The following is a 53,340-nucleotide window of genomic DNA, read 5'->3' as shown; positions in this document are numbered from 1 at the left end:
CCTACTCTAAGGTCGCTATTGCTGAACCCTAACAACCGGCGCAGAAATCAGAGAATCAATGTCCCTAAGGATCAACATTTTTTTCTCCAAAGATTCGAAAAGCGCTTTATAAGGATATACAACGCTTGCAGGGTCAACTACGTCGATCCGACCCCGCTGCTCCATGAGCGCCTTCAAAACATAATCTCGCGCAGTGCCACCATTAGCCGGAATTGACATGTGCGATTCTATCTCGTTTGGGAAACTCGTCTGTTCGCAAAGAAAATCGAAATCGATGCATCTTTCAGAGAGCAGAGAGTACTTCTCAGTATCGATAGACGTGACGAGGCTTTCAAGCGCAGCACGAAGCTTTCTCTCGTCTTGGAAATAAACATCAATGGCAAGCGCGTTAAGGGGGTTTCCGCCAAGGCAAGTTGGAAGAAAAGCATTTGCCATATCCGAGAAGCTTGTGCCACTCCGAAGCTCCAGATTCATTGACATCTGAACGGTAGACTTATCTGACCTTTCAGTGATTAATAAATTCATGGTTCGGGAAAGCTTTTGAATTCGGCGCTTCACATATTTTCCGTGAGCTCGTACTTTAGCTCGCTCGCTGGCGTTGTACTGCTCTGAAACGATCTGCCGCTCTTGCTCAACTAGCTGCTCTGACCACTCTCGAGATAGATTTGCGAGCGTTAGACCAATCGTAAGAACACCAAGCAATGACTGAATGGAGGTAAACGCCTTGCCATCCCAGCTCCCCGGAACAATATCTCCGAATCCAAGCGTGGTTGCGGTGACAGCACTCAAATAGAATGCATTGACTATTCCCAACTCTTGGGAAAATGAAGGTTGGAAAAGATAGTAGACTGCTGCAAAGAGCGGGACCAGCAGGAAATAGGTGATGCCATAGGTTGTCGAACGACGGATCGGCAGCCGAGCATATTTGACCTTCACCCAACCACCCCCATGAACTCTCGCCATTCCCCCTTGCTCATGCCGGAGGTCTCCTGAGTAACCTCCTCGCCCCTTAACATTCTCTTAACGCACTCCACCCCCTTCGCAGACAACTGGGCGCCGCCCAAGCGGTAATCCTCGAAGGCGGAATAGGCGTGGGGGACCCAGTCGGCGACCATCTTGCAGATCGCCTCGGCATAGACGCGGATCTCCCACTGGGCGTGGCTGTCCGCCCGCAGCCGCAGGAAGTGGAAGAGGTTGTGGAGGTCCACCTTCCAGTACCATTGCGTGTAGACGTTGGCGGGCAGGTTCATGCGCGCAAGCTCCCGCGCGAGGCCCTGCTGAGGCGTGCCGTCGGGCCCGGTCTCTCCGATCATCGCCTCGTAATGGTCGTAGGCGCGCGTCGCGTCGTCGCGGAGCCAGTCGAGGACGCGGGCGGCCTCCGCCCCCTCCAGCGCGGCGCCGCGGCCCTGGTTGTTCACCGTCGATTGCGCCGCCAGCGCGCCCGGCTCGGGAATGTAGAACTCCCGATCGAGGATCGAATAGCGGGCGGAATACTCGTTCACGTTGGCGGTGCGGTGGCGGATCCACTGACGGGCCACGAAAACCGGCAGCTTCACGTGCAGCTTGAGCTCGCACATCTCGAACGGCGTCGAATGCCAGTGCCGCATCAGATAGCGGATCAGACCCGCATCGTTGGAGACCGACTTGGTGCCCCGGCCGTAGCTGACCCGCGCCGCCTGACAGATCGCCGCATCGTCGCCCATGTAGTCGATCGCCCGCACGAAGCCGTGGTCGAGCACGGGAACGGCCTTGTAGAGCCACGCCTCCATTCCGGGCGCGACGGCGCGGCGGGTCTGATGGGTCTCGGCGCGCTGGGCGTCGATCTCGGCCTGTTGCTCGGGGGAAAGCGGCATGGGATGACCTCGTGGGATTCGCGTTACCGGATTTTGGACCGGAGGCGCGCCGGGCCGCAACATGATGGGGGCGCGCTGTGGCGATAATGACCGACCGGGGCACCGCCTTCCTGGAGCGGCGCATGGGCGACTGGGCCCGCGCCCGCCTGCCAGGACCGATGGCGGAACTGGTGATGTTCGTGCTCAAGCAGGGCTGGGCGGCGCTGTTCGGCGGCCTGTTCCTGGTGGCCATCGTCGTGACCCGCCTGGTCTGGGAGCCGGACTGGTGGCTGACGCGCTACGACGCGCTGTTCGTCTTCGCGGTGGCCACGCAGGCGATCTTCGTGGCGGCGCGGCTGGAGAGCTGGGCGGAGGTGCGTGTGATCGCGCTGTTCCACCTGACGGGCACCGCGATGGAGGTGTTCAAGCTGCATATGGGGTCGTGGGACTACCCCGATCACGGGCACTTCGAGATCGCGGGCGTACCGCTCTTCAGCGGGTTCATGTACGCGGCCGTGGGCAGCTACATCGCGCGGGTGATCCGGGTCTTCGACATGGCCTTCGCGCCCTACCCGCCCTTCTGGGCGACGGTGGCGCTGGCGGGGGCGATCTACGGCAACTTCTTCTGGCACCATTTCGGGCCGGACCTGCGGGTGGCGCTGTTCGCGGCGACGGTGCTGATGTTCGGGCGCACGCGGGTGTGGTTCCGCATCAGCGACCGGCACTGGTGGATGCCGATGCCGGTGGCGGCGCTGATGGCGGCCTTCGCGATCTGGGTGGCCGAGAACGTGGGCACCTTCACACAGACCTGGACCTATGCGGGACAGGGCGCGCTGGATTTCGTGAGCTGGGGCAAGCTGGGCTCGTGGTACCTGCTGCTGTGGGTCAGCTTCGTGACGGTGACGCTGGTGAGCCGGGAGGCGCTGCGACGCGAGGCCTGGACGCCCGCGCGGGTACCTGCCGCCTAACGCGCCTGCCATTCCGTCGCCGTGGCGGGACCATTCTGCGGCCGTCCTTTCCCGCGATCACGGGACCGCACCCATGGAGAGTTTTCATGATCCCCTGGATCGGCAACATGTTCCTGACGCCCGAGCGGTTCCAGAATGCGTTGACGGCGCATCTGGCGCGACAGCCGGGGATCGTCGAGATCCGCTCGCCCGAACCGTTCGTGGTGGAGGTCTTTCGAGAGGGTCAGGAGGAAGGCGACGAGCTTCGCCTGATCCTGGACAACTTCTGGAAGAGCTATGCGAATTCCCCGACCCTCGCGCGGAACGGGGTGTTGTCGCAGATCAAGACCGCGATCGCGGCGCCCATGCCGAGCGTCGAGCCCGACACGTTCGACCCCGCATGTCTGATCCCGCTCGTGCGCCATCGGGACTTCGCAAATCAGGGCGTCGACCTCGTGTCGCGCCCGCTGGCCGGGGATCTTTGCGTGCTGCTGGGCTATGAGGGCGAGACGTCTCTGGCCATGCTGTCCGAAGACTCCCTTGCCGGAACGGGCTGGACCGCGGAGACGGCGATGGCGCGGGCGGAAGAGAACCTTCGCGAGATCGGCCTGGGCCTCGAGGTCAGAACCGGAGCGGTTTCGACCGTCGAACCGGAGGACCCGCAGATAGGGTGGCTGCTGCCGTCGATGCTCTTGAATGGCGCGGTCATGGACGACATCGCCAGGTCTCTGGAGATGCGCAGCCTTCTGATCGCCCTGCCGGGCCGGTCACCGCTCTATCTAATGGACGCGGAGAACCCGGCGGCCCGACCGAGCCTTGAGATGCTCGTCGCCGAAACGAGGTCCATCGTCGATCACCCCCAGAGCGATCTGATCTTTCGGTATGACCGAGGCGGGGCGCTGCAGCTCGACGGCGAGGATTGAAGCCAAGGGCACAGGCTGCCCGCTTGACCGATGCGATCCCGCTCCGTGACCCGGAAGGCGATGGACCGAAGGCGGGCCTGCGACCATGTCTCCCCATCGCGCCGGTCGGGCCGGTCCTGACGCTGATCTGTCCTCTGCCTGCCGCTGCGGAGGGGACGGACGGCCGGACCTGTGGGCCCACGCGGGATTTTGCACCGCCCTGGCCGCAAATGACGTGCCGGGCGCGGCGATGACGCTGATTGAGGGCTGCATCGTGCAGGTGGTGATCCGTGTCGTCGACGGGCCTGTCCCGCCCCCGGCCTCATGGGATTAGGTGGATGGTCCTGGACATCGGACCGGTCCGGTTCATAGGCCATGGCGGCAGCACCGACGAGTTCGCCGTCTTCGGAGGCTATATGCCCATGAAACGGACCGGGCCGGTCATCCCGAGCGACGGGTGGAACGGCGAGGAGACGATCGGGTCGATCAATCAGGCGGAGGTCCGCGCCGGGCGGGGCCTCTTGCACCCGGCCCGGCGCAGGACGCCCCGCGCCCGGTCTTCGACGAGGTGGGGGCCGAGGTCCCTACCCTTCGTCGGCGGCGATCTCTTCCCCGTTGAGGACCAGACGCGAGGACCACGGGATCGGGTTGCGCAGGGCGAAATGGGCCATGCACGCGTTCTCGGCCTCTTCCATGAGGTCGCGGATCCGCTCCTGGGGTTCGTCGCTGTCGATCAGGACATGGGTCTCGATATGCTCCATGGCGCCGTCGGTGGAATGGCCCAGTTCGCGCATCGTGGCGAGGTTTGTGCGGAACTTCACCCGCTGTTCGAGCCGCAAGCCTTTCACGGCGATGCCCCGGGCGGTGTAGATATCGGTCAGATGCGTCATCAGGCAGAAGCCGATACCCGCGCACATGAAGGCCAGCGGCGGCGGTGCCGTGTCGTCGCCCACGGGCGTCTGCTCGTCGCAATAGAGGCGGACGGGCGAGAAGCCGGGGATGTTCACCTGCACCTCGCCCTGCTTCTTCTGGCGGGTCGTCGCCTCGGCGGTGAGCACGACCTCGAAGCGCGTGGGCTCGGGCGGGCGCGACTTGACGAAGGGCGCGGCCTCGAAGGCGGTGGGCCGGGGCTGGGCATCCGCCCGCTCGCCCACGTGGAAGTCGGTGTCGTCGGTCATGGCTGTCCTCCCTGCGATCTCGTCGGACGCGTTGGTGCGCCTATGTCTGGAACGACGCAAGCCGAACGGAGGGGCAGCCATGTCGATCGAGTACCTGCACACCATGGTCCGGGTGAAGGACCTGGAGAAAAGCATCGCCTTCTACGAGATGCTGGGCCTCAAGGAGCGGCGCCGGACGGAGAACGAGAAGGGCCGCTTCACGCTGGTCTTCCTGTGTCCGCCCGGACAGGAGGACGGCCATGCCGATGTGGAACTGACCTATAACTGGGACGGCGACGAGGGGCTGCCCAGCGACAGCCGCCATTTCGGCCATCTGGCCTACCGCGTCGATGACATCTACGCCTTGTGCCAGACGCTGATGGATAACGGCGTGACCATCAATCGGCCCCCGCGGGACGGGCACATGGCCTTCGTGCGGTCGCCCGACAACATCTCTGTGGAACTGCTGCAGAAGGGCGATGCGAAGCCCCCGCAGGAGCCCTGGGCGTCGATGGAGAATACCGGGCACTGGTAACCCACCGGTAGACGGACCGTTTCCGGATCGGAGCCCTGTCGGCCCCGGTTTCGCCGTGATCCTGCGTCAGGTTCCAGCCAGTTGGACTGATTCAGACGAGAGATTCGATATGGCGACCCTGACTTTCCTGCGAGACGAACGCGGTGCCCTCAGTGTCGACTGGAGCGTCCTTACTGCCGGGGCCGTCGCGTTGGCCATCGCCGTCATGGCCGTCATCAAGGTCGGGATGTCCACACAGACGTCCCATTACACCAATAACGTCGACAAGTGGCGGTTCGGACGTATGTCCGCGGCGCATCATGGCTACAACGCCTACAGCCGGGAAGGCTTCGAAGCCATCATGCAGACGCTCAACAACTTGCCCTCAGCGGATGTCGCGGCCCTTGCCGGCGCCTGGAACGAGATGATGGAAGGCGAGCTGATCGACGATCCGAGCGACGATAATGAGGGCTTCGCGAACGACGTCCAGGCGGCTCTCGACGCCCATTACGCGAACGAGGGATCCGATCGCCCGGACAGCGTGTCGGCGGACCCGAATACCGCGCTGGCCGTCGCCAACGCTGCAGAAGCGCTTTCCGACGCAGCCTCGCAGTACAACCTGACGGACACGACCGTGAGCTACACCTTCGGAGGAGGCTGACGCGCCTCAACTTCGCCCGATTTCCGCCCCGCGCCTGCCCCGTCTCGGGTCTAGGCGCGGAAGGGGTCAGGCAGGGGTTTAGCGATGAGAGCGTCACGCAGAGTACGGAGCTTTCTTCCCCGACTGGTCGGCACCTGGGCCATGGGTGGCGCCGTCGTCATGGGGCTCGCCGCCGGTGCGGCGCTGAACGAGCGGGGCGGGGCATCCAAGCTGACGGACGAGCAGATCACCGAAATCCAATTCCTTCTGGCGGAGGATGCGGGGGGAACGATTTACGTGGATCAGGGCGCCTACCGGTCCTTCCATGCCACCTTCCGCGCCCTGTCGGGGTCGGAGCTTGCCGCGCTCCACGCGACCTTGCCGCACCGCTATGCTGCGGCGCGCGCCTCCGGGGACGTGGATCTGGCCAGCGAAATGGTCGACGCGCTTCATGCCCTCGATGACGTGATGCGGGCGCGCGGGATGACTGCTCCGGCGGGTGGACGACCGTCGACCAGCGACATCCTCGCTGACTGGGTCGCGAGCGGGCAAAGCTCGATCTGACAAGTTCCCCCGGCCTCGCCGTCGGCCGCGTCGGTCGGCGGTCCTGACGCCTTCGCCACGGCACGCGGGATCGCCGTGCTCAGACCATCTCTTCGGGTATCGCGGGAAGCTGGCGTCCGAAGCGGCGTCCCGGCCGGGTGAGGTAGGGAAGGACGAAACCCTCCCGCTGTTCCGGCCGCCGCCGCGCATTCGACACGGCAAGGCGCTGCCATTCACCGACGGCGGTTGCGGGATCGGCAAATCCTTCGGGCGGGGTGTCTCCGGTGGCCAGCATCGCCGCCATCGCGCGGTGCCGCAGACGTACCACGTCCGAGGGATCGTCGATGGCGAGACCCAGTTCCGTGTCCCAATGCATGGATCGGCCGTTGAGATTGGCAGAGGAGACGATCGCGCGCCGATCGTCGAAAACGACCAGCTTCGAATGGAGATAGATGATCGGCGCACCATGCAGCGTGTCGAGCCCCGCGCCCTGCGCCGTCACGGGCCGGGCGGGGGCACCGATAAAGCAACGGCCCCGAAAGGCGCGTCGTGTCCCCGAAACGCAATAGGCCTGCAGGAACTCTCCGAACCGCGCGTCCGAACGGCGGGACTTGTAGAAGGCGACATCCTCGGGTCGGGCCGGAAGCATCAGGATGAGCGTCAGATCGGGCTTGCGCCTTGCCGCGCGGATCAACTCGTGCGCGATCCTGCGGTCGCGAAAGAACTGCGTCTCGATATAGATCAGCCGTTCCGCCGCACGGATCCCTTCGATCGTCGCCTCGAAGATCTCGGCCAGGATCGGCTTGGGCGACAGACGGATAGCCCCGCCATGACTGCGGGCGGACACGGTTCTCAGGATCGGACCGTCGAGGACCGACGGCTCGGCCTGCCGCTCGATCACGTCGACGAATTCCTCCAGATGCTTGCGGGCGGCACGGGCGGCGGCGGGGTCGTGGGAGATGACCTGGATGTCGTGCCATGTCGCCTCGGCCGGCTGTTCGTGGGCGGGATCGTCCCAGCGCCGCTCATTCAGGTCGAGGCCGCCGATATAGACCGCGCGGTCGTCGATCACCGCGACCTTCTGATGGTGGGTCACCGGCGAAAGCGGCGGCGCGGGCCAGAGACGGGGCGCGGCGCCGGAGCCGTCGACCAGCAGCAGGCGGGACAGATGGGGATGGCGCTGCATGAACTGCGACCGCCGGGGCCGGTCCAGGCGCATCAGACGCCCGGCCTTCTCGCGCAGCATCCGGTCGACGCGCGGCCAGAGCGCCATTCGGGCGAGCCACCCGACCTCGGCCGGATGAAGCGAGGGCGTGAAGCGGACCCGTGCCTCTGGCCCCGCGAGTTCGGAGAGTGAAACCGCCTGCTTGAGCGTGCGCCAGGTCAGGCCGTGCAACTCGGTCCCGACCACGGGATCGAAGTCCGAGAGGGTAAAGCGGATCTCGACACCGCGCCGCGCGAGATGGAGCAGGAGGTCGAACCAATCCTCTCCGATCTCACGCGCCTCGGGACTGCGCAGGCGGGTCGAGAGATCGAAGATCCGAAACCCCCCGTCGATCCGGCGGGTCGCCGACAGGCAGAGCCGTTCGAAGGCGGGATAGGCCTCGGCCGCCGTGATGAGGATGTCGAGGGGCGGATGTTCAGTAGTCGAGGGAGGCATTCTTATCGCCTTCGATAGGGAACAAAAGGTCGAGACGGAACGTCCCCTCGTCTTGGCTGACATCCAGCTTGCCGTTCAATTGTCTCGCGAAGGCCGTGACCAGCTGCAGGCCCAGACCGGTCCCCCCGTCATCCGCGCCGCCGCCGCCCGACGCGCAGCCGTTCGAGATGGTCAGCCGGGCCGACCCCTCTTCTCGCTTGAGGGCCAGATGGATCGCACCGTGTTCGCCTTCCTTTGCGCGCGCATGCTCCACCGCGTTGGTCATGGCCTCGGACACGGTCAGCGACAGAGCGACGGCGCGGTCGGCGTCGAGCAGCACCTGATCCACATCCGCGTCGAACTCGATCGCGCCGCCATCTGCGGAACTCACGACGATCTGGCGCGACAGATCCCCGACCAGCGCGCCGGCATCGATCCGTCCCATATCCTCCGTCTGGTAGAGCGAGCGGTGTACGGCGGCGAGGCCCATCACGCGATCCTGCATCCGACGCAGGACGTCGCGCGCTTCGGCCCCCTTTAGCCGCCGGGCCTGCATGTTCATGATCGAAGAGATGAGCTGGAGGTTGTTCTTCACGCGGTGGTGCACCTCCTTGAGGAGGATGTTCTTCTCGCGCAGGTTATTCTCAAGCAACGCTTCATCCTGCAGGATCGCGCCAGCCATCGCGCGGAAGTCGGCCTCGATCTGCGCGAGTTCGGATCCGGCATTCGTCAGCATCGGCGTCCGGATCAGGCTCCGGCGGCGGGCGAAGGCGTTCATCTGGCGGCTGAGCGACCGGATGTGACGGAAGACCAGCCGTTCCAGCGCCAGAACCGCGACCAGAAGGCTGGGGAGCCACATCAGGACCGGCATGAGGCCTGTCAGGACGATCTTGTTGACGGTGGACCCGCCGAGCACGTCGAGCGGCCATGAGGTCAGGGCGAAGACGAGGCCGGGCACGACGGCGACATTGGCGAAGACGCGCTCCTCCCCGGTGCTGTCCGCTGCGACGAAAGACCGGTCGCCCTCTCGCGCAAGGGTCTCGAGCGAGACGTCGGCGGGCAGGATCGAAGGCATTGCGGCCTCGCCATCCGGCCGGGTCAGGACCTCGCCGTAATTATTGAAGGTCACGAGGTGGAGCGGCTCGGTCAACACGGTCCCCTGGGGCCGGTTGCCGATGCGATCGATCGGAATGGAGACCGAAAGGAACCCGAGGAGGGCGTCCCGCTCGCGCATCGGGCTGGTCAGGATCAGGACAGGCCGACCGCTGAGCGGGGCATTCTCATTCACCGTGATCGTGGAGCGCTGATCCGCTAGCGCCCGCTGAAACGGCGGATCCCCTGAAAAGTCGTACTGGCGGCCATCCGACGAACAGGTCATCCTGCCGTCGGTGCCGATGAACGCAGCGTAAGAAAAGAGGTCGTAGTTCGACATGAACCGCGCCAGCAGACGGTCGCAGGTCTCACCGTCCTGAAAGCCGGGCCCGAAGCTGGCGGCCAGCGCGTGCAGGGCGCCCATACCGCGTTGCAAATCGGCCTGAAGCGGGTTGGCTGCATGCTCGCTGAGCGACAAGAGCGTGCTTTCCGCCTGCTCGATGGTCTGCGCGGCAAGGCGCTGCGTCTGCCAGAATGCGATCGCGCCCAGCGGCATCAGGGCCAGCGACAGGAACACGAGCACGCGCAGCGTGAGCCCGCCGTGTCGCCATCCGAAGGACCGCATTACATGCTGCCGTTTTGCCTGCCCGAAACGACCGCCATCGTCGCACTATCGGTCAGTTCGAACGCTTCGTCCCCCGAAATGTCCATGAGTTCCGACAGCTTGGCCCGCCCCCGATTGACCCGGCTCTTGATGGTGCCGACGGCGACGCCGCACGTCACGGCCGCTTCTTCGTAGGCAAAACCGGATGCGCCCACCAGGATCAGCGCCTCGCGCTGTTCCTCTGGCAGCTTGGCGAACGCCACCTCGAAGTCGAGCAGGTTCAGGCGGCCGTCATGGTCCGGCTTGCGAGACAGCGATGCGGTGATCGACCCGTCGCTGTCCGGCACCTCACGTTTCGCCTTGCGGCGGTTGGAGTAGTAGGTGTTGCGCAGGATCGTGAAAAGCCAGGCCCGCATGTTCGTGCCGGGCTGAAACTTGTCTAGGTTGGACCACGCCTTGACGAGTGCGTCCTGCACCATGTCATCGGCCAGCGAAGCATTCCGGGTCAGCGACACCGCAAAGGCGCGCATCGCGGGGAGGTGCTCGACGATCTCCTTGCGGGGATCGGGCACCGCTTTCTCTGTCATGGCCATTCTAGACGCCCTTCGCGTCGGAATCCGAGGCGCCGCCATGCGTATCGGACACGTCACCGTCTTCGTCGGATCCGACCGGATCCACGCCCTCTCCCTGCTCGAGCTGCCTGAGCAACTCCGAAAACCTGTCGGGGACGTCCTCTTTCAGAACGGAGTCGTAAACGCGCCTGAGATTGGCATCGATCAGGTCGTCCAAATTTGACTTCTTCTTGTCCTGGCTCATCTTGCGTCCCGTCTCGACCGCTTAAACGGCGTTATGGCTTGGAACACAACGGCCGCCCCCGAAGTTGGTTCCGAGAAACACGGAAAGAACGAGGGATATTTTCCGGACATGGACACGACAGCCGAAATTTCGAGGGCCCTGCCCTATCTGAGACGGTACGCGCGCGCTCTGACCGGTGCGCAGGCGAGCGGCGACAACTACGCGGCAGCGACACTTGAGGCCATCCTCTCGGACCGCAGTCTTCTGGGTCAGACGAGTTCAATCAAGACCGACCTCTTCCGCACGTTCCACGGGATCTGGTCGACCAGCGGTGCCCCGATGGAAGAGGAAGAAGACGCCACCCGGCGCGCGGCCCAGAAGCATTTGGCCCGCCTGACACCGAACACGCGCGAAGCGCTGCTGCTCCATACCGTCGAGGAATTCACCTATTCCGACATCGCGCGGATCATGCAGGTGGATCAGAGCGAGGCGGAAGAACTGGTCAGCCTCGCCCGCGCCGAGATGGCAGACGCGGTCTGTGGCAAGGTCATGATCATCGAGGACGAGTCGATCATCGCGATGGATCTCGAGTCGCTGGTCACCGAGATGGGCCACCGGGTGACGGGGATCGCCCGCACGCACAAGGAAGCGGTCGATCTGGCCGGCAGCGACATGCCGGACCTCATCTTGGCGGACATCCAGCTTGCCGACAATTCCAGCGGGATCGAGGCCGTCAACGAGGTGATGACCGATATGGGCTCTTGCCCCGTGATCTTCATCACCGCGTTCCCGGAGCGTCTTCTGTCCGGCGAGCGCAAGGAACCGGCGTTCCTGATTGCAAAACCGTACACGCAAGAGCAGGTCCGGTCGGCAGTCAGCCAGGCGATGTTCTTCTCCTCGACCGAAACGCTGACCGCCTGATATGTCGCGCAGACGCCCGAATGGCGGACCGCGGTCTTATCTCATTGCCCGAAGGCTTCACCCCGGGAACGGCGGGTTCCGCATCGCCGCCCCGGGGCTCCACCTTCCGACCCGCGATTGCGAGGTGCGAGCCGGAAACCAAAACCGAAAAACGTGAGCTACATCCGGGCGGCGCGAGATGAGCAGCCAGCCCATTGGCCAGCCTGATGGAACGAAAAACGCAAACCCGCATTTAACTGTGACATAGCAAAACGACCGGGACGGATTGATGGTGACAAGATGCGAGGCTTGTCCCCTTCGTCGGAAAGAGTTCTTTGCGACCATGAGCGATACCGAGGTCGAACAGACCCAGCGCTTCAAGGTCGGGGAGCTGACCGTGGAAGCGGGAACGCCGATACTGACTGAAGGCGCAAATTCGGCACAGCTTTTCACGGTGCTGTCCGGAATGGGGATACGTCACACGACGCTGGAGAACGGACGCCGGCAGGTGCTAACCTTCATCCTTCCCGGCGATCTGATCGGGCTTCAGGGCGCGGTGATGGGCGAGATGGGCCATTCCGTCGAGGCCCGGACCCGCATGCGCCTATGCGTTTTCGACCGGGCCGCGCTATGGGACTTCTTCAAGAACGCGCCCGCACGGGCCTACGATCTGACCTGGATCGCCGCCACCGAGGAGCATTTCCTTGGCGAGGCTCTGGCCACGCTCGGCCAACGAACAGCGGAGCAGGCCGTGGCTTGGGCGCTGGTCCGTCTATGGCAACGCGGCGTCGCGCTGGATCTGGTTGAAAACAACAGCATGCCGCTGCCCTTCCGGCAACAAGATCTGGCCGATGCGCTGGGCCTGAGCCTGGTTCACACCAACAAGACCCTGGCGAAATTCCGGACCAAGCAGATCGCGAGCTGGCGCGACGGACGGCTTACGTTGACCGATATCGACGAGCTTTCCCGGATCGGCCTGGTGGATGAGCAGAAGGCGGTCCGCCGCCCCCTGCTCTAAGGCGGAGCGGGCCGCGTCAGGCCTGCTTGAGTTCGCTTTGGGATTTCAGGACGCGGTCGCCGTCGTCCTGCTCGATCATGAAGGCGGGGTCGTCCTGGCTCGCGTCGCGGGTGACCTCGCTTCCGTCGATGGTCCGCGTCACCTTGGATTCGAACCGCTCGGTCACCTCGCCCGTTCCGGTGCCGTTGCCCCAGTCCCATTTCACCTTGTCGCCGACATTGATCCTGGACATGACTCATCTCCTTGAAGTTCAGGTGGAAATTCAACGCCGTTTGGCGCGCCGCGTTCCGTCCCGGACCAGCGGCCGCCGGTCGAGTTCGTCCTTCACCTGCCCATGGGCGAGCAGGGTGAAGATGGCCGTCCCTCCGACGATGTTGCCCAGAAGGACCGGCAGGAAGAAGGTGGCGAAGCCCTCGAAGAAGCCGAGGTGTCCGCCCCAGACGAGCCAGGCCCATTCCACCGATCCCGCGACCACGTGGGTGAAGTCGCCCGCGGCGATGAGCCAGGTGAAGGCGAGGATGATCGCGAACCGTCCCCCTTCGCGCTGCGGCATCATCCAGACCAGCGCCGCGACGAGCACGCCGGCCGGGATCGCACGGAAGAAGCCCTCGAGGGGCGGGAACCCGGTCGCGTGGCGCGACAGCTCGTCCATCGCGGGCCAGAGTTCGGGCGCGAGCGCCGGCGTGAAGCGGTAGAACGCGCCGATCGCGAAGGCGCCGACCACGTTGGCGGCCAGGACGATCCCCCAGAGGCGCAGCATCATCCCGAAGATGTACCTGCTCGGCCTGGCGATCACCGGAAGAACGGTCGTGATCGTGTTCTCGGTGAAAAGCTGCATCCGCCCGAGGATCACGACGAGGAAGCCGAGCGAATAGCCGAGATTCTCGATCAGGTAGCGCCAGGGGACATCGGGCAGGTAGGTGCGGAAAATGGCCTCTCCGACCACCGACATGGAGATCATCATCCCCGCGGCGATGCCCGCATAGACGAGGCTGCGGCGGGGACGGCTCAACTCCTCCTCGCCGTCGCGGCGGATGACCTCGAAAAGGAGCTTGGGCGCGAGGCCGCCGGCATCTTCGATGGCCTGCTCCTCGCGCTCCTCCTCCTCGATCTCCTCGATCTCTTCGGCGGACAGGACGTCCCCCTTTGTCTCGAGCGGACGGTTCCGATCGGCGCGACTATCCATGGGCGTCCTTTCCGTGCAATCTACGAATGCAACCCAGACGGGAAGCCATGCGTTCCAACCCGATGCCCGATCGTTCCGTCCTCGCCGCCCCCATCGCGCCCCTGCGGAAGATCCTGCAGGATATCCGTGCGAGCTACTGGTTCATCCCGGCCTGCCTTTCGGTCCTCGCGGTCCTGCTGGCCTGGGGGACCTGGGTGCTGGAATCGGACGAGTGGATGCCGGAGATGACGCTGGGCCGCGACGCGGCGCGCAATCTGGTGACGACCATCGCGGCGGCGGTCATCGGGGTCGCGGGGGTCATGTTCTCGCTGACGCTGGTCGCTGTCACCCATGCCGCCGGAAAGTACGGGCCGCGCCTGATCGGCAACTTCATGCGCGATCGCGGCACGCAGTGGGCGCTGGGCATCATGGTGGCGACCTTCGTGCATGCGCTCACCACGCTGATCCTGATCGACGGCGTGTCGGCGGCATCGCTGCGGCTGCCGGTGCTGTGCTCGGTAGGGCTGGCCTTCGTGTCGGTCGGCGCGATGATCTTCTTCATCCACCACGTCCCCGAGACGGTGAACGTCTCGAACATCGCGGCGTCGCTGGGCCAGCGGCTGACCCGCATGGTCCGCGCCGAGATCGACGAGGCGGATGCACGCGACGCCGATGCCTCGGAGATCCCGGACCGTGCGCCAGACCTGCAGCCGGAGCCGCCCGGCGCGGGGTACATCCAGGCGATCGGGGTCACGAAGTTGCGGGAAATCGCCGATGAGCACGACCTCATCATCCGCGTCGAGGCATCGCCCGGCAGCTTCGTGACGCCGCATGCCCCGCTTCTGTCGGTCTGGGGAAGTGCCGACTGGGACGAGATCCGTTCGGATATCGACGCCACCATCGCCATCGGCCGCGAGCCGACCGAGACGCAGACGCTGACTTTCCTGGCCGATCAACTGGTCGAGATGGCGGGCATCGCCCTTTCCCCCGGCGTGAACGACCCCTTCACCGCGATCACCTGCCTGAACTGGCTGGGCGCGGCGTTGACCGAGGCGCTGGAATACGAAGGTGGGCTCGACCCGAAGCAGTCGGGCCGCGTCCATCTTCCGCAACTCACCTTCGAGACGATCTACGACCACGCCTTTCACGCCGCGATCCCCTATGTGCGCGACGACCGGATGGCGTCGGAGGCGCTCATCGCGCATCTGCGCGCCCTGTCCACGCGCTGTGACGGGCGGGCGCGGCGAACCGTCCTGCGCGACATGCGCGACCTGTCCTCGGGCTAAGTCGCATTCCCTTGTCCCGCGGGGGGTGCTAAACGCGTCCGAGGGGCAAACGAAGTCGCTGCATCAAAGGTTTGCAGGCGACCGGACATCCGCCCCCGGGAGGCCGAGGAGTAACGATGTCCGCACGCGCGACCCTAGCTGCCGTCTTCCTCCTGTGCGCCCCCGCGATCGGGTCTGCGGCCGACCTGACCATCCGGCTGACGGCGGCCGAGGACGAGCTTCGCGACATCGTCGAGAACGCGTCGCTCCTGCGGCAAGTGGTCGATGACGACGAGTTGGACACGCGCCGGGATATCGTCGCCGCGGCGCAGGCGGATTACGCGCGCATCCTCGCCGCCCTTTTCGATCAGGGGCATTTCGGCCCGGTCATTTCCATCGCCGTCGACGGCACCGAAGCCGCCGCTCTGCCCCTGATCGGCGGCGCGGATCCGGTGGACCAGGTCGTCGTCACCGTGGATCCCGGACCGCGCTTCTTGTTCGGGCAGGCCCGGATCGGCCCCGTCCCCCGCGGAACGGAACTGCCGCCGGGCTTCGCGCCCGGGGAACCCGCGGGCACGTCGATCCTGCGCGAGACGGTGTCTGCCGGCATCGACGCCTGGCGCGCGGACGGCCACGCCAAGGCGGACCTCGAAAGCCAGGATCTCGTCGCGCGCCACGAAGGCAACCGCCTCGACGCAAACCTGACGCTCGCCCCTGGGCCACGCCTGAGCTACGGGAACGTCTCGGTTCAGGGGGCGGAGCGGGTGCGGGCCGACCGGATCGAGCGGATCGCCGACCTGCGCGAAGGCGACGTCTTCGACCCGGAGGAGGTCCGGCTCGCCGCCGCGCGCCTGCAGAGGACGGGCGCGTTCCGGGCCGTCTCCATTGTCGAAGCCGAAGAGATCGGCCCCGATGCCACGCTGCCGATGCGCATCACCGTCGAAGAGCAGCTTCCGCGCCGTTTCGGCGTCGGGGCCGAGATCGGATCGACCGAAGGGCTCATGCTGTCGGCCTTCTGGCTGCACCGCAATCTGACTGGCCTCGCCGACAGTTTGCGCATCGAAGGAGAAGTGTCGGGGATCGGCGGCGACACGGGCGGGGCGGACTTTTCACTCGGCTTTTCCTACAACCGGCCCGCGACCTTCAACGCCGAGACGGACCTCTATGCCTCCGGAGAGATCGAGCGGCTGGACCAACCCGATTTCACCACCGACCGTCTGGAACTGGAAATCGGCGCGCGGCGGATCGTGTCGGACGAGTTCGAGTACAGCTACGGCTTCGGCTATATCTATTCCAAGACCGACGACGCCTTCGGAGAGCGGGAATTCTCGATCCTGTCCCTGCCGCTGAGCGCGACCTACGATCGGCGCGACGAGGCGCTGAACCCCGCCGACGGCTACTATATCGAGACTTCGCTGCGTCCCTTCAACGGGTTCGAGCGGGCGGGCGGCGGGGCCCGCTTCAATGCCGACCTGCGTGGCTACCAGGGCTTCGGCGGCGAGAACCGCGACCGCACCGTCATCGCCGCGCGCGTGCAGTTGGGCGTGGTGCTGGGCCCGGACCTGGAGGACGTGCCGCCCGAATGGCTGTATTTCTCCGGCGGCGGCGGAACCGTGCGCGGCCAGCCCTTCCAGGACCTTGCGGTGGAACTGGACAATGGCCGCGAGGTGGGCGGCAAGTCCTTCCTCGGCCTTTCGGGCGAGATCCGGCAGGCCGTGACCGAGAATATCGGCGTCGTTGGCTTCGTCGATGCCGGATGGATCAGCCCCGAAGAGGATTTCACCGGCGGCGACAGCCATGTGGGCGCCGGTCTGGGCCTGCGTTACGACACCGGGATCGGGCCTATCCGCGTCGATCTGGGCGTCCCGGTCGAGGGGCCCAACGACAATGGCGGCGTCGAGATCTACATCGGCATCGGGCAGGCGTTCTGATGGCCGCCTTCCGCCGCCTGCCATCCGCCGCGCTGCTGGCGCTGACCGTCGCCCTGCCCGCTGCCGCGCAGGAAGACGACCGGGACCCCGGCTTTCTGGCCGGCCTGATCGAGGACAACCTCTCCGCCCCCGGCCTGTCCGTACAGATCGACGGCTTCGAGGGCGCGCTGTCTTCCGAGGCCTCGGTCGAAGAGTTGCGGATCGCGGACGATGCGGGGACCTGGCTGGTGCTGCAGGATGTCGTGCTGGACTGGAACCGGTCCGCGCTGCTGCGCGGGCGGCTGGAGGTCGAGGAACTGACCGCCGCCCTGATCCGGCTGGAGCGTGCGCCCTTGCCGGCTGAAGGGATCGAGCCGCCACCGGCCGCCGCCGAAGGCTTCAGCCTTCCCGATCTTCCGGTCGCGGTGGATATCGAACGGCTTGCCGCGCAGCGCATCGAACTCGGCGAAGAGCTGCTGGGAGAGGCGGTCGCGCTGACGCTGGAGGCCTCGGCCCAGCTCGTGGACGGAACGGGGCGCGCCACGCTCTCGGCCGAGCGGATCGACGGGCCGCAAGGTGTCTACTCGGTGGACATCGCCTATGGCGGCGCCGGCGAACCGCTGACCGTCGACCTGGATATCGTCGAAGCGGAAGGCGGCCTCGCCAGCACACAGCTCGGCCTGCCCGGTGCTCCGGCGATCGAGTTGACCGTCGATGGCGAAGGGCCGCTGGATGCGTTTTCGGCGGACATCACGCTCGCCTCGGATGGTCAGCCACGGCTGACCGGATCGGTCACCTTGGAGGGCCAGCCCGACGGCCGTCGCTTCGAGGTCGATCTCGGCGGCGACGTGACCGAATTGTTCGCGCCCCGCTACCGCGCCTTCTTCGGTGAGGATGTCGGCCTTGTCGCCGAAGGCCTGCTGCGTGAGGGCGGCGGCACCGATCTGGACACGTTCCGTATCGACACCCGCGCATTGCGGATCCAGGGGACGGCGCGGCTGGGCGCCGATGGCTGGCCGGAATTCCTGGACGTGGACGGCGCGCTGGCCTCGGCGACGGGCGAACCGATCCTGCTGCCCACCACGGCGCGCACCACGTTGGGCGGCGCGGATCTGTCGCTCTCCTACGATCCGAACGTCTCGGACGACTGGTCGCTGAGCGTGACCGTGAACGATCTCGAGCGCCCCGACCTGACCCTCGCAGGGGCGCAGATCACGGCGGACGGCCGCATCCTGCGCGCCGACGGCACGGTGCGCAGCGCGACAGGTGCGCTCCGCGCCGCCCTGTCGCAGATCGCCTTCGCCGATCCCGATCTGGCACGCGCCGTCGGATCGGATCTGGAATTGCGCACGGATATCGGCTGGCAACAGGACGCCCCCGTGACCCTGGACGACATCGCCCTGGTCGGAAACGGCTACGCGCTGCGCGGCGACGTGGACATCGCCACCGGGACCGAGGGGTTGCCGGTCGGGCTCGACCTGGCTGCGACGATCGAAGACCTCGCGCGCCTGTCGGGCCTTGCGGGCGCGGACCTCGCCGGCCGCACGGAGGTCACGCTCGACGGCAGCTACGACCCGGTCGCGGCGACCTTCGATCTGTCGCTCGGGGGCGAGGCTTCGGGTCTGGCCACGGGGATCGCACAGCTCGACGGTCTGCTGACGGGACGCACGACGCTTGCGACGCAAGCCCGGCGCACGGATCAGGGCACCTTCCTCGACCGGCTCGACCTGTCGAACCCGCAGCTTTCGCTCACCGGTTCGGCCGCGATTTTCGGGGAAGCCGCGCAGGAAGAGGACGGCCGCCGGGGCGAGGCCGCATTCGAGGCGCGTATCCCGGACGGCACCGCCATCGACCCGCGTCTGGACGGAGAGATCGCGCTCGTCGCCGATCTGAGCCAGGGGGCAGGCGGGCTCTGGTCCGGCACGGTGGACGGGATCGCGCCGGGCGGGACCACGATCAGCGCCTCCGGTGTGCTGACGGGCGACGCGCCCGATATCGAGTTCTCGGCCTCGGTCGCCGACCTCACCACCTATGCCGACGGCGTTCCCGGCGGCGCCAGCCTCGCAGGCCGTGCTTTCGCGAGGGGCGGCATCTGGTCCGTCGAGGCGGATGCGTCCGGCCCCTGGGACACGACCGCGCGCGTCAGCGGCCCGGTCACGGGCGAGGAGGCGCGCGTCGCCTTTCAGGCGACGGTTCCCGATCCGTCCGCCCCGGTGCCCGCTCTGGCCGAATACGAGGCGCTGGCGGGCCCGCTCAGCCTCGAAGGCGTCGCCGCGCGGCAGGGGCAGGCCTGGACGCTGGACGCAGAAGCATCCTTTCCGTCCGGTATCGCGGCCTCGGTCGCCGGGCCGGTGACGGGACCGACGCCGCGCATCGAGTTCGACGCGACCGTTCCGCAACTCGAAGCGGTGGTGCCCGGCCTCGACGCGCTGCGCGCGCTGGCGGGCCGGGCCGACCTGACCGGCCTTCTGACCCAGCGCGGCGGCGAATGGGTTGTCGATGCCCGCGTCGATGCGCCCGCCGGGATCACGGCGCGCGCCCGTGGGCCGCTGACCGGCCAGGAAGCCCCGGCGCTGGATGTGGCGGCGACGATCCCGGACCTCTCGGCGCTGCCCGGAGGGTTGGAAGGGCTTCTCTCGCTGGACGGCACGATCCGCCAGACCCCCGCCGGCCTCGCGATAGAGGCGCGCGCCAATGGGCCGGCAGATGCCGTCGCCACCGTCGAGACCGTGCTCGACGACAGCCTCTCGGTCGACTTCACGCTGGACGCGCCGCGTCTTTCGGCCTTCGTCCCCGGCTTGCCCGGCGGTGCCGACATCTCGGGCACGGCGCGGCAGGAAGAAGGCGGCTTCGTCATCGACCTCGCGGGCACGGGCCCCTATGCCGCGCGGCTCGATGCGCAGGTCGATCTGCGGGACGGCCTCGTCGTTCAGGCCACCGGCCAGATCCCCGACGCATCGGCCATTACAGCGCAACTGCGCGGTCCCATAGATTTCGACGTCGCGGTCGACCAGGACGGCGAGGCCTTCGTGGTCGATGCCGAAGCGAACGGCGCCCAGGGCCTGTCGATCTCGGTCGAGGGGCCTGCCACGGGGCCGAACGCCGATCTGGCGATCGAGGCGCGCGCCGCCAACGTCGCCGCCCTCGCCCCGGGTCTGTCGGGCGCGCTGACCGCCGATGGGCGCCTGTTCCGCGAAGGCGAAGCCTACGCGTTCGACCTGTCGGCTTCCGGCCCGTTGGGCGGCGACCTGACCGCATCCGGCACGCTGACCGGGCCGGGCGCGCCACAGGCCCGTTTCGATCTGAACATCCCCGATATCGGACCACTGATCCCCGACCTCTCCGGACCGCTGAGCGCCAATGGCACGGTCAGCCAGGCGGGCGACGGCGTGGCTGTCGACGCCACGCTGAATGGCCCCGCCGGAACGACGGCACAGGTCACGGGCGCGGCGGGGGCCAGCATGGACCTGTCGATCACCGGGCAAGCGCCTTTTGGTCTGGCCAACGCGCTGATCGCCCCCCGGCGCATCGCGGGCGTAGCGCGGTTCGATCTCGCGCTGCAGGGTGCGCCCGGGCTCGACGGCCTGTCCGGAACGATCACGACCAGCGGTGCCGCGCTGTCGCTGCCCACGCTCCAGAACGCGCTGGAGAATATCGACGCGACCGTGACGCTGGGCGGAGGGCAGGTCAATGTCAGCCTGACGGCCAGTCCCGCGACGGGCGGCACGCTGTCAGTGCAAGGCCCCATCGGACTGTCGGCGCCCTTCAACGCCAATCTGGCGGCGAATTTCGACATCGTGCTGGAGGATCCGTCACTCTACACAGCGCCGGTCCAGGGCAACCTGTCGATCACGGGTCCGCTGACCGGCGGTGCGCTGATCGCGGGTGTCGTCAATCTGGGCCAGACAGATATCGCCGTGCCCTCGACAGGCCTGACCGCCATCGGGGACCTGCCGCCGATCCGCCACGTCAACGCGCCGCGCCCGGTGCGCCGCACGCTGGAACGGGCCGGCCAGGACGAGGCGTCGAACGGAGCCAACGGCGGAGCGGCGGCCGGCGGCCCGGGCTTCGGCCTGGACATCACCGTCAACGCACCGGGGCGCATCTTCATCCGGGGCCGCGGTCTGGACGCGGAACTCGGCGGCAGCCTCACGGTACAGGGCACGACATCGAACCCGATCATCGCCGGCGGTTTCGAGCTTGTCCGGGGCCGGCTCGACATCCTGCAACAGCGCTTCACTCTCGACGAGGGCTCGATCAGCTTCCAGGGCGATCTGGTCCCGTTCATCCGCCTTGTCGCGATCACGCGGCCCGAGGGTATCACGGCCTCCATCATCGTCGAAGGCCCGGCCGATGCGATCGAGGTCCGCTTCGAGTCTTCGCCCGAACTTCCGGACGAAGAGGTGCTGGCCCGCATCTTCTTCGGTCGCGATCTCAGCCAGCTCTCGCCGCTCCAGGCGCTGCAACTCGCCAACTCGGTGGCCACGCTGGCGGGGCGGGGAAGCGGCGGCCTCCTCGAGTCGCTGCGCGGAAATGCCGGGCTGGACGATCTGGACCTGACCACCGATGCCGACGGCAACACGGCGCTGCGGGCGGGCAAGTATCTTTCGGACAACGTCTATACCGACGTGCAGGTCGATCAGGAGGGCAATGCCGAGGTGACGCTGAACCTCGACATCACCGAAAGCCTCACGGTGCGCGGCACCACCGGGGCGGCCGGCGATACCACGCTCGGGATCTTCTTCGAGCGGGATTACTGAGATGACGCCCTCCGCCGACCTCCTCTGTTGCCCGATCTGCGACGCGCTGCATCGCCTCGACGATCTGCCGGACGGGCGGCGGGCCCGTTGCATTCGCTGCAACACGGTCCTCGGCACCGGCAAGCCGGAGGCGATCACGCGGATCGTCGTGCTGGCGGCGACATCGCTGATCCTGATGACGATCGTGGTGTTCTACCCGTTCCTGCAACTCAGGCAGGGCGTCTTCACGTCGAAGGCCTCTGTCTTCGACACGGTTATGACCTTCTCCAGCGGGGCGATGGCGCCGCTTTCGATCGCGGTCGGCCTCTTCATCATCATCCTGCCGGTGACGCGCCTGGCGCTGCTGGTCTGGTCGCTGTTCCCGCTGTCGATCGGGCGCCCGCCCTGGCCCGGTGCAAGCCGCGCGCTGCGCTGGTCCGAGGTCCTGCGCCCCTGGGCCATGGCAGAGATCTTCATGGTCGGCGTCGCCATCGCGTTGGTCAAGCTGGCGGATCTCGCGACGCTGACCATGGGTCCGGCCTTCTGGTCCTTTGCGGCCATCGTCTTCATCACCGCCCTCGGCGATACGCAGATGAGCAAGCACACCATATGGACGGCTCTGGACGATTCCACGCGCTGACGGCGCGCGATGCGGGGCTCGTGGGCTGCCGCACCTGCACTCGGGTCAACGAGGCCGGGGCCGAGCGGTGCGTGCGCTGCGGCGAGCGCCTCGCCAGTCGCGATCCGACCTCGATGCAGAAGGTCTGGGCGTGGTGGATCGCGGGACTGCTGTTCTACATCCCCGCGAATATCTGGCCCATGCTCATCACCTCGACCGTCGGGCGAGCCGAAGAGGCAACGATCATCGGCGGCGTGATCGACCTGGCCAACCTGGGGGCCTACGGCGTGGCCTTCATCGTCTTCTTCGCCTCGGTCATCATTCCGGTGGGCAAGTTCATCGCCATCGCCTGGCTGGCCCTGATCGTCCGCAAACCCCACGGCCACAAGCCCGGCCCGCTGCTGCACCTGTTCGAATTCGTCGAATTCATTGGACGTTGGTCGATGATCGACGTCTTCGTGGTGGCAATCCTGGCCGCGCTGGTGCAGTTCGACTTGCTCGCGACGATCAATCCCGGCATCGCTGCGGTGTGCTTTGCTTTGTCGGTCATCTTCACCATGCTGTCCGCCATGAGCTTCGACAGCCGCGCCATTTGGGACCGGATCGAGACGATCGCCGATGACTGACACGCCTCCCTCTCCCGCGATAGAGACGCAGAGCCGTCGCATGCCCGCGATCTCGGCCGTCTGGCTCGTGCCGATCATCGCCATCTTCATCGCGCTCGCGATCGCATGGCAATCCTGGCAGAACCGCGGCGTCGTAATCCAGATCCAGTTCCCCGACGCCTCGGGGGTGACCGTGGGCGAGACGACCCTGCGCTACCGGGAAGTCATCGTCGGCGTGGTCGAGGATGTGGGCTTTTCCTCCGATCTGGCCTCCGTGAACGTCTATATTCGCGTCAATAGCGATATCGCGCCCTTCCTGGACGAGACGGCGTCGTTCTGGATCGTCCAACCCGAGGTGACCGCACGTGGTGTCGAGGGCCTGAGCACGATCCTTTCGGGCACCTATATCGAGGGCACCTGGGACAACCGCATCGGAGATCCGCAAACCGAATTCGTCGCGAACGACCGGGCGCCCATCGTCCCACCCAACGTCGAGGGCACGGCCATCGTCCTGCGGTCGGGCGACGATGTGCGCCTCGATGCGGGCGCACCGATCCTCTACCGCGGGATCGAGGTCGGAGAGGTGTCTGCACCCCGCCTGTCCCCCGACGGATCCGAAATCCGGCTCGATGCCTTCGTGCGCGCGCCCTATGACCGGCAGCTTTCGACCGCGACCCGGTTCTGGGACTCGTCCGGCGTTCGGGTCTCGGTGGGCGGATCGGGCGTCCAACTCAATATCGGCTCTGTCGCAACCCTGCTCGAAGGGGGCGTCAGCTTCGACACCCTGATTTCCGGCGGGACCGAGATCGAGACCGGCACCGTCTTCGACATCTTCCCAGAACGCGAAGCCGCGCTCGCCTCCACCTTCGAGGCCCCGGCCCTGCGGTCGGTCCGGTTCTCGGCCCTGTTCCCGTCGGCGTCGTCCGGCCTCTCCGAAGGGGCGCCCGTCCGCTATCAGGGCGTCCGGGTCGGCACGGTCGCGTCGATCACCGGCTTCATCCGGCCCGACGACCCCCAACGGCAGGTCGAACTGCTTGCCGTGGTCGCCCTGCAACCGACGCGGATGGGGCTGACCGAGATGCGGTCCGATCTGGAGGGCGTCGATTTCGTGGGCGACCTCGTCGATACAGGTCTGCGCGCCCGCCTCGTCTCGACCTCGATCCTGGGTGGCGATCTGGCGATCGAACTGGTGAACGTGCCGGACGCGCCGCCCGACAGCCTCCAGATCGGCATCTCCGACACCCCCATTATCCCGACCGTGGAGCCCGATACCGAGGGGCTGGCCGCGACCGCCGAAGGCGTGCTGGCCCGCATCGGAGAGCTTCCGGTGGACGAGATGATCGTCGCGGCCACGGACCTGCTGAACAATCTCAACCGCATCGCTGGCTCGGACGAGACGCGTGCCCTGCCCGGCGCCGCGCTGGATGCCATCGAGCAGGGCGAGGGTCTCGCCCGCGACGCCCGCGCCATCGTCTCGTCGAACGAAACAGCGGCCGTCCTGAACGGGGTGCGCGAGGCGGTCGCCGACCTCCAGGCCATCACGGCCCGCTTGGCCGAACAGGATGTGGCGGACGCGCTCTCCTCCACGCTCGCCGCCGCCGAAGCCGCCGCCGCGAACATCGCCGCCGGCACCGAGGACCTGCCCGCCCTCTCCGAAAGCGCACGCTCTGCACTCGATAGCGCGAACCGCCTGATCGTCTCGGACGGAGTACAGGCCCTGCCCGACGAGGCGAGCGCTCTTCTGGCCGAGGCCCGCGCCGTCATCGCCGCGCCCGAAATCCGCGCCCTGATCGAGGATCTGCCGGTCATTTCGGAAGACCTGCGCACGATCACGTCCGAGCTGCGCAGCGCCCAGGCGGCCAGCGCCTTGACCTCCGCCCTCGATGCCGCCGAGCGGGCGGCCACGTCCTTCGCCGACAGTACGACCGACCTGCCGGAACTCACCGCCTCCGCGCGCCGCGTGACGGAACAGGCGGAGGTGCTGGCCGAACGCCTGACGCAACTGACCGAGAAGGCGAATGCCCTTGCGCTCGATGAATTGGTGAATTCGACCACGGACCTGATGACGACGGCGGATGCTTTCCTGTCCTCCGACGATGCCGGAGACGTGCCCGTCGTCCTCTCGGAGACCTTGCAGGAGCTTCGCCGCACCATCGAGACCATCAGAACGGGCGGCACGCTCGACAACCTGAACGCGACACTGAACTCGGCCTCCGGCGCCGCTGACTCGATCCGGATCGCCGCCGAGGACCTGCCGGCGCTGGTGAACCGGCTTCAGGGTTTGACGACCTCCGCGACCGGTGTGCTTTCGACCTATGACAGCGACAGTCGCGTCGCGCAGGAACTGTTCGCCACGCTCCGTGCCGCGACCCGGGCCGCCGAGGATGTCAGCAGCCTCTCCCGGACGATCGAGCGGAACCCCAACTCTCTCCTGCTCGGACGCTGACCATGTCCGGCCGGGACTTGCCCTACTTCATCTGCGGACCCTCTTCGGGAATACGCCCATGCGCCTGATCTGCCTGACCGCCTTCCTGCTCGCCGGTTGCGGGCAAACGCTCTATTACACGCCGCCCCCGGCCAATTCGGATCTGCGGGTGAATGCGCGCGCGCGTACGGTGATGATCAACGAAGTCTCGATGCCGGAATACGCCATCAATCAGGAAATCCCGATCCAGACGCCCGATGGCGGATTGCAGGCGGATACGGACCAGCTTTGGGCCGACCTGCCCGATCGGGCACTTCAGGTGGCCCTCACCCGGCACCTGAACCAGATCACCGATGCCCAGGTCGCGGCCGAGCCGTGGCCCCTGAGCGGGTTTCCCGAGATCGAGGTCAGCGTGACGGTCGAGACGATGATCGTTCAGGCGGACGGTCGGTTGCGGTTCACCGGTCTCTACGCGCTCCGCAATGACGCGACGCGCGGCGGGCGGATCGAGACCTTCGAACTTTTCGCCCCGGTCCCTGGAGAGGGATACCCCGCCATCATCGCCGCGCATGAGGCGGCGTGGCTTCAATTGGCAGAGACGATCGCCCGACAAATCTGACGCTTGCCGCGCCCCTTCAGTGCAATCCAGAAATCCGAAGGACGCGACGCGTCTTGATCACGCCGAAGGCACGCGCACCCGAAGTGGCTGTGTCCAGTCAGGCGTCTAGCAAGAGGCGATGGGCCGCGGCGGCGAGCACACCGACATTGCCGCCCAAGACATAAGCGAAACAGATCATGAAGACGCTATAATCGAGCCAGAACGCCGTCGTCGCGGCGGTCAGCCCGAAACAGAGCCCTGAAAACAGCGTATAGAATAACGTCTTCACGAAACCCAGTCCTCCCTGCATTGACCGGTTTGTCGTCCGCACGTCACTAATGTGACATGAAAGTAATTCTAATGCGCAATTATTCCACCTGATCGGCAAAAAGTTGCTTCAAGAAGTCGCAGCGTGGTCGGATAGCCACAAAAACGCTGCCTAATCGCGCATCAATGCGCAGCAGATCGGCAATTTAGAGGGTTTCCGGTGGTGCCGCTGAAGGGACTCGAACCCCCGACCCCATCATTACGAATGACGTGCTCTACCAGCTGAGCTACAGCGGCCAACCACCGTGACGGCGCCTCTAGCAGAGCCGTTCGGCCCCTTCCAGCCCCGAATTGCGCTGATCAGGCGACCGACGCCGCCGGCCTACATCCGCGACGTACCGCCCGTGGTCGGAGCTTCGTCCTGAGGCGCGGGCGGGCTCTCGCCGGCAGGCAGGGTGACGACCTCGTCGGCATCCTCGACACTTACCTTGCGCTTTTCGTCCGGCGCCGGCTCGGCGTCGACGACAGGCTCCGGTGGGGCGGGCTCGGGTGAGGGATCGTGCTCCGCCACGGCGGAGGGTGGCACCGGCGCGACCACCTCGTTGCGCGAGGGACCGACAAGCAACGGCACCACCTCCGACGGCAGGGCCTCGACCGTGGTCTCCGACTGGCGCGGCTCGGTCCAGGACAGGCTGTCGAAGGCCTCGCAACTCGTGCAGACGGGAACCCATGACCCATGCACGGTCCCGCAATTGTCGCAGACCCATTGCGGCCCACGCGAGGCCCCCAATGCCTTGGCGAGCCAGCCCCGCACGATCGCCTCGGACGCGCCCTCGCCGCGTTCGATCGCGGCCATCAGCGACAGACTGCGCGCCGTCGGGTGTGTCTCCGCCAGCTTGCCGAGCGCACGACGGGCACCGGGAAAATCCTCGGCGGCGAGATGCAATTCGGCATTCAGCAGACGGCTTTCCGGTGCCTCCGGATCCAGCTTCAGGAACGGCTCGAACCGCTTGATTCGAGCACTGGGCGTCTCCCCCGGTTCGATATCCGCGAAGGCCGCAGCGAGGTCGGGATGGTGTGTCTTCTGCCAGGCGGCCTTGAGCACCTTCGTCGCGCGTCGCTTTTCGCCGCTCTCGATATGCATCCGCGCGGCCAGCACGGCGGCGGGGATCAGCTCCGGCGACAGCCTGTTTGCCTCCAGCGCTTCGGCCCGCGCCTTGGACGCTTCGCCCTTGGCCAGCGCCTCGCGGGCATCGGCAAGGCTCAGCACGGCTTCACGGCGCTTGTAGACGTCCTTGGGCAGGGCGCCCGATTTCAGCTTGGCCGACAGGACCTTGCGCGCGCCCTCCCAATTCTCGTCACGGGCCTGAAGGCGGAGCAGCGTGTCCTGCGTTTCGACATGGCGCGGCTTCAGGGCAAAGGCCTTCTCGGCCAGCTTCATCGCCGTCGCCGTGTCGCCCTCTTCCAGCTTCTGGCGCATCAGGCCCCGCACCCCGACGAACCGGGTCCGATCTCGCGTCACCAGCCGCTTGTAGGCATCGGTCGCGGTCTGGCGCTCTCCGGCGGCTTCGGCCGCCTGCGCGACCAGCACGTCCGTCACCTCGGGCTTCTGAAGATACTTCTCCGCCTTTTGCGCCTTTGCCGCCGCCTCGCGCGATTCGCCCGAGGCCAGCGCGATCAGGCTTTCCGACAACGCCTCGTAGCCCTTCCGCTCCCGGTTGCGGTCGAAATACCGGCTGATCGCGGTGTCGTCGCCGTTGATGAAGCGCAGGACGCTGATCAGCAGGCCGACCAGCTTGAAGACGATCCACAGCGCCAGCATCAGCACCAGGAGTCCGAGGATCACCATGATCGGGGACAGGACGTATTCGCTACCGGCGAAGGTGATCAGCACCTCGCCCGATACCGACAGGAGCCAACGGGCCCCGAAAGCGAGGGCCACCACGGCGGCGACGAAGACCAGGATCTTGAAGAGCGACCAGAGCATTAAGCGATCCTTATCCCTCGAGGTAGTCTTGCAGCGCGGCTTCCGCCTCGATGCGGGTTTCGGCGCGTGACGTCCAATCCGATAGCACGGCACGGGCGCTTTCGGGCAGCGCGGCGATTTCGGACAGGGCGGCCGACAGATCGCCCGCGCGCACGGCGGCTTCCGCCCGGCTCAGCACGGCATCGGGGTCATCCCCCTCCCGTGGCTCGAGGCTGCGGGCGCCCAGCAGGGATCGGGCGATCCCTTGCAGGCCCGCCTCGCCGCCACCTTCGGTCCGGGCGGCGCGCAAGGCTTCGCGCGCCAGCGGCGGGAACGCGACGGCCAGATCGGAGACGGTGGGGACCCCTTCGGCCGCGGCCGCGGTCAGCGGCTCGGGCAAGTCACCCAGCATCTCGGCCTGCTCGGCAAAGGGGGCGCCGGTCTCGACGGCCAGGCTCAACTGGTTCTGCGCCGTCTCGCGGGCCAGCGCTGCGGCGTCGTCGGCGCCTTCGGACAGATCCGCGATCCGCGCTTCAAGCGCGGTGATCCGGCCCGCAAGGTCGGCCTCGGCGGTGTCGATCCGCGTGGCCAGATCCGCGACCTGGTTTCCGGTAGACGACACCCCCTCTTCGACCGACGCGATGCGATCCTGAAGCGGGGCGAGATCCGGGGTCGGGGCTGATGGCGCGGGTGCGGCGGGAGTGGCGTCGCCCTCGGCCGTGGCGGGTGCGGCGGGCCGGCTCTCCAACGTGGCGACCCGGTCCTCCAACTCGGCCAGGCTGGTCTGGAGCGGTGCCAGATCGACGCCGGCAGCGGGCAGATCGCCCATGCCAGACAGATCGGACCGCAGGGCCGCGACCTCGCCTTCCAGCGTCTCGACACGCGCGGCGTCGACCGCGGCCTCCTCCACGCGCGGCACACCGAAGGTCGCGACGGCATAGCCGATGCCCCCGGCAAGCAGCCCCCCAAGCAGCAGAGCGAAGAAGCCCGGCCCGCGCTTTTCAATGACCTGCGGCGGCGGCGTGGCGGCAGGCGCGGCGACTTCGGCAGGGGCTACGTTCCCTTCCCGGCTCTCACCCGTTGCAGCAGGAACCGTATCTCCACCAGCGTCGCTCGACTGTCTGGACCCGGCCTCCCCCTCTGGCAGCTCCTCCCGCGCGTCGGCTGCGGCCTTTCCGGCCGCCGTCTCGTCCAGGGCGGGATCGACCAGAGACGGAGAGGCCGCGATCTCGGCCTCATCGACACCGATCGGTTCGACCCTCTCGGACCCGGCATCATTGTCCAGCGCCGGGTCGATCTGCTTGGGGGATGCCTCGATCTCAGCGTCGTCGACGCCGATCGGCTTGGCCTCCGTCCCGGTCTCGGCCTCCGGGGCTTGGTCGGAGGGCCCGGCGTAATCTCCGGCCGGTCTGGTCGTCCGCGATGTCTTCTTGCGCGCCACTCGTCGTCCTCCGCCCCGCCGCGCTTGGATTGCGGCATCAACCGAAACTAGACCAGCCGTCCCCGCCTCTCAACCGCCGATCGTCCCGAGCACGGCAGACACCATCGCTTCTCCGTCCGGTCGGTCGGCGATGGCGGCGGGCGAGACGGGCAGGCCCTCGGCGGCCGCTTCGCTGATGGCGACGGCCCTCAGGTTCGACAACGCATCGGCGGGCCATTCGTTGCCCAAGAGGCGAGCCGACCGGGGCGAAAAGACCGGCACCACCACTGGACCGGCCCGCGCCAGCGTCCGCGCCGCGTCCGAAAGCGGGCGCGCCTGCGCCTCGTAGAGCACCGCTTCGGCGACCTGCATGCCGCGCACGCGAAGCGCTCCTGCCAGATCCGTCGCCACATGCGCCCCGCGGACATGCGTCAGCGGCGGCTGACCGTCCGGCATATCCTCGGCCAGGTAGGTTGCATTGCGCGACATGCCGACGACACGCAGCCCGGCCTCCCGCGCCGCGCGTGCGGTGCCCGGCCCGACGCACCAGACCGGCAAACCTGTCGCCCCGCCCGCCGCAATCCAGGCCGCGACGCCGTTCGCCGAGGTGGCGATCAACGCCTCCGCCTCGGGGGCACGCCCCGTGAAGACGATTTCGAGCAGCGGAGAGATCACGCAATCCATCCCCAGCCGGGCGGCGAACGCCTCGGACTGCGCGAGCGGTCGGGTCAGCAGGACGGGCGGCGTGGACATGGCCCGCACCGGGGCATAGGTCGAGGCGATGGCGCAAGTCCCAACGATGCTCGGGCTGGAATCCTCCTGCGACGACACGGCCGCCGCAATCCTGCACGGCCGGACAATCCTGTCGAACGTCGTGCTGCGCCAGGACGACCTGCACGCGGCTTTCGGCGGCGTCGTCCCGGAGATCGCCGCCCGCGCCCATGCCGAAAAGATCGACATCGCCGTCGAGCGTGCCTTGGACGAGGCCGGCCGTGACCTGTCGCAGATCGACGCGATCGCCGTCACTGCGGGTCCCGGCCTGATCGGCGGCGTGCTGGCCGGCGTGATGTGCGCCAAGGGCCTGGCCGCCGCCACCGGCAAGCCCCTGATCGGCGTGAACCACCTGGCCGGACACGCGCTGACGCCGCGCCTGACCGACGACGTGGCCTTTCCCTACCTCATGCTGCTCGTCTCGGGCGGGCATTGCCAGTTCCTGCGCGTGGACGGCCCGGACAGCTTCGTCCGTCTGGGCGGCACCATCGACGACGCGCCGGGCGAGGCTTTCGACAAGGTGGCCCGTCTTCTGGCCCTGCCCCAGCCCGGCGGGCCGTCGGTCGAGACCTGCGCGGAACAGGGCCGACCCACCATCGCCCTGCCCCGCCCGCTGATGGACCGTCCCGGCTGCGACCTGTCCTTCTCGGGCCTCAAGACCGCCGTGCTGCGCGCCCGCGACGACGCCGTCGACCGCGACGGCGGCTTGCGGGAGAGCATCCGCGCCGATCTCTGCGCGAGTTTTCAATCCGCCGTGCGCGACGTGCTGGCCGAAAAAGCGCGCCGCGCGTTGGCCGCCTGCCCCGATGCGACCGCCTTCGCCGTGGCTGGCGGTGTGGCGGCGAACGGGGCCATCCGCGAGGCCCTGCAGGACGTCGCCGACCGAGCTGGCATCCCCTTCCTCGCCCCGCCATTGGCGCTGTGCACCGACAACGCCGCGATGATCGCCTGGGCGGGGGCGGAGCGCCTCTTCCTCGGCCTGACCGACGACCTGACGCTGGCCGCCCGCCCCCGCTGGCCGCTCGACGAGAGTGCGGCGCCCATGCTGGGCTCTGGCAAGCGGGGGGCGAAGGCGTGATCGGCATCCTCGGTGCCGGGGCCTTCGGGACGGGCCTTGCCTGCGCCTGGGGGCGGCAGGGTCCGGTGACCCTCTGGGGGCGGGACACCGCCGCGATGGAGACGGCGCAGCGCGACCGCAGCACTCCGCGCCTGCCCGCCGCCACGCTGCCCGATGCCGTCCGCGCGACGGCCGACCCGGCGGATCTGGCCGAGGCGGAGATCCTGATCCTCGCCCTGCCGATGCAGAGGCTGGACGCCGCACTCGCCGAGATGGGCCAGTTCCACCCGCGCCATGCCGTCGCCGCCTGCAAGGGCCTCGAACTCGGCAGCTTGCGGGGCCCGACCGCCATCCTGCGCGACCGCCTGCCCGGCGCGATCCCCGCGATCCTGTCCGGCCCCTCCTTTGCCGCCGACATCGCCGCGGGGCTGCCCACCGCGCTGTCGCTCGCCTGCGCGGACGAGGCCGCCTGCATCGCCCTGCAAACGGCGCTCTCGACCCCGACGCTGCGCCTCTACCGAACGCCGGACGTGACCGGCGTCGAACTGGGCGGCGCGCTCAAGAACGTGGTCGCCATCGCCTGCGGGGCGGCCATCGGAGCGGGGCTGGGCGACAGCGCACGCGCCGCGCTGATGACGCGGGGCATGGCCGAGATGACGCGCCTCGCCGCGGCTCTGGGCGCGGCACCCCAGACGCTCTCGGGCCTCTCAGGCCTGGGAGACCTCGCCCTGACCTGCGCCTCGCCGCAATCGCGCAACTTCGCCCTCGGCCTGGCGCTGGGGCGAGGCGAGCCGCCGCCCGACGCCACGACCGAAGGGGCGGCCACCGCCCGAGCCGCGCTGGACCTCGCGGCGCGCCACGACGTCGAGATGCCCATCGCCGCCGCCGTCGCCGCCCTTGTCGCCGGCGAGGCGAGCGTGAAGGATGCCATCGACGCACTGCTCTCGCGCGACCTGACCACGGAATGACGCCCATGCTCCACGCCCTGATCTGCACCGACAAGCCCGGTCATCTGGAAGTCCGCAAAGCCAACCGAGAGGCGCATCTGGCCCATCTGAACGCCGATCCGTTCGTCCTTCAGGCCGGCCCCTTCGTGGACGAGGCCGGTGCGATGTCCGGCAGCCTGATCCTCTTCGACACGGAGGATCGCGCCCATGTCGAGGCCTTCGCCGCCGCCGACCCCTATGCCAAGGCGGGCCTCTTCGCCGATATCCGCATCGAGGCGTGGAACCGCGTGGTGAACAAATGAGCCGGTGGCTCTTCAAGTCCGAACCGTCCACGTGGTCCTGGGACGATCAGGTCGCCAAGGGCGACGCCGGAGAGGAATGGGATGGCGTGCGCAACTATCAGGCGCGCAACGTCATGCGGGAGATGAAGGTCGGCGATCTGGGCTTCTTCTACCACAGCCAGGACCAGAAGGCCGTAGTCGGCATCGTCGAGGTCATCGCCGCGTCCCACCCCGACAGCACCACCGACGACGAGCGCTGGGATTGCGTGGACATCAAGGCGGTCCGGCCCTTGCCGCAACCGGTGACACTGGCCGAGATCAAGGCCGACCCGCGCCTCTCGGACATGGCGCTGGTCCGTCAGGCCCGCCTTTCGGTGCAGCCCGTGACCGACGCGGAATGGGCCGCGATCTGCGCGATGGGCGGTCTGGACGAGGCGCCTTAACCGAAAATTGAACCAACCCGGCCTAAGCTGCGTTCAAGTGCAAGCCTGAATGGAGTTCGGCATGCCAAGACAGCGCCTTGTCCGCATCGAACGGGTCCGGTTGGACCCCTTGGAGGGTTTGGCCCACGGCATCGCCGTCCTGCGCGCTCCGGAAGGATCGCTCGACCGCTACCCGGTCGCCGCCCCCGTCGCCCCAGAATGGTCCTTCGAACGGACCCTCGACGCGTTGGGCCGCGCCGCCCGCGCCTGAGCCGAAACAAGGCGAAAATCCATCTGCTTCGCGGCGACACCGTTTCGCCCCCCGAAACGTCCTGTCTCTTTGATCCCCGATTGAAAACGTCCGCGGCATCACGAAGATGATCCCCGGGGAATAAGGGGTACATCATCATGTTCGAAGGTTCGGCTGCGCTTCTGGCGCTGCTTCCCATGCTTGCGCTCTTGGCACTTGTCGGAGGAGGCGGCGGCAGCGACGATGATGACGACGATCCCGTGCGCGCCGCCGGCACCCAGGAGGACGATAACCTTCAGGGCGGTCCCGGGGCGAACCTGATCGACGGCCTCGGTGGGAACGACGAGATCGACGGCCTCGAAGGCCGCGACGACCTGCGGGGCGGCGATGGCGACGACACGCTTCGCGGCGGCTTCGGAGAGGACACTCTCGACGGGGGCGACGGCGACGACCTTCTCGAAGGTGGCGTGGCGTCCGACCTGATCCGCGGCGGCGCGGGCAACGACGACATCCGCGCCGGCGTCGGACCGGCTGGCGACGACACGGCCTTCGGCGGCGACGGGGACGACACCCTCTCGGGCGGCGCGGGAAGCGACAGCCTCGATGGCGAGGCGGGCAACGACCTCCTGCGGGGCGGGGACGACGACGACATCCTCTTCGGCGGGACCGGACAGGATATTCTCGCCGGCGGCACCGGCAACGATACCGTCGATGGGGGCTAGGACGACGATCTGCTCAACGGCAATGCGGACGACGACCTGTTGCTGGGCGGGACCGGCAACGACACGATCGACGGTGACGGACGCGACATCGACCCGGCCGAGGCGGGCGACGACACTCTCGACGGGGGCGAGGGCATCGACGTCCTCCGGGGCAATGGCGGCGATGACAGCCTGTCGGGCGGCGCGGGCAGCGACGGCCTGTTGGGCGGCACCGGCGAGGACACGCTGGACGGCGGCGCGGGCGACGACCTGATCGACGGGCTGCGCGCCGGGGCCACGACGACCGGCCCGGACGGCGCGGGCGACGTCCTGGACGGCGGCGACGGGGACGACTCGATCCTGGCGGGTGCCGGGGATGTGGTGACCGGCGGCGACGGCGCCGATCTCATCCAGATCGGGGCGGGCGACGTGCTGACGAATGGCCCGGCCGTCATCGCCGACTACGAAGACGGCACGGATATCATCGAGATCGCCTTCGACGGAGACGATCCGTTGGCCATAACCGTTGCCGATGAAGGGGACGATGCCATCGTCTCCATTGACGGCATCCGCTCCGTCGTCGTCCAAGGGGGCGCGGGACTCCAAGCAGGGAACGTACGCGTGACGACAGAAGAACTGGAAAGCTTTGCCGATGCGACGGCATTCGAACGGGTCCTTACAGGCAGTGAAGACGACGACCGGATCGAGGGAACGGCAGGGGCCGACCTGATCGACGGCGGCGACGGGGACGACGAGATCAACGCCTTCCGCGGCAGCGACACGGTCGTGGGCGGCGCGGGCGACGACGATCTGAACGGCCAGCGCGGCGACGACCTGCTGGAGGGCGCCTTCAACGCGACCGTCTATGCCGGGGCGTCGGGCAGCAGCGGCGCGGACCTGATCGAGGGCGCGGCCGGCGATGATACCCTGATCGGAGGCGGAGGCGACACCATGACCGGCGGCATCGGATCGGACCTGTTCCGCGTCGTCGTGGCCGAAGACGGTCTGGCCACGATCACCGACTGGAATACCGGCAGCCGCGCCGACATCGTCGAGATCGGCATTCCCGAAGGACAGGATGCGACCCTGCCCGTCACCGTGCAGATGGATGGCGAAGACAGCGTGATCCTCTATGGCGGCGAGGCCGTGGCGCGGGTTGCCGCGGCCCGGATCGACGCCGCCGATGTCCTCGTCCGTACCGTCTCGGGGAGCGCGGTCACCTGACGCCGTCCCCCGGCTCGGCAGGTCCGCTTGACCCCGGAGCACCTCCGTTCCAAAGCCCGGGACGGAGGTGCCGCCATGACCGGATCCGAGAACCAGACCGCCGATGACCGTCTGATCGTCGCGCTCGACGTACCCAACGCCCTGGCCGGGCTCGACCTGGCCTCCCGGCTGGGTGACGCCGTGTCGTTCTACAAGATCGGGCTTGGCATGCTGACCGGTGGCGGGCTCGCGCTCGCCAACGAGCTCAAGGACGAGCAGGGCAAACGAATCTTCCTGGACATGAAACTTTTCGATATCGGCGCGACGGTCGAGGCGGCGGTGCGGGGGCTGGCGCAGTTCGGCCACGACTTCCTGACTGTCCATGGCGATCCGCATGTCGTCCGCGCCGCCGCCCAGACGAAGGGCGAAATGAAGATCCTCGCTGTCACCTTCCTGACTTCGCTCGACCGGGCGGACCTGGATGCGGGGCTGATCGTTCCGGGCGACCTACCGGATCTGGTCTCCACCCGCGCCGGTCGGGCCTTCGAGGCCGGAGCCGATGGCGTCATAGCCTCCCCGCAGGAGGCGGCCATGGTCCGGGCACTGCCCGAAGCCGCGGGCAAGCTGATTGTAACGCCTGGGGTCCGTCCCCCGGGCGGCGACAAGGGGGATCAGAAGCGCGTCGCAACCCCGGCCGAGGCGATCGGGGCGGGGGCCGACCACATCGTGGTGGGCCGCCCGATCCATGCCGCCCCGGACCCGGCAGCGGCGGCGCGGGCGATCCTTGGGATGCTGCCCTAGTCGCCGACCGCGCCACCGCCCACGAAGAAGCCGAGCATGGCCAGCGCGAGCAGCGCGATCACCGCCACGCCGACCCAAATGCCCCAGCCGCCGCGGCGGGACCGCTCGGGCGGTCGGGCCGGGTCGAGCGGCTTGGTTTCCTTGCGCGTCGTGACGGTCATTCGGCCACCTCTTCGGCGGCGTTGGGAACGAGTCGCTCTCCGCCGATGGACAGCTCATCGACATTGGTCGCCGGCAGGCCCTGAACCTGATCAGCCGCCGGACCGTCGATGGTCGGCGCGATCAGGAACGCGCTCGTGAAGTACCAGGCCCCGAACAGGGCTACGACGAAAAGGGCGCCGAATGCGGCGTATCGTGCAGTGGAGCTCGACTGGCCGTCGCTCGTATCGCTCTGGGACATGACATCCTCCGTTTTCTCAGATCACTGCGAAAACGGGCGGGGGCGGCCAGACGTTCCGTCATCCGCCGCACTCTTCTTCCCCCGCATGGGCGGCGAGGGTCTGCAGCAAGGCTCTCGGGCCGGCCCCCGGAACGGTGTGCTCCGAACGCGCCTAGTCGTTCACGTCCTCGTCGAAGGTCTTCACGCTGCCGCCCGGCGCGCCGTAGATCCGGCGCAGCACCAGCCAGACAATACCCGAAGCCACACCCCAGATCAGCAACAGCGCCGTCAGGCCGTACTGTCCCGTCACCGGGAACAGGGCGTCGAAGATCCCCGTCAGAAGGCCCAGCGCGACCACCGCCGCGCCGATGCCGAACCCCAGCAGGACGTAGCCCGGCGCGAGGATTTCGAGAATGATGAGGACGGCCGAGCCGACCGCCCAGACCCACCATCCGGTCCAGATCAAGCGCGACCCCGGAACATCTTGAACGCCTCGCCGAAGGCATCCATCGCGGAGGCCGGCACGACCACCGTCTGCGATCCGCCCGACTTGCCCAGCGCCGTCAGCGATTCGACCTGTTTTAGCGCGACCTGATACTGTGCCGCCTCCAGCCCGTGATCGGCGATGGCCTTGGCGACGACCTCGGTCGCATAGGCTTCGGCCTCGGCCTGGATGCGGCGGGCCTTGGCCTCCTGCTCGGCGGCGTAGAGCTCCGCGTCGGCCTGCAACTCGACCGCCCGCTTGCGGCCCTCGGCCTCGGTCACCTGAGCACGGCGGGCGCGTTCGGCGTTGAGCTGCTGCAGCATCGCGTCACGGGTCTGGGCATCCAGGTTCACGTCCAGCACCTCGGCGCGGGTCACCTCGATCCCCCAATCGTCCACCGCGTCCTCGACCTGCGCCTTGATCTTCGAGATCAGCTCGGCCCGGTTCGACTGAACCTCGTCCAGTTCCATCATGCCGATCTCGGCGCGCACGATACCGGCGACCGTGGTTGCGATGGCGCCGTCCACGTCGCGGATCCGGTAGACCGTCCGCTCGGGCGACAGGATGCGGTAGAAGACGCTGGTCTCGACATTCACCAGCACGTTGTCGCGGGTGATCGCGTCCTGGCTGGCATTGGGAAGCTGCCGTTCGAGGATGCTGACCTTGTGGGCCACCTTGTCGAGGAAGGGCACGATGATGTTGATGCCCGGGCCCAGCACCGATTTCAGACGCCCGAACCGCTCGACCACGAACTTCTCGGATTGCGGAACGATCCGCACGCCAAGCATCACGCAGACGATGACGAAGATCGCCACCGCGATCAGGACGGCGTTACCGCCCGCGAAGTCGAGAAGTGCCTGAGGGATGTCCATGCGTGCCTTCCTTGTCGTTGCCGACGGGATGTGGGCACGGTTCGATCACGTCACAACAAGCGGGCGGCACAATCGCGCGCCCCCTGTGACGACCCCGCATCAAGAATGGCGGGATTGTGGCGCCACCGGCAGCGTGCGGCGGCCCGGTCCCGCCACAAGCAGTGCCGCGTCGCATTCCAGAACCGACCGGTCGAGCTCTCAGAGCACGAACAGCGCCAGCAGGAGCAGCAACGCGATCATCGCGCCGACGACCAGCCACAGCTTGCCGCCCTTGCCCTCGGGCGCCTCGACGGCGGCATGGGCACTGCCCGAAGGCGCTTCGGTCGCCTGACCGGGCGACGCGCGTCCGGGTGCCGCCGCTTCGGGATGCGCATCGGGCGACAGGGTGGCATCCTCGCGGGCGGCGTCTTCCGAGACGGCACGCCGTTCTGCTTCGGTCTCCGGGCGGTAGGTATCTTCTTCACGGGCCATGGCTTCCTCCTCGGATGGGGAACGCCGCCTTGCCGCACCCCGTTCCGTCCGCCCGCCGGGGGGCGTAGACTGACCCCATGCCGTCGCTCTGCCGTGCCTGCCTGACCACCTTCGCCGACGGGGCCCGCTGCCCCCCCTGCCGGTCGCCGCGCGTCACCGCCCATCCCGAACTGTTCGACCTGTCGATCGCCCACATGGATTGCGACGCCTTCTACGCCAGCGTGGAAAAGCGCGACCGCCCCGATCTGGCCGACAAGCCGGTCATCATCGGCGGCGGGCGGCGGGGCGTGGTCTCGACCTGCTGCTATGTCGCCCGCATCCGCGGCGTGCGCTCGGCCATGCCGATGTTCAAGGCGCTGCAGCTCTGCCCCGACGCGGTGATCATCAAGGGCCGCATGTCCCTCTATGTCGAGGTTTCGCGCAAGATCCGCACCATGATGGAGGATCTGACCCCCGCCATCGAGCCGCTGTCCCTCGATGAGGCCTTTCTCGACCTTACCGGCACCGAAAAGCTGCACGGTGCCCCGCCCGCCGTCATGCTGGCCCGCCTCACCCGGCGGATGCAGGACGAGCTCGGCATCACCGGCTCCGTGGGGCTCAGCCACAACAAGTTCCTGGCCAAGATCGCCTCGGATCTCGACAAGCCGCGCGGTTTCTCGGTGATCGGCCGGGCCGAGACCGAAGCGTTTCTCGAAGCCAAACCCGTCGGCATCATCTGGGGCGTCGGCGTGGCCGGGCAGGCCTCGCTGGAGCGGGCGGGCATCCGTACCATCGCCGATCTCAAGCGCTGGGACCGAAAGGATCTGGGCGCGCGCTTCGGGTCCATGGGCGACCGGCTCTGGCATCTGGCCCGAGGCCGGGACAACCGCCCCGTCAAGCGTGACCGGCGGCCCAAATCGATCTCCAAGGAGACGACCTTCCGCGAGAACACCTCCGACGCCGACATCCTAGACGGCCATCTCTGGCGCCTGTCCGAGCAGGTCAGCGACCGCGCCAAGGCCAAGGAGCTCGCCGGCCGCACCGTGACGCTGAAACTCAAGCGGGCGGATTTCACCCTCGTGACCCGCCGCGTCGCGCTGTCGGAGCCCACGCAGATGGGCGACCGGATCTATCGCACGGCGCGCGGCCTTCTGGATGCGTTCGGACGCACCGGCGACGTGCGCCTGATCGGGGTGGGCCTGTCCGATCTGGCCCCGGCCGAGCTGGCCGACCGGGCGGGCGACCTGCTGGACCCGGGCTCGGAACGCCGCGCGGCGGCTGAACGCGCGACCGATGCGATCCGCGACCGCTTCGGAACCGACGCCATCATCAAGGGGCGCGCCCTGCGCTGAGGCCTTGCGAGGATCTCGCATGGCCCGCATCACCGGCATCGACGGCATCTTCCTCCGCGCCCACGGCCCCGACGCGCTGACCGGCTGGTATCGGCGCCATCCGGGCGTCGTTCCGTCCCGACCGGGCCCCCAGCATCAGGAGGCGGGCCCGACCGCGGTCTCGGTTTTCGCGGAAGACGATGCCTATTGGCCCGCCGACCGGCACTGGATGCTAAACCTGCGCACCGACGATATCGACGGCCTTCTGGCGCACCTCTCCGCAGCGGGCATAGAGGCCCGGACGGATCCCGCATGGGACGCGCAGGGCATCGGCCGCTTCGCCCGCATTCACGATCCCGAAGGCACACCGATCGAATTGCGGGAGCCGCCGGCGGCCTGACTATTCCGCGGCCACCTGCTGACCGTCCTGCAACGTCACGTCGCGGATCCGCATCAGGGCTTCCGTCATCAGGTTCCGCACCGCGTCGAAATCCGCACTGCGTGCAAGCCGCCGCTCATCCATGTAGAGCGCGCGGTCGATCTCGATCTGCAGCACATGGCGGCCCTGTTCCGGCTTGCCGTAAGCCTGCGCGATGAAGGCCCCGGCGAAGGGCGCGTTGCGCGCCACGCGGAACCCAAGCCCCCGGAAGATCCCCTCGACGGCATCGACCAGCCCGCTGTCGGCCGAGGCGCCGAACCGGTCGCCCAGCACGATCTCTGGCGTGCGGCCCTTGGGCGCCGCCCCCTCGATCGCTTCGTGGGGCATGGAATGCACGTCCAGCAACACCGCCCGTCCGAATGCCGCGCAGGCCTGCTCCATCAGGTCGACCAGCGCCCCGTGATAGGGCCGCCACACGTCCTCCAGCCGGGCTTCCGCCTCCGCTCGGGTGATCTTGCCGCGATAGATCGCGCGCCCCTGCGCCACGACCCTCGGGATGACGCCAAGCCCGGAATTGACCCGCGGGTTGATCCCGGCCTTCGCCACCCCCTGCACAAGCGCCGGGTCCAGCTCCCGCTCCGAGCGGTTGAGATCCACATAGGCGCGCGGCATCTCCGCGGCGATCAGCGGCACGCCCAGATCCGGCGCCCGCTCCAGCAGGATGTCGACGAAGGCATCCTCCGAGCTGCGGATGACCCGCTCGTCCAGCACGGTGCGCGCGACGAAATCGGCCGGATAGGTCCGCCCCGAATGCGGCGAAGACGCGATCAGCGGGCTCGCGGGATGTGGCGGCCGGATCAGGCGGAACGGCGGTGTCGACATGGGGTGAAATGGCTCCTCTAAGGCGAAGATAGGGCGATCTGGCACTTGTCGAAACCCCCCTTGCGCGGGGTGTCGAAAGCATCTATCCCGCGCCCACCAATGCGCGAAGGCGAGTCCGGTTTCCGGGCTCGTTGACGTTCAGAGGGGGCGATTAGCTCAGCGGTAGAGCACTTCGTTGACATCGAAGGGGTCACTGGTTCGATCCCAGTATCGCCCACCACGCCGCACTTTCCGCAGGAAAGTGTCGGGCCTTTCAGTCGGGGACGAGACGGCTGCACTTTCGCCAGAAAGTGTCAGCGTTCCCAGGCCCAGCAACCCGCGCCACCCGGCGCAACGCAACCAAGGCGCATCGCCGCGCCGCGAGACAAAGGAGAGGACCATGAAGGTTCGCAACTCGCTCCGCTCGCTCAAGCAGCGCCATCGCGATTGCCGCGTCGTGCGCCGCAAGGGTCGGGTCTACGTGATCAACAAGACCCAGCGCCGGTTCAAGGCCCGCCAGGGCTGATCCGGCAGATCGCTAAAATGCGACGCAGATGGCCGCCCCACCAGGCGGCCTCTTGCGTTATTGGGGGGCCATGCGTGTCCCCGCCTGCCTCCTCCCGCCGCTTCTCGGCGCCTGCTCGATCGTGCAGCCCTCCGACGCGCTCTATCTCTGCGACGGCGGAACGACGGCACAGATTGACCGGGCACCCCGCCATGTCCAGATCACCCTGTCCACCGGGGAAAGCGGCCGCCTGCCACGCATCCCCTCCACCTCGGGGGTCCGCTACCGGCGCGACACGCTCGACTGGTTCGAAACGGGAGATGCCGCGTTCCTCGTCCGCAAGGGTGAAGCGGCGAGTTGCCGCCTCATCCGCCGGGGCTGAACGGTCAAGACCTTGACCGTCCGCCGCGCCCGGACGAGTCTGGGGCATGGCCAAGAAATCCTCGCCCAAATCCCTCGCCCAGCTTCTCGACCGCCTCGTCCCCGCCCTCCGTAAGGTACAGGGAAGCGGCGCCAGCCGGGGCCCCCGGATCGCGCTCATGTCCCATCTCGACACGACGGGTCCGGCGACGATGCGTGACCTCGCGGCCGCGCTCTCGGTGTCGCCCCAGGCGATCACGGGCCTCGTCGACGCGTTGGAGGCGGATGGCCTGACCTGTCGCGAACGTCACCCGACGGACCGGCGCAAGACGCTGATCCGTCTCAACGACCACGCGACCGAGCAGGTGACCGCAGCCCGCGACGCCCGCATCGCCGATCTCGCCGCGCTCTTCGAGGGTGCGACGAAAGAAGACCGGGCCGCCTTCGCCCGCGTCGCCGAAGCCCTCATCGCCCGGATCGAGGCCCGCTAACGCCCGGCGCCGTCCGCGGCACACGAGGGCCCTTCTTCGCTTTCCAAATATCCCGGGGGTCCGGGGGCAGAGCCCCCGGCCGCGTCGGACGGGGTTCGATGCCCCGTCCGGCGCGTTCCGCTCAGGACGGGTCCGCGGTCGTCCGCAGATAGGGGAAGTGCGTCTTGAACTCCCCGAACTTCGCCTTGGCGTCCTCGTCGGACACCGTGGCCGGGATCACGACGTCGCGGCCATGCTCCCAGTTGGCGGGCGTGGCGATCCCGTGCTTGGCCGCCGCCTGCAACGCGTCGACCGCGCGCAGGACCTCCGCGAAGTTGCGGCCGACATTCATCGGATAGGTCATCGACAGCTTCAGCTGCTTGTCCGGCCCGATGATATAGACCGACCGCACCGTCGCGGTGTCGTTCGGCGTGCGCCCGTCGGGCAGGTAGGCATCTTCGGGCAGCATGTCGTAGGCCTTCGACACCTTCAGCCCGTCATCGGCGATGATGGGGAAATAGGCCTCCGCCCCGCCGAAGGTCTGGATGTCGCCCTTCCACTTGCGGTGGCTTTCGGCGTCGTCGACCGAGATGCCGATGACCTTGACGCCGCGCTTCTCCCACTCGTCCTTCAATTGCGCGACGGCGCCGAACTCGGTGGTGCAGACCGGGGTGAAGTCCTTCGGGTGGCTGAACAGGATCGCCCAGCTGTCGCCGATCCAGTCGTGGAACCTGATCGGTCCCTCGCTGGTCTCGGCCTCGAAATCCGGGACGACCTGATTGATGCGGAGCGACATGACGTGCCTCCTCTCGGCTGTGTCTCCGCGGATACCTAGGGGGAGCGGGGCCGGGTTGGAAGGCGGCGCTCCGAATAGTTAACGCGGGGCCCGTCCGCCCTCTGTGCAGACGGGGGGTGCACAGGGGGTGCACGGGGGGTGCACATCGGTTAACGGCGCTTCGGGGGCCAACGTTAACGCATCAGAACGGCGCCGGAACCTCCAGCCGCAGCACCTTCTCGGTGATCGGATGGGCGAATTTCAGGCCCTCGGCATGTAGCATCAACCGGTCGAAATCGCCTGCCGGACCTTCCGCATAGAAGGGGTCGCCCAGGATCGGATGCCCGATCTCTTTCATGTGCACCCGCAACTGATGCGACCGCCCTGTGCGGGGCTTCAGCACCATCCGCGTGGTCCCGTCCTCGACCGCACCCCGCTCCCAGTCGGTGACGCTGGGCTTGCCGGCTTCGTTATCGACGTGCTGTCGCGGGCGGTTCGGCCAATCGACGATCAGCGGCAGATCCACGGTTCCGCGCGGCTCGGCAACTTCGCCCCAAACCCTTGCCACATAACGCTTCTTGACACGCTTCGTCTCGAACAGGCGGCCCATCCGGCGCTGCGCCTCCTTGGTCAGGGCGAAGACCATGATGCCCGACGTGTCCCGGTCCAGCCGGTGGCAGAGCAGCACTTCCGCCCGCATCTCCTGCAGGCGCGTCAGCAGGCTGTCGCGAAGATGCTCTCCGCGCCCGGGCACCGACAGAAGACCGTGGGGCTTGTCGACGACCAGCAGGTGATCGTCCTCCCAGACGATGGGGATGGCGCCCTTGGGCGGTGCGTAGTTTCCAATGGCGACGGGCATGGCGGGCGCCCTAGCCTGCCTCGCGCACGAGGGCCAGCGCATCGCGCAAGACGTCGCGCTCGCCGATATGGTTCGCCAGAATCAGCACCAGTCGCGCATTCAATGCGTGACTCTCCGCCTCGCTCAACCCGTGATGCGCCGCCAGAAGCTCGGCATAGAAATCGTCCGGGTCGGGAATATTCGGATGGGTGTTCAGAGACATGCGGCCTCGCGCGCGGCCTCGATCTCCTGCGCCCCCGCGTCCCGCCAACGCGCCGCGACGATACCGTCGGGCCGCAGCAGGTAGAGCGCGCAATCGGCATCGCCCAGATACCTGTCGCGCAGAACGTCATCAGAGCCGAGCGTCAGTGCCTTGACCCCCTCCACCGTTGGCGCGTCCTGCCCAATCGCCAGCAGGAGCCAGCCATGTCCCGTCCGCTCGGAAAGCCAGCCATTGCCCAACGGTGCGTCGGGCGCCACCGTCCCGGGACGTGCTCCCATTGGCAGATCGGGCGCATCGGGACCGTCCAGCGGATAGGTGCAAGGCACTGACAGACGGCCGGAATTCACCATTCCGCGCGCAAAGGGCGCTTGGGCGGCCAGCTTCAGGACCTGATCCCGAAACAGCCGCTCCGCCCCGTCGGCGGGGGTCATGAAACGGGTGGCGCGGGCCGAGTTCCGGATGTTCTCGTCGGCCGCGAACCCCCTTTCGCGGTCGTAGCCCCGCAGCATCGCGACCTCCGCTCCCTGAGCCACCGCGGCCAGCCGCCAGCCCAGCGCGTCGACGTCCTGCAATCCGCCATTGCCGCCCCGCGCACCGAACGGGCTGACCACGTGGGCACTGTCGCCGACGAAGATCACCCGGTCGTGCAGGAACGAGGTCAGGCGCCGACACTGGAACGTGTAGACACTGACCCAGTCGATGCGGAAATCGGCGTGGCCCACGACCTTCTCGATACGGGGGCGCACGACCTCATGACGCTTTTCATGCTCGGGATCGGCATCCCAACCCAGTTGCAGATCAATGCGGTAGATGTCGTCGGGCTGACGATGCAGCAGGGCAGACTGGCCGGCATGGAAGGTCGGCTCGAACCAGAACCGCCGCTCGGACGGGAAATCCGCCTGCATCTCGATATCGGCGATGAGGAACCGTTCCTCGAAGACCTCGCCGTCGAATTCCAGCCCCATCATCTGTCGGATCGGGGACCGCGCGCCGTCGCAGGCGCAGATATGATCCGCCTCGAGGGTGTAGGCGCCGTCCGGTGTCTCGATCTCCAGCCGCCCCGCGACCGGATCCAGTGCGGTGACGCGGTTCTTGAACCGCAGGTCGATCAAGGGGTTGTCCAGCGCGGCTTCGGCCAGGAACTGCTCGACATAGTATTGCTGCAGGTTCACGAAGGCGGGGAACTTGTGGCCCGGTTCAGGCTGCAGGTCGAAGGAGAACACTTCCTCCTCGCCATGAAAGGTCCGCCCGACCTTCCAGCCGACACCCTTTTCGGCGGCCCGTTCTCCCAAGCCCAGCCGGTCGAGGATTTCGAGGCTGCGCTTGGACCAGCAGATCGCCCGGCTGCCCACCGATACCACGTCATTGTCGTCCACCAGCACGCTGGGCGTTCCATGACGCGCCAGATCCAGCGCCAGGGCCAGCCCGATCGGTCCCGCCCCCACGATGAAGACCGGATGCCGTGCCTCCGGCCCATCCAGACCGGGCGCGCGACGATAGGGAAAGGGCGTGTAATCGTAAGGCATCAGCCGAGCCTCCGAAGGCGCCGGACGGCCCAGATCAACGTGCCGCCGAAGAACAGAAGCGACATCAGAACCACCTCGCCCGCCATCACATTGGCCAGCCCCTTTGTCAGCAGCGCGACCGCCAGCAGGGCAAGGCCGCCGACCGAAACCCACAGATAGATCCAGGTCTCCTGCTGGGAGGGGCCGAAATCGCGCTTGGGAGCCGGATCTTCGCTCATCCCTGCAACGCCTCCCACATCTCCTTGTCGCGAGCCGCGGTCCAGATGCGCGGCGTGTCGATGCCCTGCGCTTCGTCATAGGCGCGGGCGACATTGAAGGGCAGGCAATGCTCGTAGATGGCGTAATCGCTGAACTTCGGGTCGCAGACCTCGCGGCAGGCGGCCATCGCCTCGGCCAGGTCGCCGCCGCGCGCGGCCACCTGAGCCACGGGCCGATAGGTGGAGCGAACGAAATCCGTCGTATTGTCGAGCGCGCGGTTCACCATCTCGGCACCGACCAACGCGTCGCCCCGGCCGGGGGCGATGGCCTCGGGGGCCAAAGCACGGATCGCCTCGATGGTGGTGGGCCAGTCGCGATAATGCCCGTCGCCGCAATAGCAGGCGGATTGGTACTCGACGATATCGCCCGTGAACATGACGCGCGCGTCGGGCACGCCGATGACGACATCCCCCGCCGTATGGGCGCGACCGACCTGCATCAGATCGACCCGCCGCCTGCCGAGGAAGACGGTCATCCGGCCGGTGAAGGTCGTGGTCGGCCAGGTCAGGCCCGGGATTTCCTCGTGTCCCTGGAACAGGCGGGGAAAGCGGTCGAATTCGCTGTCCCAATCCTCCTGGCCACGCTCGACCACCATGGCGCGCGCGGTGTCGGACATCAGGACCTGAGGCGCCTCGTAGGCGCTGGCGCCCAGAACACGGACGGCGTGGTAATGGGTCAGGGCCAGATGGGTGATCGGCTTGTCCGTCACGCCACGGATGCATTCGATCACCTTGCGGGCCAGACGCGGCGTGGCCTGCGCCTCGACCACCATCACGCTGTCGTCGCCGATGATGACGCCGGAATTGGGATCTCCCTGCGCGGTGAAGGCGTAGAGGCCGGGCCCGATCTCGGTGAAGGAGGTCTCCTTCTCCTCCATGTCACCGGCGGATGCGAAGGCCTTGGTCATTGCCGGCCCTCCTCGATGATTGCGATGATCTCGGTCTGGCGGGCCGACATAGCCTGCATGATCTCGGGCATCAGTTCCGACATCGTCCGGCTGAAATAGGGCGGCATCTTCAGCAGCACGCCTTCGCCCTCCGGCGTCGAGTAGAACTCGATCAGGGCACGCAGCTCGGCGGCGGTAAAGGTCTCGGCGGCGCCCTCGACCATCATCTCCTGCATCTTTGGGCGCAGCGACGTCATCGCTTCCGACATCAGCGCGCCGATCCGCTCCAGCGCGCCGGGCGACAGCTCGACCTGCGGCGGCAATCCGGCGGTAAACTGGGCCGCAAGCACGTCCGCACCCATCATCTGGTCCATCATCGCCTGGTTGGCGGGCATATCAACATAGGTCCGGGCAAGCGCACGTCGATCGTCCTCCTGCGCCTCAGCAAAGCCGGCAAGGCCGATTGCCGATGCGAGGATCGCAACCCTCAGTCGAGTTTGTGCCATTCGATCACCTCCTGCTCGATGACGCCGAACAGGTCGTGTCCGTCCGCCTCGGCCCATATTCTGACGCGGTCCCCGGGCCGAAGCCAAGGGCTGCGCGCCTGCCCGTCAAGGATGGTCTCGACCATCCGTTGCTCGGCCAGACAGCTATAGCCGCGGCCGCCCGCGTCCACCGGCCGCCCCGGACCACCGTCGGGATCCCGGTTCGAGACGGTGCCGGACCCGATGACGGTGCCCGCCGGCAAGTCCCGCGTCTTCGCCGCATGAGCGACGAGCGTCGGGAAATCGAAGGTCATGTCCTCGCCGGCCCGTGTCTCGCCAAGCTTGGTGCCGTTCACCTCCACATGCACCGTCGCATGCAAGCGGCCATCATAGGGCAACGCGTCTGGCGTGACAGCCAGCGGCGACAGGGCCGACGCGGGCTTGGAGTGGACGAAGCCGAACCCCTTGCCCAGTTCGTCAGGGATCAGCCCGCGCAACGAGATATCGTTCAGCAGGCAAATCGCACGGATCGCCCTCGCCGCTTCGTCCGGCGTCGCCCCGCGCGGCACAGGGCCGGTCAGGACGGCCACCTCTGCCTCCAGGTCGGTCCCCCAATCGGGAGCGGACGGGATGGGATCGCGGGGGCCCGTGAAGAGGTTCAGGCCCTGATACATCAATGGGTCATGCCAGAACCGTTCTGGCATCTCGGCCCCGCGGGCCTGCCGGACCAGCGCGACGTGGTTCACATAGGCGGAGCCGTCGAGAAATTGCCAAGCGCGCGGCAGGCAGGCCATCGCCTGCTCAGGCTGCCAATCCTCTTCCGGACCGAGCGCGGCGTCTCCGCCGTCGAGCCAGGCGAGCATCGTTCGGCAGGCGATAGCGCGGGCGCTGCCGTCCTCGACGACCACCAGCCGGCCATCCGGGCCGTCGGGCAGGGTCGCAAGCCTCATCCGCGATCCTCCTTCACAGACCGATCCCTGCCTTCACGCTTCCAAGGCCGCGTCCACATCTCGCGCAGGGCACGGGGCAACGTTGCCAGACCGACCACGGCCAAGCCGATCACGATCCAGCCGAACACTCCAAGAGACGTCGCGAATTCCGCCACCGGCTCTCCTCCTTGCCTGCTCCGGATCGGGAGGCATTCTGCCGCATCCGGAAGCGAGACGGTAGGGGACGCGCTCCCTATCGCGCCGCCACCACGTGCCAAGGATCTTCGAACCAATGCTCCTGTAGGTTCGGACCCGCCCCGATGCGGTCGATCACGGCGAAACGACCGGGCGCATGAAGCGGGGTGCAGACGCCGTGCCAGACCCCGCGCCGGTAGTTCACCCCCTGAGCCCCGTTCGTCAGAAAGGCGCGCGGCGTGCCCGGCACGCCCCCCTCATCCGGCGCGACGATGACGAGGAAAGGATGCTCCGTCATCGGGACGAAGGCCTGCGACCCGTCGGGATGCCGCTCGACCATGTCGAGCGTGTAGGGCAACCCGCGAGGCTGCGCGTCGAACAGGCTGAGACCCGCGCGCCCGTCTCCGAAATCGAGATCGGCGCGGTCATGAAACCGGCCACACAGGCCCCGATTGATCAGCTTGTCCGGCGCGCCCTCGACCTCCAGCACCTCTCCGAAGAACGCGAAGGTTTCTGCCGTCAGCGGCTCGGTCTCGACCCGCCTCATCCCAGCTTGTCCGCAAGCCGCAATTCCGCGATGCGTTCGACCTGCCGGCAGGCCTCGGCGGTCTCTGTCGCGGTGTCGTTCTCCAGCCGCCGGCGGAACGCGGCAAGGATCCCCGCCTTGTCGTGATCCTTGACCGCGATGATGAACGGAAAGCCGTGGCGGGCGGTATAGGCCTCGTTGAGCTCCGTGAACGAAGCCCGCTCCGCATCGGTCAGCGCGTCCAGTCCGGCGCTCGCCTGTTCGGCGGTAGAGTCGTCTGTCAGCCGCTTGGCCTGCGCCAGCTTGCCTGCAAGGTCGGGATGGGCGCGCAGGACGCTCAGCCGATCTTCTTCACTGGCGGACCGGAACGCGCGGGCCAGCGCGTTGTGCACACCCGCCGCGCAATCATGCGCGGGGCCGAGTTCCAGCGCATGGGCGCGCTCGGCCACCCAGGGGGAATGTTCGAAGATCCCGCCGAAAGCGTCGACGAACGCCACCCGATCCATCTCGGAAGGGCGGTGGTTCGGCACAGGCGGATGCTCCGCCGCCCAATGGTCGGCGATCTGCGCCCGCGTGGCGAACCAGACGCCGTCCTGCGACCGAGCATGATCCAGGAACCGCGCCAGCGCCGCCGCGCGGCCCGGACGCCCCGCCAGACGGCAGTGCAACCCAACCGACATCATCGCGGGCCGACCCGCCTGCCCCTCGGCCAGCAACGTATCGAACGTGTCGCGCAGATAGGTCTCCCAGGACCGTCCGTCCGGGTGGCCCGCCTGGATCGCGAAGCGCATGTCGTTGCAATCCAGCGTGTAGGGCACGACCAGTTGATCCCGGTCGCCGATCCGCACCCAGTAGGGCAGATCGTCCGCGTAGCTGTCGGCGACATAGGCCATCCCGTGCTCGGCGGCCAAGGCCAGCGTGTTCATGCTGCACCGGCCCGTATACCAGCCGCGCGGCGGCGCGCCCGTGACCTCCGCATGCAGGCGCATGGCTTCGGCGATCTGGGCGCGCTCTTCGTCGGAGGACATGTCCTTGTGCTCGATCCACTTCAGCCCGTGGGATGCAATCTCCCACCCGGCCCTCTGCATGGCCGTCAACTGCTCGGGGGATCGGGCAAGCGCGGTGGCGACGCCGTAGACGGTGATCGGAAGGTCGCGCAGCATGGCATGGATGCGCCAAAAGCCGGCGCGGGCGCCGTATTCGTAGATCGACTCCATGTTCCAGTGCCGCTGGCCGGGCCAGGGCTGGGCGCCGGTGATCTCCGACAGGAACGCCTCGGATGCCGGGTCGCCATGCAGGATGTTGTTCTCGCCGCCCTCTTCGTAGTTGAGCACGATCTGCACCGCGATCTTGGCGCCGTTCGGCCAGCGCGGATCGGGGCGCGCGGCACCGTATCCGCGCAAGTCTCTGGGATATCTGTCCATTCTCTCGCCTCTCGGTCGCGTTGGCACGGGGCCGCCCATCGCGACGATTGCCCATCCGCGCGCGACATGGAAGACAGGTCGCAGCAACCGGGAGGCGACCTTGGGCTATCTGACGACGCACGTTCTGGACACCGCGCGCGGCGTTCCGGCCGAGGGGATCGAGATCCTGCTCTACCGGGTCTCGGGCAATTCGCACCGCAAGATCGCCGAGGCCGTGACGAACGCGGACGGACGCACCGACAGGCCGATCCTGCCAGAAGATGATTTCAAGACCGGTACGTACGAACTCGTATTCCGGGCGGGCGATTATCTGCGGCGCCATGGGAGCGATGCGGGGACGCTCTTTCTCGATGAGGTGCCGATCCGCTTCGGTATGGGAGAAGACGCCCATTACCACGTGCCGCTCCTGCTGAGCCCGTTCGGCTATTCGACCTATCGCGGAAGCTGAGCCGTCAGAGGGTCCCGAGGCGAATGATGCCGTGCGGGCTTCCGCCCCGGACGCGGGCGCGGTAGCGTTCCGCACGTTTTGCACGTGTCTCACGAACAGGTCTTCACAGAATGTACGATCTCGCCGTCGCCTGGGACTGGCTGGCTTTCGCCGTGCGCTGGCTTCACGTCATCACCGCCATCGCATGGATCGGTGCCAGCTTCTATTTCATCGCGCTGGACCTCGGCCTGCGGAAAGCACCTGATCTGCCAAAGGGCGCCTACGGCGAGGAGTGGGAGGTCCATGGCGGCGGATTCTACCACACAACGAAATACCTCGTGGCGCCGGATCGCCTGCCGGAGCACCTGACCTGGCACAAATGGCAGAGCTACTGGACTTGGCTCTCGGGAGCGGCCCTGCTCGCCATCGTTTACTGGGCGGGGGCGGAGCTTTACCTCATCGACCCCGAGAAAGCCGATCTGGCGACGTGGCAGGCGATCGCACTCTCGGCCGGTTTCATCGCGGTGGGATGGATCGGCTACGACGCGCTTTGCCGATCGCCGCTGAAGTCGAACCCGACGGCGGTGATGCTGGTCCTGTTCGCGGGGATCGTCGCCGCGTCATGGGCGCTGAACCAGGTTTTCACCGGACGCGCGGCCCTGCTGCATCTGGGGGCGATGACGGCGACGATCATGACAGCCAACGTCTTCTTCGTCATCATGCCCAATCAGCGGATCGTGGTGGCCGACCTGAAGGCGGGCCGCACGCCGGATGCGAAATACGGGCAGATCGCCAAGCTGCGCTCGACACATAACAATTACCTTACGCTGCCGGTGCTGTTCCTGATGCTGTCCAACCACTACCCGCTTGCCTTCGGCACAGAGGCGGCCTGGATCATCGCGGCTCTGGTCTTCCTGCTCGGCGTCACGATCCGGCACTACTTCAACACGCTTCACGCCACGGGCGAAGGACCGGTCTGGACATGGGGCGCGACGGCGGTGCTATTCGTCGTGATCATGTGGCTGTCGACCGCGCCGCTCTTCGACGGGGATTACGACGCCGTCGAAGAGGCCGAGATGACACCGGCGGCCCTGCGCTTTGCCGAGGCCCCAGGCTTCGAGACGGCCTCGGATGCCGTTTTGGCGCGCTGTTCCATGTGCCATGCGCGCGAACCCGTCTGGGACGGTCTTCTCTGGGCGCCGAAGGGCGTGCATCTGGAAACGCCGCAGGACATCGCTTCGCAGGCCCGGCAGGTCTACTACCAGTCGGGGGTCAGCCACGCGATGCCGCCGGGCAACCTGACCGGCATGACCCGGGAAGAGCGCGCCGCCATCCGCGACTGGTTCCGCGCAGCAGGCGGTATGGCGATGGCCGCCTCGGACTGATCCGTCTTGCACCGGCCCGCCGGGTCACGCTTAAACGGTCCCGCGCCGAAGCACAGGGAGGCGGACCCATCGACGATCAGGAGAAGACGCGCCCCCCGATGGGCTCCCTGCGTCACGCGATGCCGAAGGAGCTGTATGCCGCCATCCCCGAGATCGCGGACCTGACGCAGCATCGGCCGCGCGACGACGAGGATGCGATGGACTTCCTGTTCCGCCTGCGCTCCTCGACGACGCCCGAAGAGGCCGTCACCTTCACCGCCTTCGCCGCCCTGCCGCAGATGGCCGTCTGGTGGGGCTACGAATGCATTCGTTCGCTGCCGGAGGCGATCGAGGCGCGGGATCGCGACCTGCTGGCCCTGATCGCCGCATGGACGGCCCAACCGACCAACGATCTCCGACATCGCACGATGGAGGTCTCGCTCTACGCGCCGGTGCGAAGCCCCGCCGTGATGCTGGGCCTTGCGGTCGGCTGGTCCGGCGGGTCGATCGCGCCGAACGATCCCGCCCCGGTTCCGGCGCATCGCGCGCCGCGGTCGATCAACTCGGCGATCCTGTCGGGACTTGCGCGCGCGCCGCTTTCGGAACGTTCGGTCCGGCTGGCGCGGATCATCACGCTGGCCGAATCCCTGTGCCGGTCGTGACGCGATGAGCCTGACGCTTCGGATCGAGAATTACGACTACCTGGAGGACGGGGGACCGGTCAGCCACACGGTCGGACCGCGCGGCGCCCAGGTCGGTCGGGGCGCGGGGATGGACTGGGTGCTGCCCGATCCCAGCCGCCACATCTCGAGCCATCATTTCGATATCGTCGCGCAGGATGGGTCCTACTGGCTGACGGACGTGTCGACCAACGGGACGTTTCTGGTGGGCCAGCGCTACCGCCTCGACGGTCCGCATCAATTGCAGCCGGGCGACCGGTTCCAGGTCGGCCCGTACATAATCGCGGTCGAAGCGGCGGCCGGGCTTGCGCCGCAGCCGGGAGGCGCAGATGCACGGCCCGCCATCGCGCCAGCGCCGCCCGGTTCCTGGCCTTCGGAGGAGGATCCCTGGGCAGTGGGCGGGGGCGGGTTGCCGCCGGTGGACCCGTTGCCCCCCGCGCGGATCGGCCGGGCAGAGGATTTCGGGGACGAACTGATTGCACCGCCGACCTTTGCCGCCCCGGCACCCGACCCGGTTGGCGGGGCGCCGATCTCCGTCCCTCCGGCGCTGTCGCGTCCGGATCCGTCCCACGCCGGGTCGGAACCATTGCCTGGCGCGTCGGTGCTGGCGCCCCCATCAGCGGAGGGTTTGGCGGGCGGGGCACAGGTCTCGATGCCGCCCGCGCGCCCTGTTTCGCCGCCACCCGAGCCCGAGCCCGGCCCGCCGGAGCCGCAGGCC

61 protein-coding genes and 2 tRNA genes are annotated in these 53,340 nt (G+C 67.4%); 32 read left to right on the top strand and 31 right to left on the bottom strand.

Going from position 1 to position 53,340, the window contains the following annotated elements:
- Window positions 1–15 precede the first annotated feature (15 nt).
- Together jaqu_RS21145 and thyX are read right to left on the bottom strand one after the other, a co-directional pair.
- Entirely contained in the window at window positions 16–936 is a 921-nt protein-coding gene (locus jaqu_RS21145; RefSeq protein WP_161793876.1) for a potassium channel family protein, read from the bottom strand.
- Window positions 933–1,853 carry an FAD-dependent thymidylate synthase gene (gene thyX / locus jaqu_RS14135; protein WP_043919645.1) on the bottom strand — a complete coding sequence of 307 codons (921 nt, stop codon included), beginning with the start codon at window positions 1,851–1,853 and terminating at the stop codon, window positions 933–935. The genes jaqu_RS21145 and thyX overlap by 4 nt, the downstream gene beginning before the upstream one ends.
- An 86-nt stretch (window positions 1,854–1,939) precedes the next feature.
- On the opposite strand from thyX, the gene jaqu_RS14130 reads away from it, so the two are divergent.
- The gene (locus jaqu_RS14130; protein ID WP_043919644.1) at window positions 1,940–2,800 is read left to right on the top strand and encodes a DUF817 domain-containing protein; all 861 of its coding nucleotides are present in this window, start codon (window positions 1,940–1,942) and stop codon (window positions 2,798–2,800) included.
- Between the two features lie 86 nt (window positions 2,801–2,886).
- On the top strand, window positions 2,887–3,702 hold the full coding sequence (locus tag jaqu_RS14125; RefSeq protein ID WP_043919643.1) for a hypothetical protein: 816 nt from the start codon (window positions 2,887–2,889) through the stop codon (window positions 3,700–3,702).
- Window positions 3,703–4,265: 563 nt separating this feature from the next.
- Here jaqu_RS14125 and jaqu_RS14120 read toward each other — a convergent pair.
- Entirely contained in the window at window positions 4,266–4,859 is a 594-nt protein-coding gene (locus jaqu_RS14120) for an OsmC family protein (protein ID WP_043919642.1), read from the bottom strand.
- 79 nt (window positions 4,860–4,938) lie between these two features.
- On the opposite strand from jaqu_RS14120, the gene jaqu_RS14115 reads away from it, so the two are divergent.
- The 3 genes from jaqu_RS14115 (at window position 4,939) to jaqu_RS14105 (ending at window position 6,556) form a co-directional block, all read left to right on the top strand.
- Window positions 4,939–5,373, top strand: coding sequence for a VOC family protein (locus jaqu_RS14115; RefSeq protein ID WP_043919641.1), 435 nt, complete (start codon window positions 4,939–4,941; stop codon window positions 5,371–5,373).
- A gap of 109 nt (window positions 5,374–5,482) precedes the next feature.
- Window positions 5,483–6,013, top strand: a complete 531-nt coding sequence (locus jaqu_RS21880; RefSeq protein ID WP_043919640.1) for a hypothetical protein — start codon at window positions 5,483–5,485, stop codon at window positions 6,011–6,013.
- A gap of 84 nt (window positions 6,014–6,097) precedes the next feature.
- The gene (locus tag jaqu_RS14105; protein WP_141134359.1) at window positions 6,098–6,556 is read left to right on the top strand and encodes a hypothetical protein; all 459 of its coding nucleotides are present in this window, start codon (window positions 6,098–6,100) and stop codon (window positions 6,554–6,556) included.
- A 79-nt stretch (window positions 6,557–6,635) separates the two neighbouring features.
- Here jaqu_RS14105 and jaqu_RS14100 read toward each other — a convergent pair whose 3' ends face one another.
- The 4 genes from jaqu_RS14100 to jaqu_RS14085 are packed head-to-tail and all read right to left on the bottom strand — an operon-like array spanning window position 6,636 to window position 10,686.
- Window positions 6,636–8,195, bottom strand: a complete 1,560-nt coding sequence (locus jaqu_RS14100) for a phospholipase D family protein (RefSeq protein ID WP_043919638.1) — start codon at window positions 8,193–8,195, stop codon at window positions 6,636–6,638.
- A complete protein-coding gene (locus jaqu_RS14095; RefSeq protein WP_043919637.1) occupies window positions 8,176–9,891 on the bottom strand; it encodes a sensor histidine kinase in 1,716 nt (571 codons plus the stop codon). Before jaqu_RS14095 ends, jaqu_RS14100 begins: the two co-directional genes overlap by 20 nt.
- The gene (locus jaqu_RS14090) at window positions 9,891–10,457 is read right to left on the bottom strand and encodes an RNA polymerase sigma factor (RefSeq protein WP_170938649.1); all 567 of its coding nucleotides are present in this window, start codon (window positions 10,455–10,457) and stop codon (window positions 9,891–9,893) included. Before jaqu_RS14090 ends, jaqu_RS14095 begins: the two co-directional genes overlap by 1 nt.
- A 7-nt stretch (window positions 10,458–10,464) precedes the next feature.
- Window positions 10,465–10,686, bottom strand: a complete 222-nt coding sequence (locus jaqu_RS14085; RefSeq protein WP_043919636.1) for a NepR family anti-sigma factor — start codon at window positions 10,684–10,686, stop codon at window positions 10,465–10,467.
- Between the two features lie 108 nt (window positions 10,687–10,794).
- Between jaqu_RS14085 and jaqu_RS14080 the strand changes: the two genes are divergently transcribed.
- Complete coding sequence (locus jaqu_RS14080; protein WP_043919635.1) at window positions 10,795–11,586, top strand: response regulator; 792 nt, start codon at window positions 10,795–10,797, stop codon at window positions 11,584–11,586.
- A gap of 322 nt (window positions 11,587–11,908) precedes the next feature.
- Window positions 11,909–12,583 carry a Crp/Fnr family transcriptional regulator gene (locus jaqu_RS14075; RefSeq protein ID WP_236687863.1) on the top strand — a complete coding sequence of 225 codons (675 nt, stop codon included), beginning with the start codon at window positions 11,909–11,911 and terminating at the stop codon, window positions 12,581–12,583.
- A gap of 16 nt (window positions 12,584–12,599) precedes the next feature.
- Here jaqu_RS14075 and jaqu_RS14070 read toward each other — a convergent pair whose 3' ends face one another.
- Together jaqu_RS14070 and jaqu_RS14065 are read right to left on the bottom strand one after the other, a co-directional pair.
- Window positions 12,600–12,815, bottom strand: coding sequence for a hypervirulence associated TUDOR domain-containing protein (locus jaqu_RS14070; RefSeq protein WP_043919633.1), 216 nt, complete (start codon window positions 12,813–12,815; stop codon window positions 12,600–12,602).
- Window positions 12,816–12,845: 30 nt separating this feature from the next.
- Window positions 12,846–13,769, bottom strand: a complete 924-nt coding sequence (locus jaqu_RS14065; RefSeq protein ID WP_084629864.1) for a formate/nitrite transporter family protein — start codon at window positions 13,767–13,769, stop codon at window positions 12,846–12,848.
- Window positions 13,770–13,831: 62 nt separating this feature from the next.
- Between jaqu_RS14065 and jaqu_RS14060 the strand changes: the two genes are divergently transcribed.
- The 7 genes from jaqu_RS14060 (at window position 13,832) to jaqu_RS14030 (ending at window position 25,930) form a co-directional block, all read left to right on the top strand.
- Window positions 13,832–15,034: a DUF2254 domain-containing protein gene (locus jaqu_RS14060; protein WP_161793875.1), complete on the top strand. Its 1,203-nt coding sequence runs from the start codon at window positions 13,832–13,834 to the stop codon at window positions 15,032–15,034.
- Window positions 15,035–15,150: 116 nt separating this feature from the next.
- Window positions 15,151–16,944 (top strand): autotransporter assembly complex protein TamA, encoded by a 1,794-nt coding sequence (locus jaqu_RS14055; RefSeq protein WP_043919632.1) that lies wholly within the window; start codon window positions 15,151–15,153, stop codon window positions 16,942–16,944.
- Window positions 16,944–21,683 carry a translocation/assembly module TamB domain-containing protein gene (locus tag jaqu_RS14050; RefSeq protein ID WP_043919631.1) on the top strand — a complete coding sequence of 1,580 codons (4,740 nt, stop codon included), beginning with the start codon at window positions 16,944–16,946 and terminating at the stop codon, window positions 21,681–21,683. Before jaqu_RS14055 ends, jaqu_RS14050 begins: the two co-directional genes overlap by 1 nt.
- 1 nt (window position 21,684) lies before the next feature.
- On the top strand, window positions 21,685–22,302 hold the full coding sequence (locus jaqu_RS14045; RefSeq protein ID WP_043919630.1) for a paraquat-inducible protein A: 618 nt from the start codon (window positions 21,685–21,687) through the stop codon (window positions 22,300–22,302).
- Complete coding sequence (locus tag jaqu_RS14040; protein ID WP_043919629.1) at window positions 22,272–22,907, top strand: paraquat-inducible protein A; 636 nt, start codon at window positions 22,272–22,274, stop codon at window positions 22,905–22,907. Before jaqu_RS14045 ends, jaqu_RS14040 begins: the two co-directional genes overlap by 31 nt.
- A 40-nt stretch (window positions 22,908–22,947) precedes the next feature.
- Window positions 22,948–25,332, top strand: coding sequence for an MlaD family protein (locus jaqu_RS14035; RefSeq protein ID WP_052500979.1), 2,385 nt, complete (start codon window positions 22,948–22,950; stop codon window positions 25,330–25,332).
- A gap of 58 nt (window positions 25,333–25,390) precedes the next feature.
- The gene (locus tag jaqu_RS14030; protein WP_043919628.1) at window positions 25,391–25,930 is read left to right on the top strand and encodes a PqiC family protein; all 540 of its coding nucleotides are present in this window, start codon (window positions 25,391–25,393) and stop codon (window positions 25,928–25,930) included.
- A gap of 97 nt (window positions 25,931–26,027) precedes the next feature.
- On the opposite strand, the gene jaqu_RS21680 is transcribed toward jaqu_RS14030, so the two are convergent.
- The 5 genes from jaqu_RS21680 to jaqu_RS14005 all read right to left on the bottom strand — a co-directional run bounded on the left by jaqu_RS21680 (window position 26,028) and on the right by jaqu_RS14005 (window position 30,315).
- Complete coding sequence (locus tag jaqu_RS21680) at window positions 26,028–26,198, bottom strand: hypothetical protein (RefSeq protein WP_161793874.1); 171 nt, start codon at window positions 26,196–26,198, stop codon at window positions 26,028–26,030.
- A 199-nt stretch (window positions 26,199–26,397) separates the two neighbouring features.
- Window positions 26,398–26,473 (bottom strand) — tRNA-Thr (locus jaqu_RS14020).
- A gap of 85 nt (window positions 26,474–26,558) precedes the next feature.
- On the bottom strand, window positions 26,559–28,163 hold the full coding sequence (locus jaqu_RS14015; protein WP_084629856.1) for a heme biosynthesis protein HemY: 1,605 nt from the start codon (window positions 28,161–28,163) through the stop codon (window positions 26,559–26,561).
- 10 nt (window positions 28,164–28,173) lie between these two features.
- A complete protein-coding gene (locus tag jaqu_RS14010) occupies window positions 28,174–29,583 on the bottom strand; it encodes a COG4223 family protein (protein WP_043919626.1) in 1,410 nt (469 codons plus the stop codon).
- Window positions 29,584–29,652: 69 nt separating this feature from the next.
- On the bottom strand, window positions 29,653–30,315 hold the full coding sequence (locus tag jaqu_RS14005; RefSeq protein WP_043919625.1) for a uroporphyrinogen-III synthase: 663 nt from the start codon (window positions 30,313–30,315) through the stop codon (window positions 29,653–29,655).
- Window positions 30,316–30,343: 28 nt separating this feature from the next.
- Here jaqu_RS14005 and tsaD point away from each other — a divergent pair, with 28 nt between their 5' ends.
- The 8 genes from tsaD (at window position 30,344) to pyrF (ending at window position 35,995) form a co-directional block, all read left to right on the top strand.
- On the top strand, window positions 30,344–31,411 hold the full coding sequence (tsaD, locus tag jaqu_RS14000; RefSeq protein ID WP_043919624.1) for a tRNA (adenosine(37)-N6)-threonylcarbamoyltransferase complex transferase subunit TsaD: 1,068 nt from the start codon (window positions 30,344–30,346) through the stop codon (window positions 31,409–31,411).
- Entirely contained in the window at window positions 31,408–32,358 is a 951-nt protein-coding gene (locus jaqu_RS13995) for an NAD(P)H-dependent glycerol-3-phosphate dehydrogenase (RefSeq protein ID WP_043919623.1), read from the top strand. Before tsaD ends, jaqu_RS13995 begins: the two co-directional genes overlap by 4 nt.
- Window positions 32,355–32,639, top strand: coding sequence for a YciI family protein (locus jaqu_RS13990; RefSeq protein WP_392387220.1), 285 nt, complete (start codon window positions 32,355–32,357; stop codon window positions 32,637–32,639). Before jaqu_RS13995 ends, jaqu_RS13990 begins: the two co-directional genes overlap by 4 nt.
- Window positions 32,636–33,061, top strand: a complete 426-nt coding sequence (locus tag jaqu_RS13985) for an EVE domain-containing protein (protein ID WP_043919621.1) — start codon at window positions 32,636–32,638, stop codon at window positions 33,059–33,061. The genes jaqu_RS13990 and jaqu_RS13985 overlap by 4 nt, the downstream gene beginning before the upstream one ends.
- A 61-nt stretch (window positions 33,062–33,122) precedes the next feature.
- Entirely contained in the window at window positions 33,123–33,311 is a 189-nt protein-coding gene (locus tag jaqu_RS13980; protein ID WP_043919620.1) for a hypothetical protein, read from the top strand.
- Between the two features lie 137 nt (window positions 33,312–33,448).
- On the top strand, window positions 33,449–34,012 hold the full coding sequence (locus tag jaqu_RS20745) for a calcium-binding protein (RefSeq protein ID WP_052500978.1): 564 nt from the start codon (window positions 33,449–33,451) through the stop codon (window positions 34,010–34,012).
- 39 nt (window positions 34,013–34,051) lie between these two features.
- Window positions 34,052–35,215, top strand: coding sequence for a calcium-binding protein (locus jaqu_RS20740; RefSeq protein ID WP_052500977.1), 1,164 nt, complete (start codon window positions 34,052–34,054; stop codon window positions 35,213–35,215).
- Window positions 35,216–35,290: 75 nt separating this feature from the next.
- Window positions 35,291–35,995, top strand: coding sequence for an orotidine-5'-phosphate decarboxylase (gene pyrF / locus jaqu_RS13970; protein ID WP_043919619.1), 705 nt, complete (start codon window positions 35,291–35,293; stop codon window positions 35,993–35,995).
- Here the strand turns inward: pyrF and jaqu_RS21675 are convergent.
- From jaqu_RS21675 to jaqu_RS13950, 5 genes are all read right to left on the bottom strand, one after another.
- Window positions 35,992–36,156: a hypothetical protein gene (locus jaqu_RS21675; RefSeq protein ID WP_161793873.1), complete on the bottom strand. Its 165-nt coding sequence runs from the start codon at window positions 36,154–36,156 to the stop codon at window positions 35,992–35,994. The genes pyrF and jaqu_RS21675 overlap by 4 nt on opposite strands.
- A complete protein-coding gene (locus tag jaqu_RS13965) occupies window positions 36,153–36,395 on the bottom strand; it encodes a hypothetical protein (protein ID WP_043919618.1) in 243 nt (80 codons plus the stop codon). The genes jaqu_RS21675 and jaqu_RS13965 overlap by 4 nt, the downstream gene beginning before the upstream one ends.
- Window positions 36,396–36,546: 151 nt before the next feature.
- The gene (locus tag jaqu_RS13960; protein WP_043919617.1) at window positions 36,547–36,840 is read right to left on the bottom strand and encodes an NfeD family protein; all 294 of its coding nucleotides are present in this window, start codon (window positions 36,838–36,840) and stop codon (window positions 36,547–36,549) included.
- Complete coding sequence (locus tag jaqu_RS13955; protein ID WP_043919616.1) at window positions 36,837–37,730, bottom strand: SPFH domain-containing protein; 894 nt, start codon at window positions 37,728–37,730, stop codon at window positions 36,837–36,839. The genes jaqu_RS13960 and jaqu_RS13955 overlap by 4 nt, the downstream gene beginning before the upstream one ends.
- 198 nt (window positions 37,731–37,928) lie before the next feature.
- Window positions 37,929–38,201: a hypothetical protein gene (locus jaqu_RS13950; protein WP_043919615.1), complete on the bottom strand. Its 273-nt coding sequence runs from the start codon at window positions 38,199–38,201 to the stop codon at window positions 37,929–37,931.
- A 77-nt stretch (window positions 38,202–38,278) separates the two neighbouring features.
- Here jaqu_RS13950 and jaqu_RS13945 point away from each other — a divergent pair, with 77 nt between their 5' ends.
- Window positions 38,279–39,532, top strand: coding sequence for a DNA polymerase IV (locus jaqu_RS13945; RefSeq protein WP_043919614.1), 1,254 nt, complete (start codon window positions 38,279–38,281; stop codon window positions 39,530–39,532).
- A 19-nt stretch (window positions 39,533–39,551) separates the two neighbouring features.
- Window positions 39,552–39,911: a VOC family protein gene (locus jaqu_RS13940; protein WP_043919613.1), complete on the top strand. Its 360-nt coding sequence runs from the start codon at window positions 39,552–39,554 to the stop codon at window positions 39,909–39,911.
- On the opposite strand, the gene jaqu_RS13935 is transcribed toward jaqu_RS13940, so the two are convergent.
- Window positions 39,912–40,772: an N-formylglutamate amidohydrolase gene (locus jaqu_RS13935; RefSeq protein ID WP_043919612.1), complete on the bottom strand. Its 861-nt coding sequence runs from the start codon at window positions 40,770–40,772 to the stop codon at window positions 39,912–39,914.
- Window positions 40,773–40,917: 145 nt separating this feature from the next.
- Here jaqu_RS13935 and jaqu_RS13930 point away from each other — a divergent pair.
- The 4 genes from jaqu_RS13930 (at window position 40,918) to jaqu_RS13915 (ending at window position 42,107) form a co-directional block, all read left to right on the top strand.
- Window positions 40,918–40,992, top strand: a tRNA-Val gene (locus jaqu_RS13930).
- A 159-nt stretch (window positions 40,993–41,151) separates the two neighbouring features.
- Window positions 41,152–41,277 carry a type B 50S ribosomal protein L36 gene (gene ykgO, locus jaqu_RS13925; RefSeq protein ID WP_010141322.1) on the top strand — a complete coding sequence of 42 codons (126 nt, stop codon included), beginning with the start codon at window positions 41,152–41,154 and terminating at the stop codon, window positions 41,275–41,277.
- Between the two features lie 70 nt (window positions 41,278–41,347).
- Complete coding sequence (locus jaqu_RS20735) at window positions 41,348–41,638, top strand: MliC family protein (protein ID WP_052500976.1); 291 nt, start codon at window positions 41,348–41,350, stop codon at window positions 41,636–41,638.
- Window positions 41,639–41,684: 46 nt separating this feature from the next.
- The gene (locus jaqu_RS13915; RefSeq protein ID WP_052500975.1) at window positions 41,685–42,107 is read left to right on the top strand and encodes a MarR family winged helix-turn-helix transcriptional regulator; all 423 of its coding nucleotides are present in this window, start codon (window positions 41,685–41,687) and stop codon (window positions 42,105–42,107) included.
- A 121-nt stretch (window positions 42,108–42,228) separates the two neighbouring features.
- Here the strand turns inward: jaqu_RS13915 and jaqu_RS13910 are convergent, their stop codons facing one another.
- From jaqu_RS13910 to puuE, 11 genes are all read right to left on the bottom strand, one after another.
- Window positions 42,229–42,882 carry a peroxiredoxin gene (locus jaqu_RS13910; RefSeq protein ID WP_043919610.1) on the bottom strand — a complete coding sequence of 218 codons (654 nt, stop codon included), beginning with the start codon at window positions 42,880–42,882 and terminating at the stop codon, window positions 42,229–42,231.
- A 181-nt stretch (window positions 42,883–43,063) separates the two neighbouring features.
- Window positions 43,064–43,720: an RluA family pseudouridine synthase gene (locus jaqu_RS13905; RefSeq protein ID WP_043919609.1), complete on the bottom strand. Its 657-nt coding sequence runs from the start codon at window positions 43,718–43,720 to the stop codon at window positions 43,064–43,066.
- A gap of 10 nt (window positions 43,721–43,730) precedes the next feature.
- On the bottom strand, window positions 43,731–43,922 hold the full coding sequence (locus tag jaqu_RS13900) for a DUF2783 domain-containing protein (protein ID WP_043919608.1): 192 nt from the start codon (window positions 43,920–43,922) through the stop codon (window positions 43,731–43,733).
- The gene (locus tag jaqu_RS13895; RefSeq protein WP_043919607.1) at window positions 43,913–45,448 is read right to left on the bottom strand and encodes an FAD-dependent oxidoreductase; all 1,536 of its coding nucleotides are present in this window, start codon (window positions 45,446–45,448) and stop codon (window positions 43,913–43,915) included. Before jaqu_RS13895 ends, jaqu_RS13900 begins: the two co-directional genes overlap by 10 nt.
- Window positions 45,448–45,666: a hypothetical protein gene (locus jaqu_RS13890; RefSeq protein ID WP_043919606.1), complete on the bottom strand. Its 219-nt coding sequence runs from the start codon at window positions 45,664–45,666 to the stop codon at window positions 45,448–45,450. Before jaqu_RS13890 ends, jaqu_RS13895 begins: the two co-directional genes overlap by 1 nt.
- Window positions 45,663–46,613, bottom strand: a complete 951-nt coding sequence (locus tag jaqu_RS13885; RefSeq protein WP_043919605.1) for an MBL fold metallo-hydrolase — start codon at window positions 46,611–46,613, stop codon at window positions 45,663–45,665. Before jaqu_RS13885 ends, jaqu_RS13890 begins: the two co-directional genes overlap by 4 nt.
- Window positions 46,610–47,098 (bottom strand): DUF2059 domain-containing protein, encoded by a 489-nt coding sequence (locus jaqu_RS13880; protein ID WP_043919604.1) that lies wholly within the window; start codon window positions 47,096–47,098, stop codon window positions 46,610–46,612. Before jaqu_RS13880 ends, jaqu_RS13885 begins: the two co-directional genes overlap by 4 nt.
- Window positions 47,080–48,027, bottom strand: a complete 948-nt coding sequence (locus jaqu_RS13875) for a fumarylacetoacetate hydrolase family protein (RefSeq protein WP_043919603.1) — start codon at window positions 48,025–48,027, stop codon at window positions 47,080–47,082. Before jaqu_RS13875 ends, jaqu_RS13880 begins: the two co-directional genes overlap by 19 nt.
- A complete protein-coding gene (locus jaqu_RS21670; protein WP_161793872.1) occupies window positions 48,024–48,182 on the bottom strand; it encodes a hypothetical protein in 159 nt (52 codons plus the stop codon). Before jaqu_RS21670 ends, jaqu_RS13875 begins: the two co-directional genes overlap by 4 nt.
- 77 nt (window positions 48,183–48,259) lie before the next feature.
- Window positions 48,260–48,748 carry an ureidoglycolate lyase gene (locus jaqu_RS13870; protein WP_043919602.1) on the bottom strand — a complete coding sequence of 163 codons (489 nt, stop codon included), beginning with the start codon at window positions 48,746–48,748 and terminating at the stop codon, window positions 48,260–48,262.
- Window positions 48,745–50,151: an allantoinase PuuE gene (gene puuE, locus jaqu_RS13865; protein ID WP_043919601.1), complete on the bottom strand. Its 1,407-nt coding sequence runs from the start codon at window positions 50,149–50,151 to the stop codon at window positions 48,745–48,747. The genes jaqu_RS13870 and puuE overlap by 4 nt, the downstream gene beginning before the upstream one ends.
- 100 nt (window positions 50,152–50,251) lie before the next feature.
- On the opposite strand from puuE, the gene uraH reads away from it, so the two are divergent.
- The 4 genes from uraH to jaqu_RS20730 form a co-directional block, all read left to right on the top strand.
- Complete coding sequence (uraH, locus tag jaqu_RS13860; protein WP_043919600.1) at window positions 50,252–50,599, top strand: hydroxyisourate hydrolase; 348 nt, start codon at window positions 50,252–50,254, stop codon at window positions 50,597–50,599.
- A 110-nt stretch (window positions 50,600–50,709) separates the two neighbouring features.
- Window positions 50,710–51,963, top strand: coding sequence for a urate hydroxylase PuuD (locus jaqu_RS13855; RefSeq protein ID WP_043919599.1), 1,254 nt, complete (start codon window positions 50,710–50,712; stop codon window positions 51,961–51,963).
- A gap of 119 nt (window positions 51,964–52,082) precedes the next feature.
- A complete protein-coding gene (locus tag jaqu_RS13850; RefSeq protein ID WP_236687862.1) occupies window positions 52,083–52,604 on the top strand; it encodes a DUF6931 family protein in 522 nt (173 codons plus the stop codon).
- Between the two features lie 4 nt (window positions 52,605–52,608).
- Window positions 52,609–53,340, top strand: a 732-nt coding sequence (locus jaqu_RS20730) for a type VI secretion system-associated FHA domain protein (protein ID WP_152626960.1), incomplete at its 3' end; no start/stop codon positions are given.

It is taken from the genome of Jannaschia aquimarina (assembly GCF_000877395.1).
In the GTDB taxonomy this organism is placed as follows: Bacteria; Pseudomonadota; Alphaproteobacteria; order Rhodobacterales; family Rhodobacteraceae; genus Jannaschia; species Jannaschia aquimarina.
Note: the sequence above shows the minus strand (reverse complement) of the source record. Positions and strands in the feature narration are given on the sequence as shown.

Excerpts from the sequence above, each read along its gene's own strand:
- thyX (WP_043919645.1), bottom strand. The coding sequence starts at position 1,853 with ATGCCGCTTTCCCCCGAGCAACAGGCCGAGATCGACGCCCAGCGCGCC.
- jaqu_RS14130 (WP_043919644.1), top strand. The coding sequence starts at position 1,940 with ATGACCGACCGGGGCACCGCCTTCCTGGAGCGGCGCATGGGCGACTGG.
- jaqu_RS14125 (WP_043919643.1), top strand. The coding sequence starts at position 2,887 with ATGATCCCCTGGATCGGCAACATGTTCCTGACGCCCGAGCGGTTCCAG.
- jaqu_RS14120 (WP_043919642.1), bottom strand. The coding sequence starts at position 4,859 with ATGACCGACGACACCGACTTCCACGTGGGCGAGCGGGCGGATGCCCAG.
- jaqu_RS14115 (WP_043919641.1), top strand. The coding sequence starts at position 4,939 with ATGTCGATCGAGTACCTGCACACCATGGTCCGGGTGAAGGACCTGGAG.
- jaqu_RS21880 (WP_043919640.1), top strand. The coding sequence starts at position 5,483 with ATGGCGACCCTGACTTTCCTGCGAGACGAACGCGGTGCCCTCAGTGTC.
- jaqu_RS14105 (WP_141134359.1), top strand. The coding sequence starts at position 6,098 with ATGAGAGCGTCACGCAGAGTACGGAGCTTTCTTCCCCGACTGGTCGGC.
- jaqu_RS14100 (WP_043919638.1), bottom strand. The coding sequence starts at position 8,195 with ATGCCTCCCTCGACTACTGAACATCCGCCCCTCGACATCCTCATCACG.
- jaqu_RS14095 (WP_043919637.1), bottom strand. The coding sequence starts at position 9,891 with ATGCGGTCCTTCGGATGGCGACACGGCGGGCTCACGCTGCGCGTGCTC.
- jaqu_RS14090 (WP_170938649.1), bottom strand. The coding sequence starts at position 10,457 with ATGACAGAGAAAGCGGTGCCCGATCCCCGCAAGGAGATCGTCGAGCAC.
- jaqu_RS14085 (WP_043919636.1), bottom strand. The coding sequence starts at position 10,686 with ATGAGCCAGGACAAGAAGAAGTCAAATTTGGACGACCTGATCGATGCC.
- jaqu_RS14080 (WP_043919635.1), top strand. The coding sequence starts at position 10,795 with ATGGACACGACAGCCGAAATTTCGAGGGCCCTGCCCTATCTGAGACGG.
- jaqu_RS14075 (WP_236687863.1), top strand. The coding sequence starts at position 11,909 with ATGAGCGATACCGAGGTCGAACAGACCCAGCGCTTCAAGGTCGGGGAG.
- jaqu_RS14070 (WP_043919633.1), bottom strand. The coding sequence starts at position 12,815 with ATGTCCAGGATCAATGTCGGCGACAAGGTGAAATGGGACTGGGGCAAC.
- jaqu_RS14065 (WP_084629864.1), bottom strand. The coding sequence starts at position 13,769 with ATGGATAGTCGCGCCGATCGGAACCGTCCGCTCGAGACAAAGGGGGAC.
- jaqu_RS14060 (WP_161793875.1), top strand. The coding sequence starts at position 13,832 with ATGCCCGATCGTTCCGTCCTCGCCGCCCCCATCGCGCCCCTGCGGAAG.
- jaqu_RS14055 (WP_043919632.1), top strand. The coding sequence starts at position 15,151 with ATGTCCGCACGCGCGACCCTAGCTGCCGTCTTCCTCCTGTGCGCCCCC.
- jaqu_RS14050 (WP_043919631.1), top strand. The coding sequence starts at position 16,944 with ATGGCCGCCTTCCGCCGCCTGCCATCCGCCGCGCTGCTGGCGCTGACC.
- jaqu_RS14045 (WP_043919630.1), top strand. The coding sequence starts at position 21,685 with ATGACGCCCTCCGCCGACCTCCTCTGTTGCCCGATCTGCGACGCGCTG.
- jaqu_RS14040 (WP_043919629.1), top strand. The coding sequence starts at position 22,272 with ATGGACGGCTCTGGACGATTCCACGCGCTGACGGCGCGCGATGCGGGG.
- jaqu_RS14035 (WP_052500979.1), top strand. The coding sequence starts at position 22,948 with ATGCCCGCGATCTCGGCCGTCTGGCTCGTGCCGATCATCGCCATCTTC.
- jaqu_RS14030 (WP_043919628.1), top strand. The coding sequence starts at position 25,391 with ATGCGCCTGATCTGCCTGACCGCCTTCCTGCTCGCCGGTTGCGGGCAA.
- jaqu_RS14015 (WP_084629856.1), bottom strand. The coding sequence starts at position 28,163 with ATGCTCTGGTCGCTCTTCAAGATCCTGGTCTTCGTCGCCGCCGTGGTG.
- jaqu_RS14005 (WP_043919625.1), bottom strand. The coding sequence starts at position 30,315 with ATGTCCACGCCGCCCGTCCTGCTGACCCGACCGCTCGCGCAGTCCGAG.
- tsaD (WP_043919624.1), top strand. The coding sequence starts at position 30,344 with ATGGCGCAAGTCCCAACGATGCTCGGGCTGGAATCCTCCTGCGACGAC.
- jaqu_RS13990 (WP_392387220.1), top strand. The coding sequence starts at position 32,355 with ATGACGCCCATGCTCCACGCCCTGATCTGCACCGACAAGCCCGGTCAT.
- jaqu_RS13985 (WP_043919621.1), top strand. The coding sequence starts at position 32,636 with ATGAGCCGGTGGCTCTTCAAGTCCGAACCGTCCACGTGGTCCTGGGAC.
- jaqu_RS13980 (WP_043919620.1), top strand. The coding sequence starts at position 33,123 with ATGCCAAGACAGCGCCTTGTCCGCATCGAACGGGTCCGGTTGGACCCC.
- jaqu_RS20745 (WP_052500978.1), top strand. The coding sequence starts at position 33,449 with ATGTTCGAAGGTTCGGCTGCGCTTCTGGCGCTGCTTCCCATGCTTGCG.
- pyrF (WP_043919619.1), top strand. The coding sequence starts at position 35,291 with ATGACCGGATCCGAGAACCAGACCGCCGATGACCGTCTGATCGTCGCG.
- jaqu_RS21675 (WP_161793873.1), bottom strand. The coding sequence starts at position 36,156 with ATGACCGTCACGACGCGCAAGGAAACCAAGCCGCTCGACCCGGCCCGA.
- jaqu_RS13965 (WP_043919618.1), bottom strand. The coding sequence starts at position 36,395 with ATGTCCCAGAGCGATACGAGCGACGGCCAGTCGAGCTCCACTGCACGA.
- jaqu_RS13955 (WP_043919616.1), bottom strand. The coding sequence starts at position 37,730 with ATGGACATCCCTCAGGCACTTCTCGACTTCGCGGGCGGTAACGCCGTC.
- jaqu_RS13950 (WP_043919615.1), bottom strand. The coding sequence starts at position 38,201 with ATGGCCCGTGAAGAAGATACCTACCGCCCGGAGACCGAAGCAGAACGG.
- jaqu_RS13945 (WP_043919614.1), top strand. The coding sequence starts at position 38,279 with ATGCCGTCGCTCTGCCGTGCCTGCCTGACCACCTTCGCCGACGGGGCC.
- jaqu_RS13940 (WP_043919613.1), top strand. The coding sequence starts at position 39,552 with ATGGCCCGCATCACCGGCATCGACGGCATCTTCCTCCGCGCCCACGGC.
- jaqu_RS13935 (WP_043919612.1), bottom strand. The coding sequence starts at position 40,772 with ATGTCGACACCGCCGTTCCGCCTGATCCGGCCGCCACATCCCGCGAGC.
- ykgO (WP_010141322.1), top strand. The coding sequence starts at position 41,152 with ATGAAGGTTCGCAACTCGCTCCGCTCGCTCAAGCAGCGCCATCGCGAT.
- jaqu_RS20735 (WP_052500976.1), top strand. The coding sequence starts at position 41,348 with ATGCGTGTCCCCGCCTGCCTCCTCCCGCCGCTTCTCGGCGCCTGCTCG.
- jaqu_RS13915 (WP_052500975.1), top strand. The coding sequence starts at position 41,685 with ATGGCCAAGAAATCCTCGCCCAAATCCCTCGCCCAGCTTCTCGACCGC.
- jaqu_RS13910 (WP_043919610.1), bottom strand. The coding sequence starts at position 42,882 with ATGTCGCTCCGCATCAATCAGGTCGTCCCGGATTTCGAGGCCGAGACC.
- jaqu_RS13905 (WP_043919609.1), bottom strand. The coding sequence starts at position 43,720 with ATGCCCGTCGCCATTGGAAACTACGCACCGCCCAAGGGCGCCATCCCC.
- jaqu_RS13900 (WP_043919608.1), bottom strand. The coding sequence starts at position 43,922 with ATGTCTCTGAACACCCATCCGAATATTCCCGACCCGGACGATTTCTAT.
- jaqu_RS13895 (WP_043919607.1), bottom strand. The coding sequence starts at position 45,448 with ATGCCTTACGATTACACGCCCTTTCCCTATCGTCGCGCGCCCGGTCTG.
- jaqu_RS13890 (WP_043919606.1), bottom strand. The coding sequence starts at position 45,666 with ATGAGCGAAGATCCGGCTCCCAAGCGCGATTTCGGCCCCTCCCAGCAG.
- jaqu_RS13885 (WP_043919605.1), bottom strand. The coding sequence starts at position 46,613 with ATGACCAAGGCCTTCGCATCCGCCGGTGACATGGAGGAGAAGGAGACC.
- jaqu_RS13880 (WP_043919604.1), bottom strand. The coding sequence starts at position 47,098 with ATGGCACAAACTCGACTGAGGGTTGCGATCCTCGCATCGGCAATCGGC.
- jaqu_RS13875 (WP_043919603.1), bottom strand. The coding sequence starts at position 48,027 with ATGAGGCTTGCGACCCTGCCCGACGGCCCGGATGGCCGGCTGGTGGTC.
- jaqu_RS13870 (WP_043919602.1), bottom strand. The coding sequence starts at position 48,748 with ATGAGGCGGGTCGAGACCGAGCCGCTGACGGCAGAAACCTTCGCGTTC.
- puuE (WP_043919601.1), bottom strand. The coding sequence starts at position 50,151 with ATGGACAGATATCCCAGAGACTTGCGCGGATACGGTGCCGCGCGCCCC.
- jaqu_RS13855 (WP_043919599.1), top strand. The coding sequence starts at position 50,710 with ATGTACGATCTCGCCGTCGCCTGGGACTGGCTGGCTTTCGCCGTGCGC.
- jaqu_RS13850 (WP_236687862.1), top strand. The coding sequence starts at position 52,083 with ATGCCGAAGGAGCTGTATGCCGCCATCCCCGAGATCGCGGACCTGACG.